Below are 49,717 nucleotides of genomic sequence, written 5' to 3' on the forward strand. Positions count from 1 at the left end.
CGCGGCGGGCGATCAGCATGCCCACCACCAGGAAGAGCAGGCCGGTGGCCAGGCCGTGGTTGAGCATGTAGAGCACCGCGCCGGTGCCGGCCTGGGTGGTGAAGGCGAAGATGCCGACCCCGATGAAGCCGAAGTGCGCGATCGAGGTGTACGACACCAGCCGCTTGAGGTCGTTCTGCCCGACCGCCAGGAGCGCGGCGTAGATGATGCCGATCAGGCCCAGGGCCAGCGCCCACGGGGCGAACCACCTCGACGCCTCGGGGAAGAGCGGCAGGCAGTACCGGAGGATCCCGAAGGTGCCGACCTTGTCAAGCACGCCGACCAGCAGCGCCGCCGCGCCGGCCGGGGCCGCGCCACCGGCGTCCGGCAGCCACGTGTGGAACGGGAAGAACGGGGCCTTGATCGCGAACGCCACGAAGAAGCCGAGGAACAGCCAGCGGGCCGTGTTGGTGGAGATCTCGGCCTGGCTGAGCGCCTGCCAGTCGAAGGTCTTCCCGCCGACCACCCACAGGCCGATCACCGCGGCCAGCATGAACAGACCGCCGACCAGGGAGTACAGGAAGAACTTGACCGCCGCGTACTGCCGCTGGTGGCCGCCGTAGCTGCCGATGAGGAAGTACATCGGCACCAGCATGACCTCGAAGAACACGTAGAAGAGGAAGACGTCGGCGGCGGCGAAGACGCCGATCATCGTGCACTCGAGGACGAGCAGCAGCGCGAAGTAGACCGGCACCGAGCGCTTGGACGACTCGGCGTCGTGCCAGGAGGCCAGGATCACCAGCGGCACCAGGATCGCGATCAGCATCAGCATCACCAACGCGATGCCGTCGGCCGCGAAGGTGAAGTTGACCCCCCAGTTCGGGATCCACGCGTACGACTCGCGGAACTGGAACCGGTCACCGTCGGCCTGGAAGGCGATCCACATGACGATCGACAGCACCAGGACCAGCAGCGACCAGCCGAACGCCACCAGTTTGGCCAGGTCCGGCCGGCGCCGCGGCAGCAGAGCCACGACCAGGGCACCGACCAGCGGCGCCACGGTCAGCACCGAGAGGAACGGGAAGTTGGACATTATTCGGCCTTACCTCCGTCGTGACTGCTTGGCCCGCCGGCGGGGGCGGCCGCGTTGAGGTCGATCACGCCAGCCACCCCGCCTGCACCGCCAGGAACGCCGCCACCACGAGCAGCGCGCCGGCCAGGATCGAGGTCGCGTACGACCGCACGAAACCGGTCTGCAGCCGCCGGAGCCGGCCCGAGCCCCCGCCCACCGCGGCGGCCAGGCCGTTGACCAGCCCGTCGACGCCCCGGTTGTCGAGGAAGACCAGCGCCCGGGTGAGGAAGATGCCCGGCTTCTCGAAGACCGCCTCGTTGAAGGCGTCCGTGTAGAGGTTCCGGCGGGCGGCGGTGACCAGCACCCCGGCCGGCTGCGGCTCGGTGGCCGTGCCGCCGCGGAACAACACCCAGGCCAGCCCGGCGCCGAGCAGGGTGACCAGGATCGACAGCGCGGTGATCAGCCAGTGCGCGAGGACCGGGTCGTGCTCCGCGTGCTCGCCGCCGAGGCCGGCGGTGGCGGTGAGCCAGTCCGGCACGGTGGTGGCCATCAGCGCACCGGCGGCCACCGAGCCGATCGCCAGCAGGATCAGCGGAACGGTCATCAGCTTCGGCGACTCGTGCGGATGCTCGATGTCCTCGGTCCAGCGGGCCGGGCCGTGGAAGGTGAGCACGAACAGCCGGGTCATGTAGAAGGCGGTGAGGCCGGCGCCGAGCAGCGCCGCCCCGCCGAAGAGCCAGGCGGTCCAGCCCTCCCGCTCGAACGCGGCCGCGATGATCGGCTCCTTCGAGAAGTAGCCGGAGAGCGGCGGGATGCCGATGATGGCCAGCCAGCCCATCATGAAGGTCAACCAGGTGACCTTCATGTGCTTCGCCAGCGCGCCGAAGCGGCGGATGTCCACCTGGTCGTGCATGCCGTGCATGACCGAGCCGGCACCGAGGAACATGTTGGCCTTGAAGAAACCGTGCGCCAGCAGGTGCACGATGGCCAGCGCGTACGCCGCGCCGCCCAGGCCGACACCGACGAACATGTAGCCGATCTGGCTCACCGTGGACCAGGCCAGCACCCGCTTGATGTCATCCTTGGCCGCGCCGATGAGACAGCCCATCAGCAGGGTGACCGCACCGACGCTGACCACCACGAGCTGGAGCGTGGCGTTGGCCGAGAAGATCGGGTTGGACCGGGCGATCAGGTAGACGCCCGCGGTGACCATGGTGGCCGCGTGGATGAGCGCGGACACCGGGGTCGGGCCCTCCATCGCGTCCGGCAGCCACGCCTGGAGCGGGAACTGGCCGGACTTGCCGGTCGCGCCGAGGAGCAGCAGCACGCCGAGCACCAGCACCGTGGGCGCGGCCAGCGAGCCGACCCCGTTGAAGACCTGGTCGTACTGGGTGGTGCCCAGGGTGCCGAACATGACGAAGATGCCGATGGCCAGGCCGGCGTCGCCAACCCGGTTCATCAGGAACGCCTTCTTGCCGGCGGTGGCCGCGCTCGGCCGGCCGTACCAGAAGGAGATCAGCAGGTACGACGCCAGACCGACGCCCTCCCAGCCGAAGTAGAGCATCACGTAGTTGTTGCCGAGCACCAGCAGCAGCATCGCGGCGACGAACAGGTTGAAGTACCCGAAGAACCGTCGCCGGCCCTCGTCGTGCGCCATGTACTCGACCGCGTAGAGGTGGATCAGGAAGCCCACCCCGGTGATCAGCAGGACGAAGACCGCGGCCAGCGGGTCGAAGAGCAGACCGAAGTCCACCTTGAGGTCGCCGACCGTGATGAACTGCCAGAGGCTCAGCTGGACCTGCTTGTTCTCCAAGCCGCGGAGCTGGAGGAAGTAGGTCAGGCCGAGCACGAAGGCGGCGCCGATCGCGCCCACCCCCAGCCAGTGGCCCCAGCGGTCCGCCCGCCGGCCGAGCAGCAGCAGGATCGCCGCGCTGACCAGCGGGATCGCCACCAGCAGCCAGACGCTGCCGAGGAACCCACTCGCCGGAGCGAAAGCGACGCCGGTCGGCTCGGCTGCCGCGAACGTCAGAATCTCTTCCACGGGTGGACCCCTCAGTACTTCAGCAGGTTGGCGTCGTCGACGCTCGCCGAGCGCCGAGTCCGGAAGATCGACATGATGATCGCGAGCCCGACCACGACCTCGGCCGCCGCCACCACCATCACGAAGAACGCCATGATCTGGCCGTTCAGGTCGCCGTTGATCCGGCTGAAGGTGACCAGCGTCAGGTTGGCCGCGTTGAGCATCAGCTCGACGCACATGAACAGCACGATCGCGTTACGCCGGACCAGCACGCCGACGGCGCCGATGGTGAACAGCACCGCCGCGAGGATCAGGTAGTAGTCCGGGGTCATTTTTCCGTCCCCTTCAGAGAGGTCTCCTCCGCGGTCAGCTCCCGGACCGGCATGATCTCGGGGATGCTGCGCTCGGTCAGCCGGCCGTCGGGCAGCCGGGCCGGGGTGGCCACCGAGGAAGAGGTGGCGAAGACACCCGGGCCGGGCTTCGGGCCGGGGTAGTTGCCGGGGCGGAACCGGGCCTTCATGGTGGCGACCTGGTCCATCCGGTCCTCCTTGCGCCGCTCCACGTGCGCAAGCACCATCGCGCCGACCGCCGCCGTGATCAGCAGCGCGGAGGTCAGCTCGAAGGCGAAGACGTACTTGGTGAAGAGCAGCCGGGCGATGCCTTGGACGTTGCCGTCGGCGTTGGCCTTGTCCAGGCCGACCGCCTGGACGCCCACCATGGCCCGGGAGAGGCCGCTGCCCACCAGGCCGGCGAAGCCGAGGCCGAGCACCACGGCGGCGACCCGCTGCCCACGCAGGGTCTCGATCAGCGAGTCCGACGAGTCCCGGCCGACCAGCATCAGCACGAACAGGAAGAGCATCATGATCGCGCCGGTGTAGACGATGATCTGCACCATGCCGATGAACGGCCCGGCCTGCAGGACGTAGAACACGCCCAGGCAGAGCATGGTCAGCACCAGCCAGAGCGCCGAGTGCACCGCGTTGCGGGCCCACACCATGCCGATCGCGCCGATCAGCGCCAGCGGGGCGAGAATCCAGAAGGTCACCGCCTCGCCGGTGGAGACCGAGGCCGCCTCGGCGAGCACCATCTGCGTGGTCATGCCGTGTCTCCCTTGCCAGCCGCAGCCGGGCTCATCGGCGAGCGCTCGGCGCCGGCTGAGGTGCCCGGGTTGGTCAACCCGCCGACGTAGTAGTCCTTCTCGCTGTCGCCCAGCCGCATCGGGTGCGGCGGCTGCTCCATGCCCGGCAGCAGCGGCGCGAGCAGCTGCTCCTTCGTGAAGATCAGGTCCTGCCGGCTGTCCCGGGCCAGCTCGTACTCGTTGCTCATGGTGAGCGAACGGGTCGGGCAGGCCTCGATGCAGAGACCGCAGAAGATGCACCGGGCGTAGTTGATCTGGTAGACGCTGGCGTACCGCTCACCCGGGGAGAAGCGCTGCTCCTCGGTGTTGTCGCCACCCTCCACGTAGATCGCGTCCGCCGGGCAGGCCCAGGCGCACAGCTCGCAGCCGATGCACTTCTCCAGGCCGTCCGGGTGCCGGTTGAGGATGTGCCGGCCGTGGTAGCGCGGCGCCGAAACCGGCGGCTTGAACGGGTAGTCGGTGGTGACGACCTTCCTGAACATGTGCGAGAAGGTGACCCCGAAGCCCTTGAACGTTCCGGTGATCGCGCCCACGTCACACCTCCCTCGAGTCCGAGCCGGCGGGGACGTTGGCCGGCTCCCGCTCGGCGACCACGCGCATGGTGCGCGGGCTCGGTGGTACCTGAAGATCCATCGGGGGCAGCGGGAAGCTGCCGTGCGGACGGCTGTTGACCTGCTCCTGGAGCGTCGGCTTCGGCTCCTTCTTCTTGCTCGGCCAGAAGAGCGTGGCCAGCAGCAGCACGCCCGCGCCGATGCCGGTCGCGAACAGCCGGTCCTTGGTCTGCCAGCCCTCGATCGAGCGCAGCCCGCTCAGCACCAGGATCCAGACCAGGTTGATCGGCAGCAGGACCTTCCAGCCGAAGCGCATGAACTGGTCGTACCGGAGCCGGGGCAGGGTGCCCCGCAGCCAGACGAAGACGAAGACCAGGAGGATCACCTTGCCGAAGAACCAGAGCATCGGCCACCAACCCGAGTTGGCGCCCGCCCAGAGGGTGATCGGCCAGGGGGCCCGCCAGCCACCGAGGAAGAGCGCGGTGGTGACCGCGGACATGGTCACCATCGAGACGTACTCGGAGAGCATGAAGAGGGCGAACTTCAGCGAGCTGTACTCGGTCATGAAGCCCGCGACCAGCTCCGACTCCGCCTCGGGCAGATCGAACGGCGCCCGGTTGGTCTCGCCGACGGTGGCGATGAAGAAGATGATGAAGCTCGGCAGCAGGAGGATGGCGTACCAGCCCGGCGCCGGGACCGCCTGGCCGGCGATGGTCAGCTGGGTGGCGTTCCCCTGGGCGGCGACGATCCCGCTGGTGGACATCGTGCCGGCGGTCATGAACACCGCCACGATGCTCAGCCCCATCGCGACCTCGTACGAGATCATCTGGGCGGTGGACCGGAGACCGCCGAGCAGCGGGTAGGTCGAGCCGGAGGCCCAACCGCCGAGCACGATGCCGTAGATGCCCATCGAGGAACAGGCCAGCAGCACCAGCACCGCCACCGGCACGTCGGTGACCTGCAGCGGCGTCCAGTGGCCGAAGATGCTGACCTTCGGGCCGAACGGCACCACCGACAGCGCGGTGACCGCGCAGATCACCGAGATGGTCGGGGCGAAGAAGTAGACGACCTTGTCGGCGGCCCTCGGAAGGATGTCCTCCTTGAAGGCCATCTTCAGACCGTCGGCGAGCGTCTGCAGCAGACCGAACGGGCCGACCTGGTTGGGCCCGGGCCGGACCTGCATGTAACCGACGACCCGCCGCTCGAACCAGACGCCGAGCAGCGTGGCGAGCAGGCCGAAGACGAAGGCGAAGACGATCTTCCCGAGGACCAGCCACCACGGGTCCTTGCCGAAGTCGGCCAGCGTCGGATCATTCGCGGCCAGGATGACCGGGCTCATTGAACACCCCCTGCGTTGAGGAGCGGACCCGGGCGACCGGCCGCGCCGGCGGAGACCTGTACGACCTCGCCGGCCGTCGCGCCGAGGCTGCGCCGGACGGTCGAGCCGGGTGAGTTGGTCGGCAGCCAGACCACACCGTCCGGCATCTCGGTGATCGCCGCCGGCAGGGTGACCGCGCCGCGGTCGGTGCCCACGGTCACCGGGTCGCCGTCGGCCACGCCGATCGCCTCGGCGGTGCCCTTGCCCAGCCGGATCACCGGCGGGCGGGCGGTGCCGGCGAGGTGCTCGTCGCCGTCGGTGAGGGTGCCCAGGTCGATCAGCTGGTGCCAGGTGGCCAGCACGGCCTCGCCCGCCCCAGGCTGTTGGACGGCGGCCGGCTCGACCATCGGCGGGGCCGGGCGGTCCACCCGGGTCGGTGGCAGCGCCCCCAGCTCCCGGCGGATGCTCGTCACGTCGCCGGTGCCGAGCCGGACGTCGAGCTGCGCGGCCAGCGCGTCGAGCACCCGGCCGTCGCTCATCGCGGCGGTGTCCAGCACCTTCTCGAAGGTGCGCAGCCGGCCCTCCCAGTCCAGGAAGCTGCCGGCCTTCTCGACCACCGGGGCGACCGGGAACACCACGTCCGCCCGGCGGGCCACCGCGCTCATCCGCAGCTCCAGGCTGACCAGGAACGGCACCGCGTCCAGGGCCCGCTCGGCCAGGCGCGGGTCGGCCAGGTCGGCCGGGTCCACCCCGGCCACCACGAGGGCGCCGAGTTGACCGTTGGCCGCCGCGGTGAGGATGCCATCGGTGTCCCGGCCGGCCTGGCTCGGGATCACCCCGGCCGCGATGTCCCACGCCTCGCCCAGCTCGGCGCGGGCGGCCGGCTCGATGACCGGGCGGCCACCGGGGAGCAGGTTGGGCACGCAGCCCGCGTCGACCGCGCCGCGGTCACCCGCGCGCCGCGGCACCCAGGCCAGCTTCGCGCCGGTACGCCGGGCGACGTCCGCCGCGGCGGAGAGCCCACCGGGCACCGCGCCCAGCCGTTCGCCGACGATCAGGATCGCCCCCGGCCGGCTCAGCGCCTCGGTCACCGTGGCGTGTTCGGCCAGCACGCTGGCCTCCTCGCCCGGCACCACCCGGGCCAGCTTGGCCCCGAGCTTCTCCAGGCCCCGGGTGGCGAACGGCGCGATCGCGTACACGGTGAGCTTGTTCTTCAGGTACGCCTTCCGCAGCCGCAGGAAGAGGATCGGGCACTCCTCCTCCGGCTCCAGGCCGACCAGCACCACCGCGGGCGAGTTCTCCACGTCCGTGTAGGTCACGTCGGTGACCCCGGCGACGCTGCTGGCCAGGAAGTCGACCTCCTCGCGGGAGACCGGGCGGGCCCGGAAGTCGATGTCGTTGGTGTGCAGCGCGACCCGGGCGAACTTCGCGTACGCGTAGGCGTCCTCGACGGTCAGCCGGCCGCCGGTCAGCACCGCCGTGCCCGCACCGCCCTCGCGGGCGCCACGCAGCCCCTCGGCGGCCCGGGTCAGCGCCTCGCTCCAGGACGCCTCGCGCAGCTCACCGGTCTTCTCGTCGCGGACGAGCGGGGTGGTGAGCCGGTCGAACGCGCGGGCGTACTGGAAGCCCCAGCGGCCCTTGTCGCAGTTCCACTCCTCGTTCACCGCCGGGTCGTCGCCGGCCAGCCGGCGCAGCACCTTGCCGCGCCGCCAGTCGGTGCGCTGGGCGCAGCCGGCCGAGCAGTGCTCGCAGACGCTCGGGGTGGAGACCAGGTCGAACGGGCGGGCCCGGAACCGGTACTGCGCGCCGGTCAGCGCGCCCACCGGGCAGATCTGCACGGTGTTCCCGGAGAAGTACGAGTTGAACGGCACATCACCGGCGCCTGCGCCGGTGCCATCAGCACTGCCCGCGTCGACCTCTGCTCCATACGCCTCGTCCCGGTAGATGTTGATCTCCTCGGCGGACGACCGGTTCATCAGGTCGATGAACTTGTCGCCGGCGATCTCCTCGGAGAACCGGGTGCAGCGCTGGCAGAGCACGCAGCGCTCGCGGTCGAGCAGCACCTGGGTGCTGATCGGCAGCGGCTTCGGGTACTCCCGCTTGTGCTCGTGGAAGCGGGAATCCGCGCGGCCGGTGGACATCGCCTGGTTCTGCAGCGGGCACTCGCCGCCCTTGTCACACATCGGGCAGTCCAGGGGGTGGTTGAGGAGCAGCAGCTCCATCACCCCCTCCTGGGCCTTCTTGGCGACCGGCGAGGTGAGCTGCGTGCGGACCACCATGCCGTCGGCGACTGTCTGGGTGCATGAGGCGACCGGCTTGCGCTGGCCCTCCACCTCCACCAGGCACTGCCGGCAGGCGCCGGCCGGGGCCAGCAGCGGGTGGTCACAGAAGCGCGGAATCTCGGTGCCCAGCTGCTCGGCGACCCGGATCAGCAGCGCCCCCTTGGGCGCGGTGACCTGTACGCCGTCGATGGTGAGGGTGACGGTCTCGGTCTGCTTGGCTACGTCGGTCATCAGTGCGCTCCCACCAGCTGCTTGTCCGACAGCTTCGGTGCCGTACGTCCCTCGATGTAGTCGAGGTAGTCCTGCTTGAAGTACTTCAGCGACGAGGTCACCGAGCTGGTCGCACCGTCACCCAGACCGCAGAACGAGCGGCCGAGGATGTTGTCGCAGGTGTCGAGCAGGGTGTCCAGGTCCTCGTGGGTGCCCTGGCCGGCGAGGATCCGCCGGTAGACCCGGACCATCCAGTAGTTGCCCTCGCGGCACGGGGTGCACTTGCCGCACGACTCGTGGTGGTAGAACTCCAGCCACCGGTAGGTCGCATACACCGGGCAGTCCTGGTCGGAGAAGATCTGCGTGGCCGTGGTGCCCAGGATCGAGCCGGCCGCCGCCACCCCCTCGAAGTCCAGCGGCACGTCCAGGTGCTCGGCGGTGAGCAGCGGGGTGGACGAGCCGCCCGGGGTCCAGAACTTCAGGTTGTGCCCGGGCTGCATCCCGCCGGCCAGTTCGATCAGCTCGCGCAGGGTGATCCCCATCGAGCACTCGTACTGGCCGGGGTTGGCGATCCGGCCGGAGAGCGAGTAGATCATCGGGCCGGAGGACTTCTCCGTACCCATGGTCTTCCACCAGTCGCCGCCACCCAGCACGATGTACGGCACGCTGGCGATGGTGCCGACGTTGTTGACCACGGTCGGGCTGGCGTACAGACCGTGGGTCGCCGGGAACGGCGGGCGCAGCCGGGGCTGGCCCCGGAAGCCCTCCAGCGAGTCCAGCAGCGCGGTCTCCTCGCCGCAGATGTACGCCCCGGCGCCGGAGTGCACCACCAGTTCCAGGTCGAACCCGCTGCCGAGGATGTCGCGGCCCAGGTAGCCCTTGGCGTACGCCTCCTGCACGGCGTTGCGCAGCCGGCGGGCGGCGTGCACCGCCTCACCGCGGATGTAGATGTACGCACGGTTGGCCCGGATCGCGTACGACGCGACGATCACGCCCTCGACCAGCGAGTGCGGGTCGTGGGTCATCAGCGGCAGGTCCTTGCAGGTGCCCGGCTCGCCCTCGTCCGCGTTCACCACCAGGTAGTGCGGCTTGCCGTCGCCCTGCGGGATGAAGCCCCACTTGAGGCCGGTCGGGAAGCCGGCTCCGCCGCGCCCACGCAGCCCGGAGTCCTTGATCAGCTGGATCAGGTCGTCCGGGTGCGCCTTGAGCGCCTTGCGCAGGGCGGCGTAGCCGTCCAGCTTCTCGTAGGTGCCGATCCGCCAGGCGTCCGGCGACAGCCAGCGCTTGGTCAGCACCGGCGTGAGCTTGGCCAGCGTCTCAGGTCGAGGCGTCGTCACTTCTGAGCCTCCGCTTCCTTGCTGCGGATCGGGGTGTTCGGGTCGAACCCCGGCACCGAGATGCCGTGCTGCTCGGCCAGCCGCAGGCCACGCAGGCTCGGCTCGCCCGGCCCGCCGTCGGCCACGGCACCCTCCCGGTCGTCGGCGAAGCCGGCGAGCTGCACGGCCATCTCCTTCAGCGTGCAGAGCCGCGCGCCCCGGGTCGGCATCGGCCGGCTGCCGGCCCGCAGCTCCTCGACCACGCCGAGCGCGGCCTGCGGGTCGACCTTGTCGAAGAAGTCGTAGTTGACCGTCATCACCGGGCCGTAGTCGCACGCCGCCAGGCACTCGGCGTGCTCCAGGGTGATCTTGCCGTCCTCGGTGGTCTCGTCGTGCCCGACGCCCAGGTGCTCGGACAGGGCGTCGTAGACCTCCTGGCCGCCCAGCACGTTGCACATCGTGTTGGTGCAGACGCTGACCAGGTAGTCGCCGGTCGGCTTGCGCTTGTACATGGTGTAGAAGGTGGCCACCGCGCCGACCTGGGCCTTGTTCAGGCCGAGCACCTCGGCGCAGAACTCGACACCGGCCGGGGAGACGTAGCCCTCCTCGGACTGCACCAGGTGCAGCAGCGGCAGCAGCGCCGAACGGGACCGGTCCGCCGGGTACCGGGCGATGATCTCCCGCGCCCGGGCCCGGGTCTCTTCAGTGAAAACGGTCATCAGAGCCGCCCTCCGTTCGTGACTGCGGGGCTCGCAAGCTCACTCCTCGCGCTCACCGGTCACAACCCCCCATGACGGGGTCCAGCGAGGCGCCACCGGCGATCACGTCGGCGATCAGGCCGCCCTCGGAGATGGCCGGGAGCGCCTGAAGGTTTACGAAGCTCGGCTCCCGGTAGTGCACCCGGTACGGTCGGGTGCCGCCGTCGGAGATCGCGTGCACGCCCAACTCGCCGCGCGGCGCCTCGATGCCGACGTACACCTGGCCCGGCGGGACCCGGAAGCCCTCGGTGACGAGCTTGAAGTGGTGGATCAGCGACTCCATCGACTGACCCATGATCTTGGCGACGTGCTCCAGCGAGTTGCCCATGCCGTCGACGCCGATGGCGAGCTGCGCCGGCCAGGCGATCTTCTTGTCGGACACCATCACCGGGCCGCGCTTGCCGAGCCGGTCCACCGCCTGCTCGACCAGCTTGAGCGACTCCCGGATCTCGGCCAGCCGGACCTGGTAGCGGCCCCAGACGTCGCCGTCGGGGTGGGTCGGGACGTCGAACTCGTACGTCTCGTAGCCGCAGTACGGCATGGTCTTGCGCAGGTCCCAGGCGAGACCGGCGGAGCGGAGCACCGGACCGGTGACGCCGAGCGCGATGCAGCCGGTCACGTCGAGCACCGCCACGTTCTTGGTGCGCTCGGTCCAGATCGGCTGGCCGGAGAGGAGGTCCTCGTACTCCTTGAGCTTCTTCGGCATCATCGTGAGGAAGTTCCGGATCTTGACGATCGCGTCGTCCGGCACGTCCTGCGCCACCCCGCCCGGCCGCACGTACGCGTGGTTCATGCGCAGGCCGGTGATGGTCTCGAAGATGTCGAGGATGTACTCCCGCTCGCGGAAGCCGTACAGCATGATCGAGATCGCGCCGAGCTCCATGCCGGTGGTGGCCAGCCAGACCAGGTGCGAGGAGATCCGGTTGAGCTCCATCATCAGCACGCGGATGGTGTTGGCCCGCTCGGTGACGTCGTCGGTGATGCCGAGCAGCTTCTCCACCGCCAGCGCGTACGCCGTCTCGTTGAACAGCGGGGCGAGGTAGTCCATCCGGGTCACGAAGGTCGAGCCCTGGACCCAGTTGCGGTATTCGAGGTTCTTCTCGATGCCGGTGTGCAGGTAGCCGACGACCGAGCGGACCTCGCGGACCGTCTCGCCCTCCAGCTCCAGGATCAGCCGGAGCACGCCGTGCGTGGACGGGTGCTGCGGGCCCATGTTGACGACGATCCGCTCATCGTTGATCGGATCGGTCCCGGAGACGACCGTGTCCCAGTCCCCACCGGTGACGGTGAAGACCTTGCCCTCGGTGGTCTCGCGCTCGGTCGCATAGTTCGACGTCGTCACAGTGCCAGCCCTCCGTTCGCGACTGCGAGGCTCCGCTCCGCTGCACTCCTCGCGCTCACTGGTACGACCTCCGACGGTCCGGCGGCGGGATCTCCGCGCCCTTGTACTCGACGGGCACGCCGCCGAGGGGGTAGTCCTTGCGCTGCGGGTGCCCCTCCCAGTCGTCCGGCATGAGGATCCGGGTCAGGTTGGGGTGGCCGTCGAAGACGATGCCGAACATGTCGTACGTCTCCCGCTCCTGCCAGTCGGCGGTCGGGTAGACGCTGGTGACGCTCGGCAGGTGCGGATCCTCGACGGAGACCGCGGCCTCCAGCCGGACCCGGCGCCGGTAGGTCATCGAGGTGAGCTGGTAGACGACGTGCAGCCGGCGCTCGTCCGCGCCCAGGTAGTCCACGCCGGACACCGAGGAGCAGAGCTCGAAGCGCAGCGCCAGGTCGTCGCGCATCACCTGGCAGACCTCGGCGATCCGCTCGGGGCGGACGTGCAGGGTCAGCTCGCCCCGGTCGACCACGACCTTCTCGATCGCGTCGCCGAACTCGGGGTACGCCTCCTCCAGCGCGTCCCGGACCTCGTCGAAGTAGCCGCCGTACGGCCGCGGGCTCTCCTCGATCGGCTGGCGCGGGCGGACCAGGCCGCCGAAGCCGGAGACGTCGCCGCTGCCGTGCGCGCCGAACATGCCGCGGCCGGCGGGGCTGGCCGGCGGGTGCTCGGCCGGGGCGCCGCTGGTGGCCCCGGCCGGGGTGACCGGTACCGGCACGCCCCCGTTGTTGGTCCTGTCGTCAGTTGCGCTCACTTCGGGCCCCCGTGCGGGTGGAGGTGGTTCTGGGCCTTCATCCAGTTCTCGATCCGCAGCTGCTCCTCGCGCCCCTCGCGGACCGCCCTGGTCCACTCGGCTCGCCGGGCCTTGTCGTTGCGGTACGACGACGGCATCGAGCCGTACGGGACCACGGGCACGTCACCGCGCTCCTTGCGGGCCTCGAGCATCTTGCGGCCGTTCGGGCCCAGCGGCTCGTACATGATCTTCTCGCGGAGCTTGAGGACCGCGTCGATGAGCATCTCGGGCCGGGGCGGGCAACCCGGGAGGTACATGTCGACCGGGACGACGTGGTCGACGCCCTGCACGATGGCGTAGTTGTTGAACATGCCACCGCTGCTGGCGCAGACACCCATCGAGAGCACCCAGCGGGGCTCGGCCATCTGGTCGTAGATCTGCCGCAGGACCGGGGCCATCTTCTGGCTCACCCGGCCGGCCACGATCATCAGGTCCGCCTGCCGGGGCGAGGCCCGGAAGACCTCCATGCCCCAGCGGCCCATGTCGTAGTGCGGGCCACCGGCCGCCATCATCTCGATGGCGCAGCAGGCCAGGCCGAAGGTGGCCCCCCAGACGGACGACTTCCGCGACCAGTTGACCAGCTTCTCGACGGTGGTGAGCAGGACGCCGGAGGGAAGCTTCTCCTCGATACCCATCTGCCGTACCTCCCTCAGTCCCAGTCCAGGCCGCCGCGCCGCCAGACGTAGGCGTAGGCGACGAAGACCGCGACGATGAACAGGACCATCTCCACGAAGCCGAAGATCGGCAGGGCGTCGAAGGAGACCGCCCAGGGGTAGAGGAAGATGATCTCGATGTCGAAGACGATGAAGAGCATCGCCGTCAGGTAGAACTTGATCGGGAACCGGCCACCGCCGACCGGCTGCGGGCTCGGCTCGATGCCGCACTCGTACGCCTCGAGCTTGGCCTTGTTCAGACGCCGGGGGCCGGCGAGTCGGGCGCCCGCCACGGAGAACAGCGCGAACCCCGCGGCGAGGGCGAACAGCCCGATGATGGGTGCGTAAGGAGAGAGCGTCATCGTTATCTCCTACTCGTCCTTCCCTGACCTCGGTGGCTAGCGAAAATCACACTATTCACGTCCCTCATGACCTCGGCCGGCGGGGTCCTTCTCGGTCCGTTCCGTGGGGCTGCGGCCCCTTGGAACCGGGGGTCTACACGGCTGGTGCCGCCCTCGTCATCGCATTGATGATCCGGTCCATCGCGTCCCCGCCCCGGGGGTCGGTCAGGTTGGCCAGCAGCTTGAGCACGAAGCGCATCAGCATCGGGTGCGGCATGCCGTGCTTGGTGGCCAGCCGCATGATCTCCGGGCGGCCGATCAGCTTCACGAAGATCCCGCCAAGCCGGTAGTAACCCCCGAAACGGGCCTTCAGCTCCTGCGGGTACGCCTGTAGCGCCCGCTCCCGCTCGGCGCCGGCGGGTCGGGCGAGCGCCTGCACCGCCACCTCGGCGGCCAGCTCGCCGGACTCCATCGCGTACGCGATGCCCTCGCCGTTGAACGGGTTGACCATGCCGCCGGAGTCGCCGACCAGCAGCACCCCGCGGGTGTAGTGCGGGACCCGGTTGAAGCCCATCGGCAGCGCGGCGCCGAGGATCGGCCCCTCCGCGTTCGCCTCGTCGGTCATCCCCCAGTCCTCGGGGGTGTTGGCCAGCCAGTCGGTGAGCAGCCGCCGGTAGTTGGTCTTGCCGAAGGCGGCGGAGGAGTTGAGCACGCCCAGGCCGACGTTAACCCGGCCGTCGCCGAGGCCGAAGATCCAGCCGTAGCCGGGAAGCAGTGCGTTGCTGCCCTTGGCCCGCAGCTCCAGCCACGACTCGAGGTAGTTGTCGTCGTGCTTGGCGGGCGAGCGGTAGTAGCGGCGGACCGCGACGCCGATCGGCCGGTCCTCCCGCTTGGCCAGCCCGAGGGCGAGCGGGAAGCGGCCGGAGACGCCGTCCGCGGCGACCACCAGCGGGGCGTGGAAGGTGGCCGGCTCCTTGTCCGGGCCCACCTCGGCCACTACGCCGATCACCCGGTCGTCGGCGTCGAGCACCGGATCGGTCACGTTCACGCTGGTCCGCAGCTTCGCCCCGGCGGCGACGGCCTGCTGGGCGAGCAGGTCGTCGAAGTCGAGCCGGGTCCGGACCAGGCCGTAGTTGGGGAAGCTGGCCAGGTCGGGCCAGTCCAGTTCCAGGCGTATCCCGCCACCGATCACCCGGAGGCCCTTGTTGTGCAGCCAGCCGGCCTGGGGCGAGGTGTCCACGCCCATCCGGATCAGCTGCCGTACGGCCCGGGGGGTGAGCCCGTCGCCGCAGACCTTCTCGCGGGGAAACTCGGTCTTCTCCAGCAGCAGCACGCGTACGCCGTGCCGCGCCAGGTGGTACGCGGTTGCCGATCCGCCGGGGCCGGCGCCCACGACGATCACGTCGGCGTCGTTCTCCACCGCGGTCATCTGCGCCTCCTCCCGAATGCTCGTGAAATGCTTCACAAGCCGATCGGGTTGGAGTCTATGGCCGGGGTTACACCGGTAGGCGGTGAGGGGTACCTAACTTCGCGGAAACGGGCCGGTAGAGGTCCATTTGAGCGTCACGGACGGGCCGGTGCGGCAGATCCGAGGCCGGCGTCGAGGCGGATCGTCTCCGGCAGGTGCTCGCGCAGCGCGCCGCCGGCCGCCCGGTCGAGCGCGGCCAGCACCTCGGCCACCACCTGGCGCACATCCGCGGGATCCGCGCCGGCCAACTCCTCGAGCTGCGCGATGAGTTCCGCGGCGTCGTCGTCCGTGGTCGCCTGCTCTGATCCCCTCATGGGGCAAGCCTACGGGGCCAAATAGAACGAAAACGGATATTCAACGGAATCGGGTGGTTTACTCCCGCAGCAGCCCGCGCCGCCCGCTTCGTCCGGGTCGGATCCGACCGTCAGGCCCGGACCGCCCGGTGCAGCGCGACGATGCCCCCGGTGAGGTTACGCCAGGCCACCCCACCCCAACCCGCCGCGCCGACCCGCCCGGCGAGCGCCGCCTGGTCCGGCCAGGCCCGGATCGACTCGGCGAGGTAGACGTACGCGTCGGGGTTGCTGGAGACCGTCCGCGCCACCGTCGGCAACGACCGCATCAGGTACGACAGGTAGACCGTACGGAAGGCGGGGTTGACCGGGGTGCTGAACTCGCACACCACCAGCCGGCCGCCCGGCCTCGTCACCCGGGCCAGCTCGCGCAGCGCCGCATCGGTGTCGTTCACGTTACGCAGGGCGAAGGAGATGGTGACCGCGTCGAAGCTGGCGTCGGCGAAGGGCAGCCGCAGGGCGTCGCCGGCCAGCAACGGCACCTGCGGACGGGTGCGCTTGCCGGCGTACAGCATGCCCAGCGACAGGTCGGCACCCACCGCGTACGCCCCGGAGTGGGCCAGTTCCTCGGTCGAGACGCCGGTGCCCGCGCCCACGTCCAGCACCCGCTCGCCGGGACGCAGTCCGAGCGCCTCCCGGGTGGCCCGCCGCCAGAACCGGTCCTGCCCGAAGGAGAGGACGGTGTTGGTCAGGTCGTAACGGGCCGCCACGCCGTCGAACATCGCGGCGACCTCGTGCGGCTGCTTGTCCAGGCTGGCGCGCTGGCCCTGCGGGGTACGGCTCACCACTCCACTCTGCCAGCCGGCCATCGACCGGCACCCCCCGGGTATACCGGTGGACCCAGGCGGGGCGGAATGGTGACCATCCCGCCCCGGCTGCCGTGCGTAATGTGGACGGCCCGCATGGGCCGATGGAAGACCAGCTCAGCCGGTCTGCTTCTCGTCCCCAGGGGTGACCACGACGACCCGACGCCGCCGCGCGGCCAGGAACAGCACGGCTCCTGCGGCCAGCACGACCGCGCCGGCACCAGCGAAAAGACCGACCTGCGGACCGGTCACCGGCAGGCCGCCGTCGACACCACCGTTCCCGCCACCACCGTTCCCGCCACCGTCACCATCTCCGACGGCGGCCGGGGTCACGACGAACGCGAAGTCGTCGGAGTTGTCGCTCTCGTCGATGTCCGAGAGGGTGGCCGGACTGCTGGATGCCACACCCAGGAACCACGGCAGGCTGCTGTGCTCCCCCTCGGCGGGAGGATCTCCCACGAAGTCCGCCGAGATCGACACCGTGCCGCCGGGCAGGGTCGCCGGGGCCTTGACTCCCGCCGAGACCGTCACCGGGAGGATGACGGCGACCGGATCGTGCGGCACCAGGACGACGTCCACCGGGCAGTGGAAGGTGCGCTTGTCATCGGTGAACCCGCACTCCTCGGTCCGCAGGCTGTTGAAGGTCACGCCCTTCGGCACCGTCATCCGCACGGTGATCTGGCTGACCACCCGGTCGCCCTGGTTCTCGAGGTACACGACGGCCACCGTCTTGTCGCCCGGGTTCAGCGGAGCGCCCGACAGGTCGCCCTTCCGGGCGTGCTCGATAGTGATCTCCCGATTGATGTCCGGCGCCACCACCGTCAGGTCGGCGCCGTTCTCGGTGGTCAGCACCACCTCGTACTCATCCTGGTTGTCCGCCGGGTTGGCGTCGATCAGTGGCTTGTGGTCGTTCCACGGGGTGACGGAGACGCGCAGTGTGGCGTGGTACGGCTCGGTCAGCTGGTCGGTGGTCTTGAAGACCAGCAGCGGCAGCTCGACCGTCTCACCCGGGCCGGGGATCTGCTCTCCGCGCAGGCCGCAGTTCCACCGGTCGTTCTTCTCGTCGCCCTCGACGTCGCACTCCTCCAGCAGCGGGTCGATCCGCACCTTGCGGTAGTCGAAGTCCCGGGCGTCGAAGTCGATCGCGATGAGGTCGGGGGTGAAGGTACCGTGATTTCTGACCTTCACCACCGCGATCTTGTCGGTCGTGCCCTCGGCGAGCCGGGTGCCGACGACCTCGACCGCCAGGTCGACGACCGGCTCCCCGGCGTGCGCGGGCGTGGCCGGGAGGACGAGGCCGGCAGCCGCCAGCAGGGCGGCGGCACCGAGTCGGGCCGGCGATGAACGGCGCGGGTTCATGGACGCTCCCCGTGTGACGTGGCGGACAGGGCGCACCGGACCATAGCCGTCCACGCCGTACCGCACCGCCCCCCACGCCGTTCCCCAGCCGATACCCGCTGAACGTCCACCCGAGAACTCCCCCGGACGGCCAGGGTGTGGCCCGGGCTCACCCCGCCACTCTGCCAGCCGGCTGTCGATCGTCGATCCCCTGGGTACGCCGAGGGGCGGGATGGTGAACCATCCCGCCCCTCTTGCCGTGCGTTATGTGAACGACCCTCGCGGGCCGATGAGGGACGACCGTCAGGCGGTCGGCTTCTCGTCGCCCGGGGTCACCAGGACCACCCGACGCCGACGGGCGACCAGGAACATCGCGCCGCCCGCGAGCAGCACGGCCGCGCCGATGCCGCCGATCAGGCCGGCCTTGGCACCGGTCACCGGCAGGCCACCCTCGTCGTCGCCGCCGCCCACACCACCGCCGCCGCCACCCTTGGCGGCCACCACGACAGCGAAGCCGTCGGTGTTGTCGCTCGGGTCGAGGTCGGCGAGGTCCGACTTCTGCAGCGGAGTCATGTTCTTCGGCAGGCGCTTGATCACCTTCGACTGCGCGGTGAGGCCCTTGGCCGGCAGGATCGGCTCGACCGAGACGGTGCCACCCTTCAGGGCGCCCGCCTTGACGTCCGCGCCCACCGAGAGCAGGTGGTAGAACTCGCCGCCGGGGACGTCGTCACCCTTGCCGTCGAACTGGGTCAGGGGGATGAACGGAAGCTCGGGGTAGGTGCAGACGAGCGAACGGTTGTCCGCGGCGTACTCGCACTCGTCCTCGGTCTCGGTGAAGGTCACGCCCTTGGGGAGCTTGACCGTCACCTTGAGGCCGGCGGTGGGCATGTCGCCCTGGTTCACCACCTCGTAGATGAGCTGCGCGGTGTCGCCCGCGTGCAGGTCACCGGTGACCTCGATCTTGCCGTTCTTGACCTTGACGGCGTTCTTCACGTCGTCGGCCAGGACGGTGAGGTCCGCGCCGCTCTCCTTGGAGAACTCGACGTCGACGGACTTGGTGTTGTTGTCCTTGTTGGTGTCGTCCTTGGAGATGATCGTGAACTTCACCGGGGCGCTGTACGCCTTGTCCAGGGACTCGACCAGCTTCACCAGGACGACCGGGAGGTCGATGGTCTCGCCCGGGCCCGGAAGTGCTTCCTTCTCGGCCCAGCAGGTGACCAAGGCCGGGCCCTGGCTGCCGGGCTCCACGTCGCACTCCTCTGCGAAGGGAACCACGGCGACCTTGGCGAAGTCGAGCTTGGAGACGTCGATCCGGACGCCCAGTTCGGACGGGGTGTTCTTGCCCTTGTTGGTCACCTTGGCGAACGCCAGCTTGCCGGCGGCGCCGTCGGCGACCCGGGTGCCCACCACGTCGATGGCGAGGTCGGTTTCGGTGCCGGCGGCGTGGGCGGGCGCACCGAAGGCGGTGATCGCCCCAGAGGCGAGCAGCGCGGCGGCGCCGAGCCGCACCAGCGGCCGGTTACGGAAGATCATTGAAGTAATCCCCCCGCGGGATTGAGGAAGGTAACGGGGACAAGCGGGCACGTTAGCGGCCCACGATCACCCGCGCCAGCCCACACACCGAAGCTTCATGACCCGCACATCTAAGAGTCACCTAAGGATTGCCCGAATTGATAGATCTTGTTACGAAGGGCGGCCCGACTGATCAGTCGAACGGGCACGGAGATGCAACCCTCTCGATGAGCCGGCAATGGCCGTTCGGCCGACCCGACCGCCGAGCCGGGCGGCCACCCCCGAGAACGACGGACGTGGCCCGGGGGGAGAGACAAATCGAGTTCAGTTGACGTCGACGAGCGGCAGCGACTTCCCGACACCGCCACCGGGCAGGGCGATCGAGGAGAAGTGCGAGACCACCCGGTCGTCGTTCGGGTCGTCGGCGGACGTCCAGTGCACCGCGAGCCGCTGGTAGAGGGTGTCCCGCTGTGCGGGGATCCGGTCGGCGGTGCGGATCATGCCGATCAGCTCGTGCAGGTTGGACCGGTGCCGGGCGCCGGCCGAGGAGATGACGTTCTCCTCCAGCATGATCGAGCCGAGGTCGTCCACGCCCATGTGCAGGGCGAGCTGGCCGGCGTCCTTGCCGGTGGTCAGCCAGGACGCCTGCAGGTGCGGCACCGTCTCGAAGAAGAGCCGGGCCACCGCGATCAGTCGCAGGTATTCCATGGTGGTCGCCTGGGTACGGCCCTTGAGATGGTTGTTCTCCGGCTGGTACGTCCACGGGATGAACGCCCGGAAGCCACCGGTGCGGTCCTGCACGTCACGGATCATCCGCAGGTGCTCGATCCGCTCGGCGTTCGTCTCGCCCGTGCCCATCATCATGGTCGCGGTCGACTCGAGGCCCTGCCGGTGCGCCAGCTCCATGACCTCCAGCCAGCGCGCCCCGGATTCCTTCAGCGGGGCGATCGCCTGGCGCGGCCGGTCCGGCAGCATCTCGGCGCCGGCGCCGGCGATCGAGTCCAGCCCGGCCCTCTTGATCCGGGCGATGGCCTCGTCCAGGCTGACGCCCGAGACCTTGGCCATGTGCAGGATCTCGCTCGGGCCGATCGAGTGGATGGCGAGCTGCGGATACGCCTGCTTGACCGCGGAGAACAGCTCCTCGTAGTACTCCACGCCGTAGTCCGGGTGGTGGCCGCCCTGGAGCATGACCTGGGTGGCGCCCAGCTCGACCGCCTCGCCGCAGCGACGCAGGATCTCCTCGGTGGGGTGGGTCCACCCCTCCTTGTGCTTCGGGGCACGGTAGAAGGCACAGAACTTGCACGCCGTCACGCAGACGTTCGTGTAGTTGATGTTGCGGTCGATCAGGTACGTGACGATGTTGTCCGGGTAGCGCCGGCGACGCACCGCGTCCGCCGCCTCGCCCAACGCGTGGAAGGGCGCCTCGGTGTAGAGCAGCAGGGCCTCCTCGGGCGTGATCCGCCCGCCGTCCGCGCCGCGCTGCAGGATGTCGTCGATCTCCCGGCTCACCGTCACGCCCCGAGCCTACGTCGCCCGTCCTGAGGCCGATACGCCGCTCCACCTCGGTGACGAGCGCCCCACCACGCGGATCAGTTTCGCCACCGGACCGCTCGGGCGGTGACAGCCGCGCGGTGCGGGCCACCACCCCGGCGGTGAATCGTTTGCGACATCAAGTCCGTAGGCGGACTGAAGTCATTCCGCTCCGGGCCCATCACCGGCCGGCACTGTCAGGCGTCGTAGTCGACCGTGAGCCGGTCCGTCAGCGGGCTGGACTGGCAGGTGAGGACGTAACCGGCCGCCACCTCGTCGGGCTCCAGGGCGTAGTTGCGGGCCATGGTCACCTCGCCGGAGACCACCTTCGCCTTGCAGGTCGAGCAGACCCCGCCCTTGCACGCGTACGGCAGCTCGCCGCGGACCTTCAGCGCGGCGTCCAGCACCCGCTCGTCGCGCCCCATCGTGAAGGTGGACGAGCGTCCGTCGAGCAGAATCGTCACCTCGGCTCCGGCGCCCGGCTCGTCGTCGGGGCGGCGGACCGGCTCCGGCGGCGCGTCGACGTGGAACAGCTCGGTGTGCACCGCCGACTCCGGCAGGCCCCGGCCGGTGAGCACCGCCTTGGCGTCCACCACCATCCCGTACGGGCCGCAGAGGAACCATTCCTCGATGGCGTCGCCGGGTACGACGGTGTCCAGCAGCCGGGTCAGCCGCTCGGCGTCGATCCGCCCCGACAGCAGCGGCGACTCGCCCTGCTCCCGGGAGAGCACGTGCACCAGGTGCAACCGGGTCGGATACCGGTCCTTCAGGTCGGCCAGCTCCTCGGCGAACATGACCGAGTTCGCGGTGCGATTGCCGTACACCAGGGTGAAGGTGCTGGCCGGCTCGACGGCCAGCGCGGTCGCGACCAGCGAGAGCACCGGCGTGATCCCGGAGCCGGCGACCACCGCGCCGTAGTGCCGGACCCGGTCCGGCGCGAACGCCGTGGTGAAGTTCCCGAGCGGGGGCAGCACCTCGACGGTGTCGCCGTCGCGCAGCGCGCCGCAGGCGTACGCGGAGAAGGCGCCGCCGGGGATCTCCCGTACCCCGATCCGCAGCCGTCCGTGCCGCGCCAGCTCCTGGGGAGTCGAGCAGATCGAGTACGACCGCCGCACGTCCTCCCCGCCGGCACCGGCGGAGCCGGTGAGCCCGCCTCCGGCGGGACGGCGCACGGTCAGGTGCTGGCCGGCGGAGAACGCGAAGGCCTCCCGCAGCTCCTCGGGTACGGCGAAGGTGATCGCCACGGCGTCGTCGGTGAGCCGATCGACGGCGGAGACCGGCAGCGGGTGGAAGGCCGGCCGGCGACGGACCGGTCGGGTGATGGTGACAGTCACAGCGCCTTCACATGGTCGAAGGGTTCGGAGCAGGAGCGGCAGCGCCACAGCGCCTTGCACGCGGTGGATCCGAAGCGGCTGACCTGTTCGGTGTCCGGAGATCCGCAGCGCGGACAGCGGACGGCGAGGGTCAGCGGCACGACGTTCCCCGCCCGGGTCGGCGCGGGCGGGGCGATCCCTGCGGCGGCTAGCTTGGCCCGGCCGCGCTCCGAGATCCAGTCCGTGCTCCACGCCGGGGAGTGCACCGTGCGGATCTCGGCGTCGGAGTGGCCGGCAGCGGCCAGCGCCCGGCGGATGTCGGCGCGGATCACGTCCATCGCCGGGCAGCCGGTGTAGGTGGGGGTGATGGTGACGACCACCCGGCCGGTGGCCGGGTCCTCGTCCACCGACCGGAGGATGCCCAGCTCGTCGATGGTGATGACCCGGATCTCCGGGTCCACCACCGCCGCCACGGCCTCCCGGGGAGTCACCAGTACCACCTTCCGTTCGCGACTGCGGGGCTCCGCTTCGCTGCACTCACTCCCCGCGCTCACCAGCTAGCTCCGGGATGGGCGCGGTGCAGCACCTGCATCTCGGCCAGCAGGTACGAGAGGTCTTCGGTGTGCACTCCGTCCCGGCCGCCGCCGGGCGTCCAGCCGTCCGCCGGCCAGGTCAGCGTCGCCTCGGCCAGCACCGGGGACACGACGGCGTCGAAGTCGGCCCGCAGGGTGGCCGGGTCGACCGGCGCCGCCGGGTTCGCCGCGAACAGCTCGTGGGTGTACGGCCACACCTGGTCGATCGCGGCCTGCATCCGGCGGTGCGACTCCTCGGTGCCGTCGCCGAGCCGCTTCACCCAGAGCGCGGCGTGGTCAAGGTGGTACGCGGACTCCTTGCGCGCCTTCGCGCCGATCGCGGCGAGCCGCTCGTCGGCGCACCCGGCCAGCGCGGTGTAGAGCGGAAGCTGGTACGCGGCCAGGAAGAACAACTTCGCCATGGTGACCGCGAAGTCGCCGTTGGGCAGCTCGACCAGGAGGCAGTTGCGGAACTCCCGGTCGCCGCGGAGGTACGCCAGCGCGTCCTCGTCCCGGCCGGCGCCCTCCAGCTCGCCCGCGTACGTGAGCAGGAGGCGGGCCGCGCCGAGCTGGTCGAGGGCGATGTTCGCCAGCGCGATGTCCTCCTCCATCTCCGGCGCGTGGGAGGTCCACTCGCCGAGTCGCTGCGCCGCGATCAGCGCGTCGTCGCCGAGGCCGAGGGTGTAGTCGAAGAGGCTGGTCACAGGTGGGCCGCCCCGTCCGGTACCTGGTAGAAGGTGGGGTGGCGGTAGACCTTGTCGGCCGCCGGGTCGAAGAAGGCGTCCTTCTCGTCCGGGCTGGACGCGGTGATCGCGCTCGCCGGCACCACCCAGATGGAGACGCCCTCCTGACGGCGGGTGTACAGGTCCCGGGCGTTGCGCAGGGCCAGCTCCGCGTCGGGGGCGTGCAGGCTGCCGACGTGGGTGTGCGACAGCCCGCGCCGGGCCCGTACGAAGACCTCCCACAAAGGCGAAGGACCGCTCCCGCCCTCGCCCAGAGGCGAAGGATTGCCCGCGCTGAGCCGATCGGTTCGCTCGCTACGCTCGCTCACGCCGCCACCTTCTCCTTGTTCATCTGCTTGACGGCGTACGCAGTGGCGGCCTCGCGTACCCAGGCGCCCTCGTCGTGGGCGCGGCGCCGGTGCGCCATCCGCTGCCGGTTGCACGGCCCGTTGCCCTTGATCACCCGCATGAGCTCGTCGTAGTCGGGCTGGGTGTAGTCGTACGACTGCCGCTGATCGTTCCAGCGCAGGTCGGGGTCGGGCAGGGTGAGCCCGAGGATCTCGGCCTGCTGCACGCACATGTCGACGAAGCGCTGGCGCAGCTCGTCGTTGGAGAAGCGCTTGATCTTCCAGGACATCGACTGGGCGGAGTGGGTCGAGTCGGTGTCCGGCGGGCCGAACATCGCCAACGACGGGTACCACCACCGGTCCACCGCGTCCTGGGCCATCGCCTTCTGCGCCGGGGTGCCGTGGGCCAGGGTGTGCAAGATCTCGTAGCCCTGGCGCTGGTGGAACGACTCCTCCTTGCAGACCCGGATCATCGCCCGGGCGTACGGGCCGTAGGAGCAACGGCACAGCGGCACCTGGTTGACGATCGCCGCGCCGTCGACCAGCCAGCCGATCGCGCCCACGTCCGCCCAGGTCAGCGTCGGGTAGTTGAAGATCGAGCTGTACTTCTGCCGCCCGTTGAGCAGCAGCTCCACCAGCTCGTCGCGGCTGATCCCCAGCGTCTCGGCCGCGGCGTAGAGGTAGAGGCCGTGGCCGGCCTCGTCCTGCACCTTGGCCAGCAGGATCGCCTTGCGCTTGAGGGAGGGGGCCCGGCTGATCCAGTTCCCCTCCGGCTGCATGCCGATGATCTCGGAGTGCGCGTGCTGGGCGATCTGCCGGATCAGCGTCTTCCGGTACGCCTCCGGCATCCAGTCGCGCGGCTCGATCTTCTGATCGGCGGCGACCACGTCCGCGAAGTACGCCTCGAGGTCGTCGTCGGGGGCGGGCCCGGCGCGCCGGGCCCGGGCCGCCGCCTCCCGAAGGGCCGCCTCCGCCGCCTCCACCTCACCGAGCAGGCCGCCGCCCGGAGCGTCCTCGGGCGCAGCGAAGTCGTTGCCATACATGAGGCCAGTGTTACAGCTTTCAACCGACGACACCAGAGGGTGTAACAGGTTCAACCTGCCACCTTCCGTCACCGAATGACCGCCTTCAGCGATAAGCCGCAGCCTGCGCGCCCCTGTGACATCGGCCACGCATCAGACGTGAATCCTCGCAAGGCCGGCACAACGGTCGATTACCCCGCCTTCACGGCGAGCCGTCAGGTGCCGAACTCTGGCGTCCGGCCTGTCCGGAAGTAGACTTCCCCCGGCACACCGATCGGCTGCTGACGATCGCCACCGACTCCAGGCCACCCCCGGCCTCGGCGATCAGGCCGAACCCATTCGGAAAAGCCGGTCCCCCCGGCCAGACATCTGGAGTTCACCCACTCATGCGACATCGCGTGATCATGGTGCTCGCCATCGTGACGGTCCTCCTCGGTGGCGTCATGCTGGTGCCCGCCGCGTACACCCGCCTCACCGGCGGCGACGCCCTCGCCAGCATCGGCAGCATCGGTGGCATCGGTGGCGGGGAGAAGGTCCCCGCGCCCGCGCCCACCCCGCCGCCGCCGCCGACCCTGGCCGACGCGCCGGTCTCGGTGAGCTTCAAGGGTGAGTTCTTCTCCTGGGCACTGATGGACCGCAAGACCGGGGAGATCAGCGGCGCCAAGAACATGACGTCGACCAACTCGACCGAGTCGATGATCAAGGCCTGGTTCGCGTCGGACTATCTCCACCAGCTCGGTGACAAGCCGCTGAGCGCGGAACGGAAGAGGCAGATCGACACCGCGATCCGGGACAGCAACGACGACGCGGCCAACGCGCTCTACAAGGCGAACGGCAGCGCCAAGTCAATCACCCGGATGATCAAGACCTGCGGGCTCACCGACACCAAGCCGGGCACCGTTCCCGGCTACGTCGGCTGGTGGAGCTTCACCCAGATGTCCCCGCAGGACGCCGTCCGACTCGGTGACTGCGTCGCCGACGGCAAGGCCGCCGGAACCAAGTGGACCAAGTTCGTGCTGGACGAGATGGCCAAGGTGCGTGGCACCGTGAAGGACCAGCAGCAGCGCTCGGGCGGCGGTCACTGGGGGATCATCGACGGCCTGCCCGAGTCGATCACCAGCCAGGGCCCGGTGAGCATCAAGAATGGCTGGACGCCGCTCAACTACGACGGCAACTGGCACGTCAACTGCCTGGCCGTGACCGACAAGTGGAGCCTCGCCGTGATGATGCGCTACCCGCAGAAGGCCGGCCTGGAGTACGGCGCGAAGGTCTGCGCCAGCGTCGCCACCCAGCTGGTGACCCCGCAGCCCGGCGCCGCGCTGAAGGTGCCGCAGCAGCCGGTCGGGAAGCTCTGATGGCCGGCAACCGGCGCCGGTCCGGCAGCAACCAACGGCCGCTGATGCTCAGCGCCGTCGCGGTGATCCTGGTCGGCGTGGTGCTCCTCGCGCTCCGGCTGGTGCCCGGCTCCCCGCTGAACCCCACCGCAGGCGGGCACCAGGCCATCGCGAGCGCCCGGTCCACGGGTACGCCCACCGACCCCGGCTCCGCAGCCCAGCCCACGCCCTCCCCGTCCCCCTCCCTGGAACCGCTGCCGTTCACCGCGCAGAACCTCGACGACCTGGGCATCAAGGGCTGGTACTCCTGGAGCGTGCTGGACAAGCGCACCGGAAAGATCATCGGCTCGAAGAACATGGCCGAGACCAGCACCACCGCCTCGATGATCAAGTCCTGGATCGTCGCCGACTACCTGCGGCGTACGGCGGAGGCAGGGCAGACCCCGAGCGACGCGAAGCTGGCCGACGCCACGCAGATCATCCGGGACAGCGACAACACCCGCGCCGAGCAGTTCTACAACAACGTCGGCCGGGCGGACTCGATCAAGCGGCTGATCAAGACGTGCGGGCTCACCGACAGCAAGGTCGCCAGCGACGGCGGCTGGAGCCGGACCCAGCTGTCCCCGCGGGACACCGCCCGGCTCGGCCTCTGCATCGACGACGGCCGGGCCGCCGGGCCGAAGTGGACCAAGTGGCTGCTCAACGAGATGCGGGAGGTCCGCGGCGCCGGTGACTTCGGCATCCGCAAGGCGTTCCCGGCCAAGGTGCAGAAGACCATCGCCATCAAGAACGGCTGGATCGACCGGGCCAAGGAGCAGGAGATGCACATCAACTGCCTGGCCATCGGCGACACCTGGACGATGGGCGTGATGGTTCGCTACCCGATCGGCATGGGCTACGACTACGGCATGCAGAACTGCCAGAAGATCACCGAGGCGCTGCTCCGCCCGGCGCCCTGACCCACTCCCGGCTGCGGCGGCGGTGTCCTTCGGGGCACCGCCGCTTCGTTTTCCGGCCGGTCAGCCCTGGAAGAATTCCGGCCCGTTCGCGGGCAGGGCCGGCGCCTCACCGATCGCTGCCACCCGGCTGGCGAACTCGCGCAGCCCGGCCACCTGCCGCTCGCCGAGCGAGAAGTCGAGGGTACGGAAGTAGGTCGCCAGCGTCGCGGCGTCGAACGGCTCCCAGCGGGCTCCCGCCTCGGCCACCTGGTCCAGCTCGGCCAGGCAGAGGTCGCGCGAGCGCAGGAACGCCTCGTGCACCTCCTTGACCAGGCCGGGATGCGCGGCGGCGAAGTCCCGGCGTACCGCCCAGACGGCGAAGACCATCGGCAGGCCGGTCCAGTCCCGCCAGGCCTGCCCGAGGTCGGTCACTGTCAGTCCCTTGCGGGGCGCCTCGTAGAGCGCCCGCAGCGCCACGTCGCCGATCAGCACCCCGGCGTCAGCCTCCAGCAGCATCTGGGTCAGGTCCGGCGGGCAGCGGAAGTACTCCGGCCGCACGCCGTACCGCTCGCCGAGCAGCAGCTGGGCCAGGAGCACCCCGGTACGCGAGGTCGAGCCGAGCGCGACCCGACCCCCGTCCAGCTCGGCGAGGGGCTTGGTGGAGACCACGTTGACCGAGAGCACCGGGCCGTCGCTGCCGACCGCCAGGTCCGGCAGCAGGAGCAGCTCGTCGGCGTGTCGCAGGTATTCCACGTGCGAGATCGGGCCGATGTCCAGGTCACCGGCGACCAGCGCGGCGCTCAACCGGTCCGGAGAGTCCTTGTGCAGGTCGACGTCGATCAGCGCGCCGGACCGCATCAGCCCCCAGTAGATCGGTAGGCAGTTGAGGAACTGGATGTGTCCCACGCGGGGCCGGGCGATGCGGTCAGCCATGACCTGACGTTATCCCCGCGCCACACCGCCGGTTCACCGGAGGGGCTACTGAGTGGCCAACTCCGCACCGCACGCGGCCGCTCGCCCACCCTGGTCGGCACCAACGCCGGGCCCGTCAGCGGAGCCGGTCCCCACGCCCGGGACGGTCTCTGGCGGCCGTGGGGCCGTGGCGCGCTCGGCGCGCACCGCCCGCCGCACGGGCGCTGCCACTGCGGCGACCACGAGCAGGCCGACCACCCCGCAGCCGACGAAGAGCGGCCGAGGTTCGGCCACCGCCAGCAGCAGGCCACCGGCCAGGTAACCGGCCATCCCGGCGCCCTGGACCGCCGCCCCGAAGACCGCGAAGGCCCGGCCCCGGGCCGCCTCGGGGACCCGCCGGGCCAGCAACAGATTGTTGAAGACGTTGTCGCCACCGTTGCCCACCCCGCCGGCCAGCCAGATCGGCACGAGCAGCCAGGCGGACGGCACCGCCGCCGAGGCCAGGACCGCCAGGCAGCAGCCGCCAAGCAGGGCCAGCCCGGCCCCGAGCAGCGCGCCGTCGTCGGTGAGCCGCCGGGCGACCTGGGCGAAGATCCAGCCACCGACCACGATGCCCAACGTCCACGAGCCGGTCACCAGGCCGTACACGGTGGTGGAGCTGTGCAGGGTCTCCCGGATGAAGAAGACCTCGACCACGTTGATCGCGCCGACCGCGGCGACCACCGCGGCGAGGCTGCCGACCATGACGACCAGCAGCGGGTCGCGCCGCAGCTGCCAGCCCGGCGACGGGGTGGCGGCGACCCCGGCCGCCGAACCCGTCCGCCGGCCACCGCGGCGGGTACGGATGAGCAGCCCGGCCGCGACCAGCGCGAGGTAGCTGGCGGCGTCGACGAGCAGCGGCACCCGGGCGCCGAACCCGCCGACCAGCAGCCCGGCCAACGCCGGGCCGGCGAGCGCGCCGAGCGTGCCGGCGGTCTGGACGAGCGCGCCGGCCCGGGGGAAGTCCTCGGCCCGGACCATGGTGGGCACCAGTGCCGCGAGCACCGGCTGGGTCACCGCGAGGCCGGCCGCGAGCAGCGCCACCAGGGCGATGACCAGCGCCGGATGTCCGGCGTACGCGAGCGCGAGACAGGCCGCGGCCTGGGCGAATCCGGTGACCACCAGCAGGAGGCGGCTGTCCACCCGGTCGGCGAGCCGGCCGGTCAGCGGCGCGAGCGCCACCAGCGGCAGGGTGGCGGCGAGCAGCAACCCGGAGACGGCGAGCCCGCCCGCCCCGGCGGATTGGAGGGCCAGCGTGAGGGTGGCGGCGGCGAGGAAGTCCCCGCAGCTGGAGATGCCTCGGGCGGCGGTGGCGAGCCAGACGTCCGACCAGCGCGACGGACCAGATGCGAAGGACATACTTCGAAATTAATCCTTCATACCTGGTCGACGCAACCCCGTGCGTCAGTCGAGGGGCAACGTCCGGTACTGCACGGCGACGCTTCGCGCCCCTTCGGGGGGACTGGTCCGCAACCGCCGCCGGTACGGGTCGAGCAGCTCCTGGATCGCGTTGTTGAGCCCGGTCAGCTCCTCTGCGGTGAGCAGCAGCAGGGTGTCGCTGAACCAGGCAGCCGTGTACCACTCGCGGGGCTCGTCCGGGGCGCGCCGGATCCAGTCCCGGACCCGCTGGGTGTCCCGGGCCAGATGCGCGTCGACCAGGGCCAGCTCGGCGGCACGGGTCTCGGAGTCGGCGTCCTGGCCGCCCTCGACGGAGTACGACGGGCTGAACGCCCGCCAGACCCGCTCCCGGGCGTCGCCCCGGCTCGGGGCCTCCTCGATCAGGCCGAACTTCGCCAGCTCCCGCAGGTGATAGCTGGTCGCGCTCGGGGAGAGGCCGCCGATCTCGGCGCACTCGGTGGCGGTCGCGCCACCCTCCAGCGTGCTGAGGTGTTCCATGATCGCCATACGCGCGGGGTGCGCCAGGGCCCGCATCACCTGCGGGTCGCTGATCGTCACCCGGCGCTGTTCGGAGCGCGACTCGGTCATGCCCCCATGATCCCGCCCGGGGGACCGCCCCGCGACGGGCCCCGCTCGCGAGAGGAAAACCGGTTGCCGTCGACACCGGCCGGAGTAGGCTGCTTTGTCCCGCCCGACGGCCGTGGTGAGTAGCACCGCACAGGACGTCCCCCGCGCCGACCGACGTCGGATACGCGAGCGGCAGCGTTTTTCCCCGTGACGAGGAGTACGTGGATGACCCTGCACGCCCAAGAACAGACCCTGGACGGCGAGCTCGCCGCCGAGCGCGCCCACCTGGATACCAGCCGCGCGGCACTGCGCCGGATGCGCGAGCGCGCCGAGGCGCTCTTCGCCGCCGGCGACAAGGTCGCCGGGGACGCGTACACCGCCGAACAGCTGGGCCGGCACATGGCTCGCCGGGTCAAGGAGCTGGCCGACGACCCGACCACTCCGCTCTTCTTCGGCCGGCTCGAATTCGGCGGGGCCGCCGACAGCCTGCACAGCGGCGGGGCCGCCGACAGCCTGCACAGCGGCGGCACTGACGACGAAGTCGTCGGTGCTGACGACAAAGTCGTCGGGGTGTACCACGTCGGGCGACGGCACGTCACCGACGACCTCGGCGAGCCGCTGGTGCTGGACTGGCGGGCCCCGGTCTCCCGGTCGTTCTACCGGGCCAGCGCCCGCGACCCCCAGGGGGTCGCCGTCCGGCGCCGGTTCGGGTTCAGCGCCGGCGTGCTGACCAGCTTCGAGGACGAGCACCTGGACCGGGGCGAGGAGCTGGGCACGGCCAGCCGGATCCTCAACGCCGAGATCGAGCGTCCCCGCGTCGGCCCGATGCGGGACATCGTCGCCACCATCCAGCCCGAGCAGGACGAGCTGGTCCGGGCCGACCTGGCCGACTCGATCTGCGTGCAGGGCGCGCCGGGCACCGGCAAGACGGCGGTCGGGCTGCACCGCGCCGCGTACCTGCTCTACCTGCACCGGGAACGGCTGCGCCGGTCGGGGGTGCTGATCGTCGGGCCGAACCGGGCGTTCCTGTCGTACATCGCCGCGGTGCTGCCGGCGCTCGGCGAGGTCGAGGTCGAACAGGCCACGGTGGAGGACCTGGTCGCCCGGGTGCCGGTACGCGCTGTCGACACCCCGGACCTCGCCACCCTGAAGCACGACGTCCGGATGGCCGAGGTGCTGCGCCGCGCCGTCGACGCCCACATCGGTACGCCCACCGAGCCGATCATGGTGTCCGACGGCTCGTTCCGCTGGCGGATCGGCCTCGACCCGCTGCATCGGGTGGTCGAGGAGATCCGCCGGGAAGGGCTGCCGTACGCCACCGGCCGGGAGCGCGTCCGGGCCCGGGTGGTGGGGCTGCTGCAACGGCAGTCCGAGGCCCGCCGGGCGGAGTCGCCCAGCGACGCCTGGCTACGCCGGATGGGCAAGGTCAAGCCGGTCACCGCCTTCCTCGACGCGGTCTGGCCGGCGCTCACCCCGGAGGGGCTGCTGCACCGGCTCTGGTCCGACGCTGACGCCCTCGCCACGGCGGCCGACGGCCTGCTCACCGCCGAGGAGCAGGCCCTGCTGCTCGGCCGGGCGGCTCCCAGCGGGCGGCCCAGCACCGGGGACCCCGGTCCCGGCGATGCGGGCGGACCGGCGAGTGCCGCCACCACGCGGCGGCGAGGCGAGCCGGCGACCGCCGGGACGGCGCTGGGGCGTACCCCGAAGGCGACGCGGTGGACCGCCGCGGATGCCGTGCTGATCGACGAGGCGGCCGGGCTGATCGAGCGGCCCGGCGGCTTCGGGCACGTGGTGGTCGACGAGGCGCAGGACCTCTCCCCGATGCAGTGCCGGGCCATCGCCCGCCGCAGCGAGCACGGCTCGATCACCCTCCTCGGTGACCTGGCCCAGGGCACCGCGCCGTGGGCGGCCACCGACTGGCGGGAGTCCCTGGCCCACCTGGGCAAGCCGGCTGCGGCGGTGGTGCCGTTGAGCGTCGGCTTCCGGGTGCCCGCGGCAGTGGTCGCGTTCGCGAACCGGCTGCTCCCCGCACTCGCGGTCGACGTACCCCCGGCCGAGTCGCTGCGCCGGGACGGGACGCTGGACGTGCGTACGGTGGACGACCTGGTGGCGGCGACGGTGGCGGAGGTGCGCCTTGCGCTCACGCACGACGGCTCGGTCGGCGTGATCGCCGCCGACGACGCGGTGGAACCGGTCCGCGCCGCGCTCGCCGCCGCTGGCGTCGAGACCGCGACCGCCGACGACGTCGAGGCCGCGGCGCGGGTCACCGTCGTCCCGGCGACCCTGGTCAAGGGCCTGGAGTACGACCATGTCGTGGTCGTCGAGCCGGCCGCGATCGTGGCCGCCGAGCCGCGCGGCCTGCACCGCCTCTACGTGGTGCTGACCCGAGCGGTCTCCCGGCTCGCGGTGCTGCACCGAGATCCGCTCCCCACACCCCTGGCTTGATCAACTCGATGTGCGGCATACGGTGGTCTCCACAGCCGGGGAGACCACAAGTTGCCGCACACTGAGTTGATCAAGCGGGCGGGGGTCGCCGAGCCGGCGGGTGTCAGCCGGAGAGGGCGGCGGCGACCGCGCGCAGCGGCCGGCCCGACTCGGCGATCGGCACGGTGAAGGCGAGCCAGGAACCGTCGGTGAAGTCGACGCGCAGCCGCTTCGGGTTGAGCCGGTGCCAGGCCACCCGGGCCGACGCCACCTCGGCGCGCGGCACCGACCAGGCGACCCCGGACTCGGCCAGAGCCCGCTCGTCGTCCTCCCGACTGGACAGCAGCTTCATCGGCCCGCTGACACAGACCAGCAGCCGCCGGTCGGTGGCGGCGAGCAGGATGTCCCGCACCGCCAGGTCCGGCCGGGGCGAGTGCAGCGCGTGGTGCAGCCGGGAGGCGACCGAGCCGGGGGCGCCGCGGCCGGCGACACCCCAGGCGATCAGGTCCACCAGCCGGTCGCCCCACCCCCAACTGACCAGCGGGGAGATCAGGTTGAGCAGCACCGCTCCGATGCTCACCCGGCCGGCGGGGGCCTCCGCTTTCGCCGCGTCGAGTGGCGGAGCCGGCGGTGTCCCCTTGGCGGCGTCAGCCTTCGCGTACGCCAACACCGGCTCGCCCGGCTCGACGAGCTGGCCGATCCGGTCGCGGTAGCTGGTCTCGTCCATCGGCCCAGTATCGGTGGTAGCCGTAGCCGTCGGTGGCCCGGCGCTGGGCGGCGACGCAGCCGGCGGGAAACAGCAGGCGGTGCGGGAAGTCGTGGCCGCCCCGTCCTGGGGCGGCCGGGGTGGCACCCACCCGGTAAACAGGGGACCGTACACCTGTCCGGGACCGCAACCCCGAGGAGTCCTCCCATGATCCTGGCCCGCGCCCACCAGGTCAGTCGCCGCTACGGTGAGCTGCTGGCCCTGGACGGGGTCGACCTGAGCGTCCGCTCCGGGGAGCTGGTCGGCCTGCTCGGCCCGAACGGCGCCGGCAAGAGCACCCTGATCAACCTGCTGGTCGGGGTACGCCGACCCACCGCCGGCCGGGTGGAACTGTTCGGCGGCGACCCGCGCGACCCGGCCAGCCGGCAGCAGCTCGGGGTCACCCCGCAGGAGACCGGCCTGCCCGCCACGCTCCGGGTCGGCGAGGTGGTCGACTTCGTCTCCGCGCACTTCCCCGACCCCGTCCCCCGGGGCGAGCTGCTCGACCGGTTCGGCCTCGGCGACCAGGTGAAGCGCCAGACCGGCGGCCTCTCCGGCGGGCAGCGCCGCCGGCTCGCGGTGGCCCTCGCCTTCCTCGGCCGGCCCCGGCTGGTCGTCCTCGACGAGCCGACCACCGGGCTCGACGTCGAGGCGCGGCACGCCCTCTGGGATGCGATCCGCGACTTCCACGCTGACGGCGGGACGGTGCTGCTGAGCAGCCACTACCTGGAGGAGGTGGAGGCCCTCGCCCAGCGGGTGGTGGTGATGGGGCACGGGCGGGTGCTCGCCGACGACACGGTCGAGGCGATCCGGGGCATCGTCGGCGTACGCCGGGTCAGCCTGATCGCCGACGACCTGCCGCCGCTGCCCGGGGTGGTCGCCACCGAGCACGCCGAGGGGCGTACCCACCTGCTCACCACGGACGCCGACCAGCTCGTCCGCGACCTGGTCACCGCCGGGGTGGCGTTCCACGACCTGGAGGTCCGCCCCACCTCGCTGGAGGAGGCGTTCCTCGCCATCACCACCGACCGGCCCGCGCCCGCCATCCGCTGAGGAGAAGATCCGTGCCCCTCGCCCTGGTCCACGCCCGCTACCAGCTTCTCGAAACCGTCCGGATCCCGGTAGCGATCTTCGGCAGCGCGTTCTTCCCCGCCGCCGCGATGCTCTTCTTCGTGGTGCCCTTCGCCGGGGACGACCCCACCAGTGCCACCTACGCCACCGCCGCCATGGTCACCTTCGCGGTGATGAGCGCCAACATCTTCCAGTACGGCATCGGCGTCGCCGAGGACCGCGACAAGCCCTGGGATCCGTACACCCGGACGCTGCCCGCGGGGCCGGCGCCCCGGCTCGCCGGCCGGGTCCTGGCCGGCCTGGCGCTCACCTACCTGTCCATGGTTCCGGTGGTGGTGATCGCGGCGGTGGCCACCGCCGCCCGGGTGACCCCGGTGCAGTTCCTGCTCGGCACCGGCGCCGTGGCGGTGATCTCGGTGCCGTTCACCCTGCTCGGGCTTACCATCGGCTACTCGCTGCCGAGCAAGGCGGCCATCGTGGTCGCCCAGCTCGTCTTCTTCCCGCTCGCCTTCGGCGGCGGCCTGCTCTCCGGCGGCCCGGACAACGCGCCCGGCTTCATCAAGGCGATCGCCCCCTATCTGCCCACCCGGGGCGCGGTGGAGGTGGTGTGGGCGGCCACCACCGACTGGCGGCCGAACGCGATCTCCATGGTCATGCTCGGCGTCTGGCTAGTGGTGCTGGCGGGGCTTGCCGGCTGGGCGTACCGGCGGGACGAGGGACGCCGCTTCACCTGACGTCTTGGCCGATTCCGGCCCGCCACGGGACGCGACGGTGCCACGATGCCGGCAGGGCGTGCCAGCGGGGCCGCCCACCGGCGAGAGGGGTCACCGTGAGCGGCGTGGAGCCCGGCACGCCCTGCTGGACCGACCTGGCGGCCGCGGGGCTGGAGGACGCCAAGCGGTTCTACTCGGAGCTGTTCGGCTGGACCGGCCGGGTCTCCCCGGAGCCCGCGGCCGACGGCTACACCGTCTTCCTCAAGGACGGCCGGGCTGTGGCCGGGGTGGGCCCGCCGGCCACGCCGGATCAGGTGCCGATCTGGTCGACGTACGTGGCGACCGACGACGCCGACCTGGTGGCCACCCGGGTGGAGGCGGCCGGCGGTCAGGTGGTGGTGGCCCCCTTCGACGTCTCCGACCAGGGCCGGATGGCGGTCCTCTCCGACCCGGCCGGGGCGGTGTTCAGCGTCTGGCAGCCAATGGCGATGCGCGGCGCGGAGCTGTTCAACGCGCCCGGGGCGATGTGCTGGAACGAGCTGGTCACCCCCGACCCGGAGCGGGCCAGGGACTTCTACGCGCTGGTCTTCGGCTGGCACGCGGAGGAGCAGCCGGGCGAGCCGTACCCGTACACCGGGTGGCGGTGCGGCACGCTGATCGTCGGCGGGCTGGCGCGACCGCTGGCGGAGCTGCCGGCCGACCTGCCGGCGTACTGGTCGGTGTGGTTCGCGGTGGCTGACGCGGACGCGACCGCGGCCCGCGCCGTCGAGCTGGGCGGGGCTGTCCTGGTCCCGCCCCGGGACACTCCGAAGGGCCGGCTCACCGCCCTCCGCGACCCGCAGGGCGCCCTCTTCTCCACCCTCGCCCCCCGACCCGTACGCCGCGTCACGGCTTAGCGTCCGCGGGCACCTGGCAGCAGCCGGTTAACAGGGGGCCCCTCCTCTACCGGAGGCGTTAACAAGGGGCCCCTCCTTTCAAGCGGGGCGGACGGGGACGACGAGGGGGCCGTGGTCGCCCTGGACAACCCGGACGCGGGCGCGGTAGTGGGTGGCGAGCAGGTCCTCGGTGAGCACCTCGTGCGGGGGGCCGGCGGCCGCCACCCGGCCGGCGGCGAGCAGCACCAGGCGGTCGGCGTACTCGCCGGCGATGGAGAGGTCGTGCATGGTGGCGAGCACGGTCAGGCCGTGCTCCCGGCGGAGCTGGTCGACCAACTCCAGCACCTCCTGCTGGTGGCCGATGTCCAGCGCGCTGGTCGGCTCGTCGAGCAGCAGCAGGGTGGCGCCCTGGGCCAGGGCGCGGGCCAGGAACACCCGCTGCCGTTCCCCGCCGGAGAGGGTGGCCAGTTCCCGGTGCCCGAACGCGCCCAGGTCGAGCCGGTCCAGCACCTCGTGCACGGCGGCCAGGTCGGCGGCCGACTCCCGGCCCAGCGCCGGAATGTAAGGGGTACGCCCGAGCAGCACGTAGTCGAAGACCGACATGCCGGCCGGGATCACCGGGGACTGGGCGACGGTGGCGACGACCCGGGCCCGGTCGCGGCGGCGGAGCGCCTGGATCGGCGTACCGAAGAGGGAGACCGCGCCCGGTGCGGGCAGCAGACCGCCGACGGCGCGCAGCAGGGTCGACTTGCCGGCGCCGTTCGGGCCGATCACGGTGACCCACTCGCCGACGGCGACGGTCAGGTCCACGCCGGCCAGGATCGACGCCCCGCCCAGTTCGACGCGCAGGTCCCGAACCTCCACGGCGCTCGACGGGACCTCTGGTCGCGACTGCGCGGACCGCGGGCCCCGTTCCCCGCTCATGTGAACACCCGGCGGGCGGTCCGCAGCACCAGGACGAAGAACGGGCCGCCGAGCAGCGCGGTGACCACGCCGATCGGAATCTCGGCGGGGGCGGCCACGGTCCGGGCGACCACGTCGGTCAGCGCCAGGAACGCCCCGCCGAAGAGCATCGACAGTGGCAGGATCACCCGGTAGCTGGACCCGGCGAGCAGCCGTACGGTGTGCGGCACGATGATGCCGACGAAGCCGATCAGCCCGGAGGCGGAGACCGCGGCGGCGGTGCCCAGCGAGGCGGCGGCGATCAGCAGGTAGCGGGAGCGCTGCGGGTGCAGCCCGAGGCTGGTGGCCTCGTCGTCGCCGACGGAGAGCACGTCCAGCTCGCGCCGGTGCAGCAGCACCACGACCGCGGTGAGCAGGAAGTACGGCAGGACCAGCCGGACGTCGTGCCAGCCGGCGGTGGCCAGCCGGCCGAGCAGCCAGGAGTAGACCTGCTGGATGCTCTCGGCGTGCCGCTGCATCAGATACGTCTGCCCGGCGGCGAGGAACGCCGAGACCGCCACTCCGGCCAGGATCAGCGCGGCGGGTGACCGGTCCCGCCCGCCGGCCGCGCCAAGCAGGTACGTCAGGGCGACCGCGCCGAGCGAGCCGACGAACGCGGCGAGCGGGATCGTCACCGGCATGCCGCTCAGCGCCCCGCCCGCCCCGGCGCCGAGCGCGATCGCCGCGGTCACCGCGAGCCCGGCCCCGGCCGCCACGCCCAGCAGGTACGGGTCGGCCAGTGGATTGCGGAACACGCCCTGGTAGCAGCCGCCGGCCAGGGCGAGCAGCCCGCCGACGAGCAGGCCGAGCACGACCCGGGGCAGCCGCAGCTCGGTGACGATGGCGATCTCCCGCTCGCTGAGCCCGCTGTCCAGGTGCACGCCGGGCAGCAGGTTGAGCAGCTCGGCGGCGACGCTGCCGGGTGGCAGGCTGACCGGGCCGAGGGACACCCCAGCGACCAGCGCGACCAGCACCGCGCCGATCCCGACCACCAGCCAACGCTTGCGCAGCCCGGCCGGCCGGGCCGTCGCACCCGGCCCGGCCGCGGGCCGCCCGCTGACCCGGCGTCCGAACATCCGGGTAGTGCCGCTCGTGGATCGGGACGCGGGCGTCCGGGCAGTGCCGCTCCCGGATCGGGACGCGGACATCGGGGTAGTGCCGCTCGTGGATCGGGACGCGGGCGCGCCGGCGGGCCGGGACGCGTCGGGCGCCCCGGCCGTGCCGGCGGATTCCGCTGGTCGCACGCTCACTGGCAGGTCACGCCGGGACCTTGGCGGTGGCGTCGACGATCGCCCGGAGCAGGTCGACCACGCGCGGGCCCCAGCGCGAGGCGATGTCGTCGTCGAGGGGGACGATCTGGTTGTTCTTCACCGCGGTGATGCCGGCCCAGCCGCTGCGGGCCTTGACGGTCTCGGGCGTCTGCTGGCAGCACTTGGTGTCGGACAGGAAGACGAAGTCCGGATTCGCCTTGACGATGACCTCCTGGGAGAGCTGCGGATAGCCGCCGTTCTTGCCGTCGGCGTCCGACGGGTCGGCGATGTTCTCCAGGCCGGCGAGGGCGTAGATCGAGCCGATGAAGGTCTTGCTGGTCGCGCTGTAGAGCTCCGGGCCCAGCTCGTGGTAGTAGGTGAGCTTCTCCGCCCGCTGCGGCAGCTTGCCGGTGAGCGCGGCGATCTCGTCCTTCATCTTCTTCGTGAGGTCCGCCGCCTCGCCCGGGTGGCCGGTCAGCGTGCCCAGGTCGGTGATCTGCTGGTACGTGTCGTCGAGGGTGGCCGCGGCCGGGATGAGCAGCACCGGGATCTTCAGCGTGGTGAGCTGGTCGACGATCTTGTTGATGTCGTTGGAGAGCACCACCAGGTCGGGGCTCTTGCCGGCGATCGCCTCGGCGTTCGGCTGGAAGCCGGAGAGGTCGGTCTTCGGCGCCTCCGACGGGTAGTTCGACTGGTCGTCGACGGCGGTGACCTGCTTGCCGGCGCCGACCGCGAAGAGCATCTCGGTCGCGGTCGGCGACAGCGAGACGATCTTCTCCGGGCGCTTCTCCAGGGTCAGCTTGCCGACCGTGACCGGGAAGGCCGCGGCGGCGCTGCTGCCGCCGGCGGCGGGGGTGTCGGTCGAAGTCTTCTCGGCGCAGCCGCCGAGGAGGAGGGCGCCGACCGCGAGGGCGGCGGCGAAGAGCCGGGGGGTACGTCTGGACATGGGTCCTCCTGTCGGTCGAGGAGCGTGGTGCTTCGCCGACAGGGAGCGCCTGGGCGTGCCCGTCCGCGAGGCGCCCTTCCTCGAGAGCGCGTGTCGCGACCGTGCCGCAGGCGACCTGGCTCGTCCCCACCGCGTCCGGCCGGCGGAGGGCCGACGCCACGGGTGGGGCATCACAGTTGCGGGACAGCGCCGGTTTCACACCGGCTTCGCTGCGGGTTGGTCGGTAGCACGGTAGCGCACGACCAGCGAAGATCGCCCGGACGGGAGGGGTGAGCGAGGGCCCCGGCAATCATTTTCCATCCCTTCACCTCTGGCGAAAGTTCCCGCCAAGCGCGACAGTGAACGGCAACGATGCCGTTTCCCTGTGGAGATGCCATGGCCATGAGATCCCTCGGCGCGGTCGCCACCGCCGGCGTCACCGCGCTCGCCATCCTCGCCACCACCGCCCCGGCCGGGGCCGCGCAGCCGGCCACCGGGGACACCACGGTCACCCACGACGAACAGATCACCTGGCAGGGCTGGTCCGACGCGGGCTGGTCGACGGGCGCCGCCGCCGGCACCACCGTCACCTCCGGCGGCCTCACCCTGGGCACCCCGGTCGGCACCATCGCCTACAAGGACCCGCACTCGAACAGCAAGCGCACCTGGGCGTACGGGACCTGGACCTCGCCGCTCACCGAGGTCGGCTTCGGGGCCACCGAGCTGGTCGCCTCCTGGAACGCCGACACCCCCGCCGGCACCTGGCTCCAGGTCGAGCTCCAGGGCACGTACACCACCGGCACCCGAACCCCCTGGTACGTCCTGGGCCGGTGGGCCTCGGGCGACGCCGACATCCGGCGGACCAGCGTCGACAAGCAGGGCGACCGGACCTCCAGCATCTGGACGGACACCTTCGCCATCAACAACCCGGGCGCCGGGGTGCTGCTGCGGGCGTACCAGCTCCGGCTGACGCTCTACCGGGACCCGGCCCGGACCGTCTCGCCGGTGGTCCGGTCGCTGGGCGCGATGAGCTCGAACGTGCCGGACCGGTTCACCGTCGCCCCGAGCGCCGGCCACATCGCCTGGGGCACCGAGCTGGCCGTGCCGCGCTACTCGCAGAACATCCACGCCGGCGAGTACACGCAGTACGGCGGTGGAGGTGAGGCGTGGTGCTCGCCGACCTCCACCGAGATGGTGGTCGAGTACTGGGGCCGGAAGCCCTCGGCCGAGGACACCGCCTGGGTCGACCCCCGCTACGCCGACCCCACCGTCGACCACGCCGCCCGGATGACCTACGACTACCAGTACGGCGGCACCGGCAACTGGCCGTTCAACACCGCGTACGCGGCCACCTTCCCGGGGCTGGAGGGCAAGGTGACCCGGCTGCACTCGCTGGACGAGATCGAGCACTTCATCGCCGCCGGCATTCCCGTGGTGACCAGCCAGTCCTTCCTCGCCAGCGAGCTGGACGGGGCGGGCTACGGCACCGCCGGGCACCTGATGGTGGTGGTCGGCTTCACCGCCACCGGCGACGTCATCGCCAACGACCCGGCCTCACCCAGCAACCAGGCGGTCCGCCACGTCTACCGACGGGACCAGTTCGAGCGGATCTGGCTCCGGACGAAGCGGACCACCGCCAACGGCGGCACCGCCGGCGGCTCCGGCGGCATCGCCTACCTGATCAAGCCGACCACCGTGGCCTGGCCATCGGTGGCCGGTTCCACCAACTGGTGATTCCCCTACCCACCCTATGGAGATGACATGATCAGACCCGCCCTACGCGCGGCCGCCCTCGCCGGCGCGACCGCGCTCGCCCTCCTCGGCACCACCGTGCCCGGCCACGCCGACAACAACCTCCCGGCCGGCCCACACGACGAGCAGATCACCTTCCAGGAGTGGTCGAAGTACCCGGACTGGCGTACCGGCACCCACCAGGGGACGCAGGCCATCCCCGGGCACCGCACCGGGATCACCATCGCCGAGCCGGCCGGCACCGTTCCGGTCACCGACAAGCACACCGGCGCGACCCGCACCTGGGAGTACGCCACCTGGACCTCGCCGGAGCGGCAGATCGGCTTCGACGCCACCGAACTGGTCGCCTCGTGGAACGCGGAGACCCCGGCCGGCACCTGGATCCAGGTCGAGCTGCACGGCACGTACAACACCGGCCAGCAGACCCCCTGGTACCTGATGGGCCGCTGGGCCTCCGGGGACCAGGACATCACGCGGACCACCCTGGACGGTCAGGGCGACCCCTGGTCGACCATCTGGACCGACACCTTCTCCATTGACAACGCCAAGAAGGGCGTGCTGCTGCAGTCGTACCAGCTCCGGTTGACCCTCTACCGGGCGCCGGGGCAGGCCGCCTCGCCGCGGGTCTGGATGCTCGGCGCGATGAGCTCCAACGTGCCGGACCGGTTCACCGTCACACCGAGCAAGGGCGGAATCGCCTGGGGCACCGAACTGCCGGTGCCGGCCCGCTCCCAGATGATCCACCGGGGCAACTACCCGGAGTGGGGCGGCGGCGGCCAGGTCTGGTGCAGCCCCACCTCGACCACCATGGTCCTGGAGTACTACGGCAAGCTGCCCTCGGCTAAGAACATGTCCTGGATCACGCCTGGCTACACCGACCCGCAGGTCGCGTACGCCGCTCGGATGACCTGGGACTACGAGTACGAGGGCGCGGGCAACTGGCCGTTCAACACCGCGTACGCGGCCAGCTTCCCCGACATCGACGCCAAGGTCACCCGGCTGCACTCCCTCGACGAGGTGGAACGCTTCATCAAGGCCGGCATCCCGGTCGTCACCTCGCAGTCCTTCCTCGGCGAGGAACTGGACGGCTCGAACTACGGCACCTCCGGACACCTCTTCGTGATCGTCGGGTTCACCGCCGACGGTGACGTGATCGTCAACGACCCCGCGTCGTCCTCGAACGCCGCTGTGCGCAACGTCTACAAGCGGGAGCAGTTCGAGCAGATCTGGCTGCGGACCAAGCGGTACCGGGCGAACGGCACCGTGGCCGGCGGCTCGGGCGGCATCGCGTACCTGATCAAGCCGGCGGACCGGCCCTGGCCGGTCGTGCCGGGCTCGACCAACTGGTGACGGGACGGGCCCGGCACGGTCCCCACTCGGGGCGGTGCCGGGCCCGTCGCCCGTTGGTCGGCCGCCCTGGCGTTACGCGGACGGAGCGAACGAGGCGGGCGGAGCCGACGGTTGGGTCGCCTCACGGCGACGCCGGATCGTCCGCACAATGATCACCACCCAGGCCACCAGGGCCGCCACGCCGGCCAGGGAGAGCCCGGTGACCCACAGATACGTCGACCCGCCGGTGGTGGAGAAGACGCCCGCGCGGGCGCCCGTGTCGCGGGCCGGGGCGGTGGCATCCTTGGCCAGCCCGTCGGGCGCGTCGTAGAGGATCACGTCGTCGCGCCGGGCGCCGCCCTCGGTGGCGACGAAGGTCCCGCGCCACTCACAGTTGCGTCGGCCGCACTCCTCATGCACGGCGGTGAAGGTGCCCGACGTCCCGCCACCGTTCTTCGCCTGCCAGGTGGGGGCGAGGTCGGTGGCACCCGCCAGCAGTCCGGCGGCGGCGATTACCGGCAGACCGATCCAGACGAACACCTTCGTTCGCCATCCGCTGATCTTGTTAAGGAAACTCACGGCGGCAGACCCTAGCGGCACCTGGTCGCTCGCGCTGCCCCATTTCGCGGTGGGCGCCAGGATTTCTCGTGATAGTCGGCTTTTCGTGACCGTCGGCCAGGGTGCCGGCCCATCGACGTCGCGCCGCCCGGCCTACTCCTCGCGGCGCTGGTCCGCCGGCTCGGGCTGGTCGTCGCCGGCGAGCGCGGAGCGCAGCCGCTCCTTCTCGGCGCGGCGCCGGTCCGACGCCTCGGCCATCTCCCCGGCCATCTCGTCCCGCCACGACCGGAGCAGGAAGAACGAGAGCGCGGCGGAGGAGGCCAGCGCCAGCAGCAGGCGCAGGAAGATGCTCATCTCGACGAACCAGAGGGCCGCCAGCACGCCGACGAACAGCCCGATCCGGCCCAGCGTGTACTTGACTGCCGCGCTCACGTTCGCACTCCCTTTCTCCATCACCGCTGGCGCGGCCTCAGCTCGTACGTCGAGCCAGCCAGTGGACGCCAGGAAACCAGATCACCGCGTAGACCACGGTGAACACCGCCGCGGCCAGCGCGCCGGAAAGCAGGGGCGGCAGCCCGGCGGCCAGCCCGGCCGCCAACAGGCCCGCGACGACTCCGACCGCGACGCCGGCCAGCGCCGCCACCACCCGGGCGGCGCCGAACTCCCAGGCCCGGAAGTCGTCCCAGAACAACCAGACCGGCAGGATCACCGTCAGCCAGCCGTTGGTACGCCCGAACCCGCCTCCGCCCATCGTGGCGAACGCCCACTCGAAGAGCACCAACGCCAGCAGCCCGATCACCAGGCCGGCGAGGCTCACCCCGAGCAGGTCGCCCAGGGTGAGGATGCGCCCCTCGGCGTCCCGCCGGGGGAAGGTGCGCTGCTGCTCCTCAGTGGTCATCGGCGTGCCTCAGGCCCAGACCTGCTGCGGCTCGGCCCGGCGCTCGGCCAGCGACGGGGCCGGGTCGTACTCGCGGACGATCTCGTAGCGGGTGTTCCGCTCGACCGGGCGGAAGCCGGCGTCCCAGATCATGTGCAGCAGGTCGTCGCGGTGCATGGTGTTCGGCGTGCCGTAAGAGTCGGCGTCGTGAGTGATCTTGTATTCCACGACGGAACCGTCCAGGTCGTCCACACCGAAGTTCAACGACAGCTGGGCCACCGAGAGACCGTGCATCACCCAGAAGCACTTGACGTGCGGGACGTTGTCGAAGAGCAGCCGGGACACGGCGAAGGTCTTCAGCGACTCGGCCGGCGAGGCCATCGTGGTCCGGGCCTGGATCCGATTACGGATCTTGCCGTCCGCCGAGTCGACGAAGTCGTGCTGGTAGCGCAGCGGGATGAAGACCTGGAAGCCGCCCGTCTCGTCCTGCAACTCGCGCAGCCGCAGCACGTGGTCGACCCGGTGCCGGGGCTCCTCGATGTGGCCGTAGAGCATGGTCGACGGGGTCTTCATGCCCTTCGAGTGGGCCAGCCGGTGGATCCGCGACCAGTCCTCCCAGTGGCAGGCGTGGTCGACGATGTGCTGCCGGACCTCCCAGTCGAAGATCTCCGCGCCGCCGCCGGTCAGCGACTCCAGGCCGGCATCCATCAGCTCGTCGAGGATCTCGTCGGCGCCCAGCCCGCTGATCTTCTCGAACCACTGCACCTCGGTCGCGGTGAACGCCTTGAGGTTGACCTTCGGCAGCGCCGCCTTCAGCTCGCGCAGCACCTTCGGGTAGTAGCGCCAGGGCAGGGTCGGGTGCAGGCCGTTGACGATGTGCAGCTCGGTGAGCTGCTCGTCCTCCATCTCCTTGGCCTTGCGGACCGCCTCGTCGATACGCATCGTGTAGGCGTCCTTCTCGCCCGGCTTGCGCTGGAACGAGCAGTACGCGCACGACGCGGAGCAGACGTTGGTCAGGTTGAGGTGCCGGTTGACGTTGAACATCACCCGGTCGCCGTTCATCTCGGTGCGCTTGTGGTGGGCCAGCCGCCCCAGCCAGGCGAGGTCGTCGCACGCGTAGAGGGCGATGCCGTCCTCCCGGGTGAGCCGCTCCCCCGCGTAGACCTTCGCTTCGAGCTCACGCTTGAGTCCGGCGTCCATCGAAAGCCACGTCCCTTCCACCTGCGGTCCCGGTCGAGCGTACGTCGGTCCTCCGACGTACCGGCGACCCGGTCGACCGCAGCGACCAAGTTCACCGGACTCCCAGTCGGCCGTCACCCTGTGCACATCGACATACCTGCGCCGGTGGGGTAAGACAGGATGGGGCGGAACACACACCTGTACCGTCCCTGCTCACCGCGCGCACCACGCGCGGAAGACGCCAGACCGGACGGGGAGCGGCATGGTCTACAGCAGGCAGGGTCGACGGCAACGACGCAGGAGGCCGCTGATCTCTCCGGTGCTGCGCCCGAAGCTCTGGTCCGCCCTGCTCGGCGTGGTGGCGGCCGCCGCGATCGCCACTCCGGTCTGGGCCGACCCGCTGCCCGACACCATCCCGAGCACCGGATCCCGACCCACCGTCGGCGGCACGTTGCAGCTGCCCGGCACGGTTCCCGGCGGGCCCGGTCAGACCCCGGGTGCACCCGGTGCCACCCCGGGCGTCACCAACCCGGCCGACGGGCCGCTCATCGCGCAGATCAACCAGGTCGACGCCCAGGTCGCCCAGCTCGGTGACGACCTGCTCGAGGTCAAGGAACAGTGGGAGGCGGTGAAGGCCGAGCTGGCCCGCGCCGAGGCCGACCTGAAGGAGGCCGAAGCGGCGCTCGCCCAGGCCCAGGAGAGCGCCCGCAGCGCCGCCGCCGACGCGGTCAAGGCCGCCGCCGCCGTCCCGCCCGCACCGTTCGGCCCCGACCTACGTGACCTCAGCGCCCTCCAGCGGATCACCCGCGGCGACAAGGCCGATGGGGCCACCACCGCGGTCGCCGGCGAGGTCACCCGGGCCACCGCCAATGAGCGGATCGCCCGCGCGGCGTACGACGCGGTCAAGCGACGCGCCGACGACATGGCCGCCGAGTACGCCCGGATCGAGGTGGAGCTGCACCGGCAGGAAGGCGTGCTGCTCAAGCTGCGCAAGGACAACGCCGCGCAGCTGCTCGAGATCGAGAAGCGCCAGGACGCAGCCGAGCAGCAGATCGGCAGCTCGTACGTCATCAACCAGAGCGTCAGCGGGCAGGTCGCCCACCCGACTGCGCTGGCCGCCGTGCGGTACGCCCTCGCCCAGCTCGGCGACCCGTACCTGTGGGGGGCGGAAGGGCCGAACCGCTTCGACTGCTCGGGCCTGGTGCTCGCCTCGTACCGGGCGGCCGGCTACCACGGCCTGCCCCGGGTTTCCCGCGACCAGTACTTCGCCACCCGCTCCCGCACCGTGGACCCGAACGCGCTGCTCCCGGGTGACCTGCTCTTCTTCGCCTCGGGGAGCAGCTGGACGACCATCCACCACGTCGCCATGTACATCGGCAACGGCAAGATGGTCGAGGCGCCGCGCACCGGCGACGTCGTCAAGATCTCGGTGGTCCGCTGGTCCCGGCTCTACGCGGCCACCCGCGTGGTCGGCGCGGTCCCCGCCCCGGCCACCCCGGCGCCGGGCCCGACCGCGACGACCCCGGCACCGGGTCCGACCACGACGACCCCGATCCCGATCCCCAAGCCGAAGCCGACCCCGACGCCGGCCCAGCCGGGCAGCCCGAAGCCGACCCATACACCCACGCCGCAGCCCACCAAGTCGAGCCCGAGCCCCAGCCCGTCGACCTCGCCGAGCAGCTCGCCCACGGGGTCGCCGACGTCCGGCTCGCCGACCCCCTCCCCGAGCGACTCGACGGGCACCAAGCCGGAGGTGACCCCGGGCACCGACCCGAGCGGAGTGGAGCCGTCGAACAGCGCGGCGGACACGACCTCGTCCAGCCCGAGCACCGGTAGCTGACCCAACCGTCCACTCCGGCTGTGCTGCCGTGCCGGAATGTGGCACGGTGAGACCCAGGCACTCCTGGCCGACGCCACGGTCAGGGGGCGAGCGCGGGTGCGGAGGGGCGAGCATGGGCGAGCAAGAGGTTCCGGCGGAGACGGTCCACCCCGGATCCACGCCCGAGCCCGCCGGTGATCCGGCTGGCCCGGCTGTCGGCAAGGCCGCCCCGGCCGCGGCCGCCCGGGCACGGGTCAGCGTCGCCGGTGCCGCCGTACCACCGCCGGCTGGCGCCGTGCCGGGTTCGCCGGCCACCGCCACCACGTACCGGGCGGCTGCTCCGGCCCAGGCCGCACCGCGAGCCGAGGCGGGACAGCCCGCGCCGCGGGCCGAGGCGGGGCAGGCGGCACCGCGGGCCGAGGCGGGGCAGGCCCGAGCCAGCGCCGCCGTACCCGGCCTGAGCCGCATGTCGCCGGACGAGGCCGCCGCTGCGACCGTGGCAAAGGCGGGCGGTGCCAAGGTCTACCGCGCGGGGCCGGTCAACCCCGAGCCACCCGAGCCGGCGCAACCACCGGAGCCGGCGCAACCACCGGCACCACCCCTGCCGGAACCCGAGCCGGCTCCGACGCCCGTACCGGGTCCCACCCCGCCATCGCCGGCACCGCCCATGCCGGAGCCGGAGCCGCCGTTCCGGCCGGTGCCACCAGTGCCCGCGCCGCCGCCCGGGCCGACCCCGCCGGGCCCGGTCCCGCCGCGGCCCGAGCCGCCGGTGCCGCCGCCCGCTCCGCCGGTGCCATCGCCTCCGCCGCCGCCCGGCCCCATGCCGGCTCCGCCGTTTCCTCCTCCGCCCGCCACGACCAGCCCGGGGGCCACTCCCCTGACGGTCGAACCGTCGCTGGCCCACCCGGCGGGCCGGCCCGTCTCCGCGCCCCCGGCCATCCCGGTGGCCAGGGCCAGCGTGCCGGTCTCCACGCCGCCCGGGGCGGCTGTGCCTGCACCGGTCTCCGTGCCTGGGGCGGGCGTGCCTGCACCGGTCTCCGCGCCGGCTGGGGCGCCGGCGTCCCCGACGATCCCCGGGCCGCCGGTGACGGCTGCGGCGCCGGTGGTGCCGGCGCCCGCGCTGCCCACCTGGCCGCCGTCGACCGACCAGCGGAACAACTCGACCGGCCGGGACGCCGGGCAGGCATACCCGGTCAGCGGGCCCGCAGTGCCCCCGAGGACGGGCTATCAGGGCGGCCCCGACCTGGCCGGCACGGCGTACGGAGGCACCGACGGGCCCGGCTTCGCCACGGTCTCGTTTCCGCAGGGCAACTCGCCGGAGAGCTCCGGCTCCCTGACCGGGCACATTCTGGCCCAGGGCTGGGCCGAGGACCCCCCGGCGGCCCGGTCCAGCACCACCAAGGTGATCATCGTGATGGCCGTCTCGCTGGGCCTGCTGATCGCGATCAGCCTGCTGGTGGTGTTCCTGGCAGAAAACGCGCTGAGCGGCTGACCGGCAACATGCTGAGCCGCTGACGGGGTGAGACCGCCCACTACTGCGTCGCGGTGCGGTGGCGACCACACGGGGCCGCCGTACACTTGTGGAGATCATTGACCTGGCGCGCCGGTTGCGCGCCCATGGGCGATCTTGCGGGCGATTCGGCGGCGTTCAGCGCCGCGGCGGGCCATCGCGAAGATGCGCCCCGCTCGAAAGGCCTTTCTTGACCATTTCTGCTGCCCCAGGCATTTCCCCGTACGCCGATCAGACCCCCACGCCGGAGCGTCCGGCCACCGAGAGCACCGACTTCGCCGCGCTGGGCCTGCCCCGGCGGCTGGTCGACACGCTCGCCCGACAGGGCATCACCACCCCGTTCGAGATCCAGCGGGCCACCCTTCCGGACGCGCTCGCCGGCCGCGACGTCCTGGGCCGGGGCCAGACCGGTTCGGGCAAGACGCTCGCCTTCGGCCTGCCGATGATCGCCCGGCTCGCCGACCGCAACCGGGCCCGCCCGCTGCACCCGCGCGCCCTGGTCCTGGTGCCCACCCGTGAGCTGGCCATGCAGGTCAACGACGCGCTGATGCCGCTCGGCAAGGCCGTCGGCATCTTCGTCAAGACCGCCGTCGGCGGCGTCCCGTACGACCGGCAGATCGACGCGCTGCGCCGGGGCGTGGAGATCGTCGTCGCCACCCCGGGGCGGCTCGGCGACCTCATCGAGCGCGGCGTGTGCAGGCTGAACGACGTCGAGATCACCGTGCTCGACGAGGCCGACCAGATGGCCGACATGGGCTTCCTGCCCGAGGTCACCGAACTGCTGGCGAAGACGCCGGCGGACGCCCAGCGGCTGCTCTTCTCGGCCACCCTGGACAACGACGTCGACACCCTGGTCAAGCGGTTCATGACCGACCCGGTCACCCACTCGACCGCGCCGCCGACCGCCGCCGTGTCCACCATGGACCACCACCTGCTGCTGATCCCGCCGCACGACAAGTTCGCCGTGGCGGCGTCCATCGCGGCCCGCGACGGGCGCACCATGCTCTTCGCCCGTACGCAGCTCGGCGTCGACCGGCTGGTCGAACAGCTCGCCGCGGTGGGCGTACGCGCCGGCGGCCTGCACGGCGGCAAGACCCAGCGGATGCGTACCCGGACCCTGGCCGAGTTCCGCGAGGGGCGGATGAACGTGCTGGTCGCCACCGACGTGGCGGCCCGGGGCATCCATGTCGACGGAGTGTCGCTGGTGCTGCACGTGGACCCGCCGAAGGACCCGAAGGACTACCTGCACCGGGCGGGGCGTACCGCTCGGGCGGGAGAGTCGGGTGCGGTGGCGACCCTGGTGCTGCCGAAGCAGCGCCGGACGACCCTCGCCATGCTGGAGAAGGCGGGCGTCGAACCGGCCCAGACCCGGGTGCGGGCGGGCGACCTGGCGCTGGCCGAGCTGACCGGCGCCCGCGAGCCCAGTGGGGTGCCGGTCCGGGACGAGCCCGAGCCGCGCCGGCACGGCAACCGACCGTCCGGCCCGCGCCACTCCGGCGGCCGCGAGCGCGGGTCGTTCGACCGTGGCGGGCGTGGCGAGCGCCGGTTCGGGGACCGGCCGACCGGTGGCCGGAGCTACGGCGACCGCAGCTACGGCGACCGCAGCTATGGCGACCGCGACGGACGCGGCTACGGCGAACGGAGCGGACGCGACTCCGGCGAACGGGGCGAGTACCGGTACGAGGACCGCACGCAGCACGGACGGCGCTTCGGCGATCGGGGTGACCGACGTTTCGGTGACCAGGACGGCCGGGGCGACCGACGTTTC

At 71.5% G+C, this 49,717-nt stretch carries 45 protein-coding genes, 1 pseudogene and 1 riboswitch (1 of these 47 running past the window's edge); of the genes and pseudogenes, 11 read left to right on the plus strand and 35 right to left on the minus strand.

Going from position 1 to position 49,717, the window contains the following annotated elements; all coding sequences use genetic code 11:
* From ACNAW0_RS12120 to paaA, 24 genes and pseudogenes are all read right to left on the minus strand, one after another.
* On the minus strand, window positions 1–1,072 hold the 5' portion of the coding sequence (locus ACNAW0_RS12120; protein ID WP_416287898.1) for an NADH-quinone oxidoreductase subunit M. It extends 461 nt beyond the left edge of the window; the window shows 1,072 of its 1,533 coding nt (coding positions 1–1,072); it begins with the start codon at window positions 1,070–1,072; its stop codon lies beyond the left edge, outside the window.
* A 64-nt stretch (window positions 1,073–1,136) separates the two neighbouring features.
* A complete protein-coding gene (nuoL, locus tag ACNAW0_RS12125) occupies window positions 1,137–3,092 on the minus strand; it encodes an NADH-quinone oxidoreductase subunit L (RefSeq protein ID WP_416287899.1) in 1,956 nt (651 codons plus the stop codon).
* An 11-nt stretch (window positions 3,093–3,103) separates the two neighbouring features.
* Complete coding sequence (nuoK, locus tag ACNAW0_RS12130) at window positions 3,104–3,403, minus strand: NADH-quinone oxidoreductase subunit NuoK (protein ID WP_088959269.1); 300 nt, start codon at window positions 3,401–3,403, stop codon at window positions 3,104–3,106.
* Window positions 3,400–4,170, minus strand: a complete 771-nt coding sequence (locus ACNAW0_RS12135; protein ID WP_416287900.1) for an NADH-quinone oxidoreductase subunit J — start codon at window positions 4,168–4,170, stop codon at window positions 3,400–3,402. The genes nuoK and ACNAW0_RS12135 overlap by 4 nt, the downstream gene beginning before the upstream one ends.
* On the minus strand, window positions 4,167–4,742 hold the full coding sequence (gene nuoI / locus ACNAW0_RS12140) for an NADH-quinone oxidoreductase subunit NuoI (RefSeq protein WP_416287901.1): 576 nt from the start codon (window positions 4,740–4,742) through the stop codon (window positions 4,167–4,169). Before nuoI ends, ACNAW0_RS12135 begins: the two co-directional genes overlap by 4 nt.
* 1 nt (window position 4,743) lies before the next feature.
* The gene (gene nuoH / locus ACNAW0_RS12145) at window positions 4,744–6,099 is read right to left on the minus strand and encodes an NADH-quinone oxidoreductase subunit NuoH (protein ID WP_416287902.1); all 1,356 of its coding nucleotides are present in this window, start codon (window positions 6,097–6,099) and stop codon (window positions 4,744–4,746) included.
* Window positions 6,096–8,591 carry an NADH-quinone oxidoreductase subunit G gene (locus ACNAW0_RS12150; RefSeq protein ID WP_416287903.1) on the minus strand — a complete coding sequence of 832 codons (2,496 nt, stop codon included), beginning with the start codon at window positions 8,589–8,591 and terminating at the stop codon, window positions 6,096–6,098. The genes nuoH and ACNAW0_RS12150 overlap by 4 nt, the downstream gene beginning before the upstream one ends.
* Window positions 8,591–9,907 carry an NADH-quinone oxidoreductase subunit NuoF gene (gene nuoF, locus ACNAW0_RS12155; RefSeq protein WP_416287904.1) on the minus strand — a complete coding sequence of 439 codons (1,317 nt, stop codon included), beginning with the start codon at window positions 9,905–9,907 and terminating at the stop codon, window positions 8,591–8,593. The genes ACNAW0_RS12150 and nuoF overlap by 1 nt, the downstream gene beginning before the upstream one ends.
* Window positions 9,907–10,605 (minus strand): annotated as a pseudogene (gene nuoE, locus ACNAW0_RS12160) (NADH-quinone oxidoreductase subunit NuoE); the annotation flags it as partial. The pseudogene nuoE and the gene nuoF, both read right to left, overlap by 1 nt.
* 52 nt (window positions 10,606–10,657) lie before the next feature.
* Window positions 10,658–11,986, minus strand: coding sequence for an NADH-quinone oxidoreductase subunit D (locus tag ACNAW0_RS12165; RefSeq protein WP_416287905.1), 1,329 nt, complete (start codon window positions 11,984–11,986; stop codon window positions 10,658–10,660).
* Window positions 11,987–12,041: 55 nt separating this feature from the next.
* The gene (locus ACNAW0_RS12170; protein ID WP_416287906.1) at window positions 12,042–12,779 is read right to left on the minus strand and encodes an NADH-quinone oxidoreductase subunit C; all 738 of its coding nucleotides are present in this window, start codon (window positions 12,777–12,779) and stop codon (window positions 12,042–12,044) included.
* On the minus strand, window positions 12,776–13,453 hold the full coding sequence (locus ACNAW0_RS12175) for a NuoB/complex I 20 kDa subunit family protein (RefSeq protein ID WP_089004430.1): 678 nt from the start codon (window positions 13,451–13,453) through the stop codon (window positions 12,776–12,778). The genes ACNAW0_RS12170 and ACNAW0_RS12175 overlap by 4 nt, the downstream gene beginning before the upstream one ends.
* A 14-nt stretch (window positions 13,454–13,467) precedes the next feature.
* The gene (locus tag ACNAW0_RS12180) at window positions 13,468–13,833 is read right to left on the minus strand and encodes an NADH-quinone oxidoreductase subunit A (protein ID WP_416287907.1); all 366 of its coding nucleotides are present in this window, start codon (window positions 13,831–13,833) and stop codon (window positions 13,468–13,470) included.
* A 133-nt stretch (window positions 13,834–13,966) separates the two neighbouring features.
* Entirely contained in the window at window positions 13,967–15,241 is a 1,275-nt protein-coding gene (locus tag ACNAW0_RS12185) for a geranylgeranyl reductase family protein (RefSeq protein WP_416287908.1), read from the minus strand.
* A gap of 134 nt (window positions 15,242–15,375) precedes the next feature.
* A complete protein-coding gene (locus ACNAW0_RS12190) occupies window positions 15,376–15,594 on the minus strand; it encodes a hypothetical protein (RefSeq protein WP_416287909.1) in 219 nt (72 codons plus the stop codon).
* 110 nt (window positions 15,595–15,704) lie between these two features.
* Window positions 15,705–16,439 carry a demethylmenaquinone methyltransferase gene (locus ACNAW0_RS12195; RefSeq protein WP_416287910.1) on the minus strand — a complete coding sequence of 245 codons (735 nt, stop codon included), beginning with the start codon at window positions 16,437–16,439 and terminating at the stop codon, window positions 15,705–15,707.
* A gap of 114 nt (window positions 16,440–16,553) precedes the next feature.
* Complete coding sequence (locus ACNAW0_RS12200) at window positions 16,554–17,795, minus strand: hypothetical protein (RefSeq protein WP_416287911.1); 1,242 nt, start codon at window positions 17,793–17,795, stop codon at window positions 16,554–16,556.
* Between the two features lie 282 nt (window positions 17,796–18,077).
* Window positions 18,078–19,307 carry a cell wall anchor protein gene (locus ACNAW0_RS12205; RefSeq protein ID WP_416287912.1) on the minus strand — a complete coding sequence of 410 codons (1,230 nt, stop codon included), beginning with the start codon at window positions 19,305–19,307 and terminating at the stop codon, window positions 18,078–18,080.
* A 303-nt stretch (window positions 19,308–19,610) separates the two neighbouring features.
* Window positions 19,611–20,801, minus strand: coding sequence for a cyclic dehypoxanthinyl futalosine synthase (gene mqnC, locus ACNAW0_RS12210; protein WP_416287913.1), 1,191 nt, complete (start codon window positions 20,799–20,801; stop codon window positions 19,611–19,613).
* A 212-nt stretch (window positions 20,802–21,013) separates the two neighbouring features.
* Window positions 21,014–22,150, minus strand: coding sequence for a 1,2-phenylacetyl-CoA epoxidase subunit PaaE (gene paaE / locus ACNAW0_RS12215; protein WP_416287914.1), 1,137 nt, complete (start codon window positions 22,148–22,150; stop codon window positions 21,014–21,016).
* Window positions 22,147–22,623, minus strand: a complete 477-nt coding sequence (gene paaD, locus ACNAW0_RS12220) for a 1,2-phenylacetyl-CoA epoxidase subunit PaaD (protein ID WP_416287945.1) — start codon at window positions 22,621–22,623, stop codon at window positions 22,147–22,149. Before paaD ends, paaE begins: the two co-directional genes overlap by 4 nt.
* Before the next feature lie 56 nt (window positions 22,624–22,679).
* Entirely contained in the window at window positions 22,680–23,405 is a 726-nt protein-coding gene (gene paaC, locus ACNAW0_RS12225) for a 1,2-phenylacetyl-CoA epoxidase subunit PaaC (RefSeq protein ID WP_416287915.1), read from the minus strand.
* Window positions 23,402–23,752, minus strand: a complete 351-nt coding sequence (gene paaB / locus ACNAW0_RS12230) for a 1,2-phenylacetyl-CoA epoxidase subunit PaaB (RefSeq protein WP_416287916.1) — start codon at window positions 23,750–23,752, stop codon at window positions 23,402–23,404. The genes paaC and paaB overlap by 4 nt, the downstream gene beginning before the upstream one ends.
* The gene (paaA, locus tag ACNAW0_RS12235; RefSeq protein WP_416287917.1) at window positions 23,749–24,813 is read right to left on the minus strand and encodes a 1,2-phenylacetyl-CoA epoxidase subunit PaaA; all 1,065 of its coding nucleotides are present in this window, start codon (window positions 24,811–24,813) and stop codon (window positions 23,749–23,751) included. Before paaA ends, paaB begins: the two co-directional genes overlap by 4 nt.
* 365 nt (window positions 24,814–25,178) lie before the next feature.
* Here paaA and ACNAW0_RS12240 point away from each other — a divergent pair, with 365 nt between their 5' ends.
* Together ACNAW0_RS12240 and ACNAW0_RS12245 are read left to right on the plus strand one after the other, a co-directional pair.
* On the plus strand, window positions 25,179–26,147 hold the full coding sequence (locus ACNAW0_RS12240) for a hypothetical protein (protein WP_416287918.1): 969 nt from the start codon (window positions 25,179–25,181) through the stop codon (window positions 26,145–26,147).
* Window positions 26,147–27,085 (plus strand): hypothetical protein, encoded by a 939-nt coding sequence (locus ACNAW0_RS12245; RefSeq protein ID WP_416287919.1) that lies wholly within the window; start codon window positions 26,147–26,149, stop codon window positions 27,083–27,085. Before ACNAW0_RS12240 ends, ACNAW0_RS12245 begins: the two co-directional genes overlap by 1 nt.
* Before the next feature lie 60 nt (window positions 27,086–27,145).
* Here the strand turns inward: ACNAW0_RS12245 and ACNAW0_RS12250 are convergent, their stop codons facing one another.
* The 3 genes from ACNAW0_RS12250 to ACNAW0_RS12260 are packed head-to-tail and all read right to left on the minus strand — an operon-like array spanning window position 27,146 to window position 30,001.
* A complete protein-coding gene (locus ACNAW0_RS12250; protein WP_416287920.1) occupies window positions 27,146–27,997 on the minus strand; it encodes a menaquinone biosynthetic enzyme MqnA/MqnD family protein in 852 nt (283 codons plus the stop codon).
* A 45-nt stretch (window positions 27,998–28,042) separates the two neighbouring features.
* Window positions 28,043–29,374: an MFS transporter gene (locus ACNAW0_RS12255; protein WP_416287921.1), complete on the minus strand. Its 1,332-nt coding sequence runs from the start codon at window positions 29,372–29,374 to the stop codon at window positions 28,043–28,045.
* 45 nt (window positions 29,375–29,419) lie between these two features.
* On the minus strand, window positions 29,420–30,001 hold the full coding sequence (locus ACNAW0_RS12260) for an ArsR/SmtB family transcription factor (RefSeq protein WP_416287922.1): 582 nt from the start codon (window positions 29,999–30,001) through the stop codon (window positions 29,420–29,422).
* A 204-nt stretch (window positions 30,002–30,205) separates the two neighbouring features.
* Between ACNAW0_RS12260 and ACNAW0_RS12265 the strand changes: the two genes are divergently transcribed.
* Window positions 30,206–32,425, plus strand: a complete 2,220-nt coding sequence (locus ACNAW0_RS12265) for a HelD family protein (protein WP_416287923.1) — start codon at window positions 30,206–30,208, stop codon at window positions 32,423–32,425.
* 103 nt (window positions 32,426–32,528) lie between these two features.
* On the opposite strand, the gene ACNAW0_RS12270 is transcribed toward ACNAW0_RS12265, so the two are convergent.
* Entirely contained in the window at window positions 32,529–33,131 is a 603-nt protein-coding gene (locus ACNAW0_RS12270) for a hypothetical protein (RefSeq protein WP_416287924.1), read from the minus strand.
* Window positions 33,132–33,317: 186 nt separating this feature from the next.
* Here ACNAW0_RS12270 and ACNAW0_RS12275 point away from each other — a divergent pair, with 186 nt between their 5' ends.
* The 3 genes from ACNAW0_RS12275 to ACNAW0_RS12285 all read left to right on the plus strand — a co-directional run bounded on the left by ACNAW0_RS12275 (window position 33,318) and on the right by ACNAW0_RS12285 (window position 35,829).
* Window positions 33,318–34,202 carry an ABC transporter ATP-binding protein gene (locus ACNAW0_RS12275; RefSeq protein ID WP_416287925.1) on the plus strand — a complete coding sequence of 295 codons (885 nt, stop codon included), beginning with the start codon at window positions 33,318–33,320 and terminating at the stop codon, window positions 34,200–34,202.
* Window positions 34,203–34,213: 11 nt separating this feature from the next.
* Window positions 34,214–34,954 (plus strand): ABC transporter permease, encoded by a 741-nt coding sequence (locus tag ACNAW0_RS12280; RefSeq protein WP_416287926.1) that lies wholly within the window; start codon window positions 34,214–34,216, stop codon window positions 34,952–34,954.
* A gap of 95 nt (window positions 34,955–35,049) precedes the next feature.
* Window positions 35,050–35,829 carry a VOC family protein gene (locus tag ACNAW0_RS12285; RefSeq protein WP_416287927.1) on the plus strand — a complete coding sequence of 260 codons (780 nt, stop codon included), beginning with the start codon at window positions 35,050–35,052 and terminating at the stop codon, window positions 35,827–35,829.
* Between the two features lie 78 nt (window positions 35,830–35,907).
* Here the strand turns inward: ACNAW0_RS12285 and ACNAW0_RS12290 are convergent, their stop codons facing one another.
* The 3 genes from ACNAW0_RS12290 to ACNAW0_RS12300 form a co-directional block, all read right to left on the minus strand.
* Window positions 35,908–36,732, minus strand: a complete 825-nt coding sequence (locus ACNAW0_RS12290; RefSeq protein WP_416287928.1) for an ABC transporter ATP-binding protein — start codon at window positions 36,730–36,732, stop codon at window positions 35,908–35,910.
* The gene (locus tag ACNAW0_RS12295; protein WP_416287929.1) at window positions 36,729–37,826 is read right to left on the minus strand and encodes a FecCD family ABC transporter permease; all 1,098 of its coding nucleotides are present in this window, start codon (window positions 37,824–37,826) and stop codon (window positions 36,729–36,731) included. Before ACNAW0_RS12295 ends, ACNAW0_RS12290 begins: the two co-directional genes overlap by 4 nt.
* 181 nt (window positions 37,827–38,007) lie before the next feature.
* On the minus strand, window positions 38,008–38,946 hold the full coding sequence (locus tag ACNAW0_RS12300; protein WP_416287930.1) for an ABC transporter substrate-binding protein: 939 nt from the start codon (window positions 38,944–38,946) through the stop codon (window positions 38,008–38,010).
* 114 nt (window positions 38,947–39,060) lie between these two features.
* A riboswitch (cobalamin riboswitch) is annotated at window positions 39,061–39,151 on the minus strand.
* Between the two features lie 170 nt (window positions 39,152–39,321).
* On the opposite strand from ACNAW0_RS12300, the gene ACNAW0_RS12305 reads away from it, so the two are divergent.
* The gene (locus ACNAW0_RS12305; RefSeq protein WP_416287931.1) at window positions 39,322–40,659 is read left to right on the plus strand and encodes a peptidase C39 family protein; all 1,338 of its coding nucleotides are present in this window, start codon (window positions 39,322–39,324) and stop codon (window positions 40,657–40,659) included.
* A 27-nt stretch (window positions 40,660–40,686) separates the two neighbouring features.
* The gene (locus ACNAW0_RS12310; protein WP_416287932.1) at window positions 40,687–42,027 is read left to right on the plus strand and encodes a peptidase C39 family protein; all 1,341 of its coding nucleotides are present in this window, start codon (window positions 40,687–40,689) and stop codon (window positions 42,025–42,027) included.
* Between the two features lie 72 nt (window positions 42,028–42,099).
* On the opposite strand, the gene ACNAW0_RS12315 is transcribed toward ACNAW0_RS12310, so the two are convergent.
* From ACNAW0_RS12315 to mqnE, 4 genes are all read right to left on the minus strand, one after another.
* On the minus strand, window positions 42,100–42,585 hold the full coding sequence (locus ACNAW0_RS12315) for a hypothetical protein (protein WP_416287933.1): 486 nt from the start codon (window positions 42,583–42,585) through the stop codon (window positions 42,100–42,102).
* Between the two features lie 132 nt (window positions 42,586–42,717).
* Window positions 42,718–42,996: a DUF4229 domain-containing protein gene (locus ACNAW0_RS12320; protein WP_416287934.1), complete on the minus strand. Its 279-nt coding sequence runs from the start codon at window positions 42,994–42,996 to the stop codon at window positions 42,718–42,720.
* Between the two features lie 37 nt (window positions 42,997–43,033).
* On the minus strand, window positions 43,034–43,462 hold the full coding sequence (locus ACNAW0_RS12325; RefSeq protein ID WP_416287935.1) for a hypothetical protein: 429 nt from the start codon (window positions 43,460–43,462) through the stop codon (window positions 43,034–43,036).
* Between the two features lie 9 nt (window positions 43,463–43,471).
* A complete protein-coding gene (gene mqnE, locus ACNAW0_RS12330) occupies window positions 43,472–44,641 on the minus strand; it encodes an aminofutalosine synthase MqnE (protein ID WP_416287936.1) in 1,170 nt (389 codons plus the stop codon).
* 241 nt (window positions 44,642–44,882) lie between these two features.
* Here mqnE and ACNAW0_RS12335 point away from each other — a divergent pair, with 241 nt between their 5' ends.
* The 3 genes from ACNAW0_RS12335 to ACNAW0_RS12345 form a co-directional block, all read left to right on the plus strand.
* A complete protein-coding gene (locus tag ACNAW0_RS12335; protein WP_416287937.1) occupies window positions 44,883–46,460 on the plus strand; it encodes an NlpC/P60 family protein in 1,578 nt (525 codons plus the stop codon).
* 112 nt (window positions 46,461–46,572) lie between these two features.
* Window positions 46,573–47,931 (plus strand): hypothetical protein, encoded by a 1,359-nt coding sequence (locus ACNAW0_RS12340; protein WP_416287938.1) that lies wholly within the window; start codon window positions 46,573–46,575, stop codon window positions 47,929–47,931.
* Window positions 47,932–48,163: 232 nt separating this feature from the next.
* On the plus strand, window positions 48,164–49,717 hold a 1,554-nt coding region (locus tag ACNAW0_RS12345; protein ID WP_416287946.1), incomplete at its 3' end, for a DEAD/DEAH box helicase.

The sequence above is a fragment of the Micromonospora sp. SL1-18 genome (assembly GCF_047921505.1).
In the GTDB taxonomy this organism is placed as follows: Bacteria; Actinomycetota; Actinomycetes; order Mycobacteriales; family Micromonosporaceae; genus Micromonospora.

Bases quoted from the DNA above. Each gene is read 5' to 3' on its own strand.
- nuoK (WP_088959269.1), bottom strand. From the start codon at position 3,403: ATGACCCCGGACTACTACCTGATCCTCGCGGCGGTGCTGTTCACCATC.
- ACNAW0_RS12135 (WP_416287900.1), bottom strand. From the start codon at position 4,170: ATGACCACGCAGATGGTGCTCGCCGAGGCGGCCTCGGTCTCCACCGGC.
- nuoH (WP_416287902.1), bottom strand. From the start codon at position 6,099: ATGAGCCCGGTCATCCTGGCCGCGAATGATCCGACGCTGGCCGACTTC.
- ACNAW0_RS12150 (WP_416287903.1), bottom strand. From the start codon at position 8,591: ATGACCGACGTAGCCAAGCAGACCGAGACCGTCACCCTCACCATCGAC.
- ACNAW0_RS12175 (WP_089004430.1), bottom strand. From the start codon at position 13,453: ATGGGTATCGAGGAGAAGCTTCCCTCCGGCGTCCTGCTCACCACCGTC.
- ACNAW0_RS12180 (WP_416287907.1), bottom strand. From the start codon at position 13,833: ATGACGCTCTCTCCTTACGCACCCATCATCGGGCTGTTCGCCCTCGCC.
- ACNAW0_RS12185 (WP_416287908.1), bottom strand. From the start codon at position 15,241: ATGACCGCGGTGGAGAACGACGCCGACGTGATCGTCGTGGGCGCCGGC.
- ACNAW0_RS12190 (WP_416287909.1), bottom strand. From the start codon at position 15,594: ATGAGGGGATCAGAGCAGGCGACCACGGACGACGACGCCGCGGAACTC.
- ACNAW0_RS12195 (WP_416287910.1), bottom strand. From the start codon at position 16,439: ATGGCCGGCTGGCAGAGTGGAGTGGTGAGCCGTACCCCGCAGGGCCAG.
- ACNAW0_RS12200 (WP_416287911.1), bottom strand. From the start codon at position 17,795: ATGAACCCGCGCCGTTCATCGCCGGCCCGACTCGGTGCCGCCGCCCTG.
- ACNAW0_RS12205 (WP_416287912.1), bottom strand. From the start codon at position 19,307: ATGATCTTCCGTAACCGGCCGCTGGTGCGGCTCGGCGCCGCCGCGCTG.
- paaA (WP_416287917.1), bottom strand. From the start codon at position 24,813: ATGTATGGCAACGACTTCGCTGCGCCCGAGGACGCTCCGGGCGGCGGC.
- ACNAW0_RS12240 (WP_416287918.1), top strand. From the start codon at position 25,179: ATGCGACATCGCGTGATCATGGTGCTCGCCATCGTGACGGTCCTCCTC.
- ACNAW0_RS12245 (WP_416287919.1), top strand. From the start codon at position 26,147: ATGGCCGGCAACCGGCGCCGGTCCGGCAGCAACCAACGGCCGCTGATG.
- ACNAW0_RS12250 (WP_416287920.1), bottom strand. From the start codon at position 27,997: ATGGCTGACCGCATCGCCCGGCCCCGCGTGGGACACATCCAGTTCCTC.
- ACNAW0_RS12255 (WP_416287921.1), bottom strand. From the start codon at position 29,374: ATGTCCTTCGCATCTGGTCCGTCGCGCTGGTCGGACGTCTGGCTCGCC.
- ACNAW0_RS12260 (WP_416287922.1), bottom strand. From the start codon at position 30,001: ATGACCGAGTCGCGCTCCGAACAGCGCCGGGTGACGATCAGCGACCCG.
- ACNAW0_RS12265 (WP_416287923.1), top strand. From the start codon at position 30,206: ATGACCCTGCACGCCCAAGAACAGACCCTGGACGGCGAGCTCGCCGCC.
- ACNAW0_RS12270 (WP_416287924.1), bottom strand. From the start codon at position 33,131: ATGGACGAGACCAGCTACCGCGACCGGATCGGCCAGCTCGTCGAGCCG.
- ACNAW0_RS12275 (WP_416287925.1), top strand. From the start codon at position 33,318: ATGATCCTGGCCCGCGCCCACCAGGTCAGTCGCCGCTACGGTGAGCTG.
- ACNAW0_RS12290 (WP_416287928.1), bottom strand. From the start codon at position 36,732: ATGAGCGGGGAACGGGGCCCGCGGTCCGCGCAGTCGCGACCAGAGGTC.
- ACNAW0_RS12295 (WP_416287929.1), bottom strand. From the start codon at position 37,826: ATGTTCGGACGCCGGGTCAGCGGGCGGCCCGCGGCCGGGCCGGGTGCG.
- ACNAW0_RS12300 (WP_416287930.1), bottom strand. From the start codon at position 38,946: ATGTCCAGACGTACCCCCCGGCTCTTCGCCGCCGCCCTCGCGGTCGGC.
- ACNAW0_RS12305 (WP_416287931.1), top strand. From the start codon at position 39,322: ATGGCCATGAGATCCCTCGGCGCGGTCGCCACCGCCGGCGTCACCGCG.
- ACNAW0_RS12310 (WP_416287932.1), top strand. From the start codon at position 40,687: ATGATCAGACCCGCCCTACGCGCGGCCGCCCTCGCCGGCGCGACCGCG.
- ACNAW0_RS12325 (WP_416287935.1), bottom strand. From the start codon at position 43,462: ATGACCACTGAGGAGCAGCAGCGCACCTTCCCCCGGCGGGACGCCGAG.
- mqnE (WP_416287936.1), bottom strand. From the start codon at position 44,641: ATGGACGCCGGACTCAAGCGTGAGCTCGAAGCGAAGGTCTACGCGGGG.
- ACNAW0_RS12335 (WP_416287937.1), top strand. From the start codon at position 44,883: ATGGTCTACAGCAGGCAGGGTCGACGGCAACGACGCAGGAGGCCGCTG.
- ACNAW0_RS12340 (WP_416287938.1), top strand. From the start codon at position 46,573: ATGGGCGAGCAAGAGGTTCCGGCGGAGACGGTCCACCCCGGATCCACG.